53 protein-coding genes (2 of these 53 only partly in view) are annotated in these 57,069 nt (G+C 68.2%); 35 read left to right on the forward strand and 18 right to left on the reverse strand.

Translation table 11 applies throughout. The features are described 5' to 3' along the window. The 3 genes in view from DMB80_RS01385 to DMB80_RS01395 are tightly spaced (at most 46 nt apart) and all read left to right on the forward strand, a layout consistent with a single transcriptional unit that may run on beyond the window. Positions 1 to 756 carry the 3' end of an NADH:flavin oxidoreductase gene (locus DMB80_RS01385; RefSeq protein WP_111508222.1) on the forward strand. Its footprint begins 1,290 nt before the window's first position, so only the last 756 of its 2,046 coding nucleotides appear in the window; its start codon lies beyond the left edge, outside the window; it ends in the stop codon at positions 754 to 756. 31 nt (positions 757 to 787) lie between these two features. Next, positions 788 to 1,873, forward strand: coding sequence for an S-(hydroxymethyl)mycothiol dehydrogenase (locus DMB80_RS01390; protein WP_111508223.1), 1,086 nt, complete (start codon positions 788 to 790; stop codon positions 1,871 to 1,873). 46 nt (positions 1,874 to 1,919) lie between these two features. Next, positions 1,920 to 4,211, forward strand: a complete 2,292-nt coding sequence (locus tag DMB80_RS01395) for an FdhF/YdeP family oxidoreductase (RefSeq protein WP_111508335.1) — start codon at positions 1,920 to 1,922, stop codon at positions 4,209 to 4,211. Between the two features lie 3 nt (positions 4,212 to 4,214). Here DMB80_RS01395 and DMB80_RS01400 read toward each other — a convergent pair whose 3' ends face one another. From DMB80_RS01400 to glyA, 6 genes are all read right to left on the reverse strand, one after another. After that, positions 4,215 to 4,841 (reverse strand): GntR family transcriptional regulator, encoded by a 627-nt coding sequence (locus DMB80_RS01400; protein ID WP_111508224.1) that lies wholly within the window; start codon positions 4,839 to 4,841, stop codon positions 4,215 to 4,217. Between the two features lie 137 nt (positions 4,842 to 4,978). Next, on the reverse strand, positions 4,979 to 5,569 hold the full coding sequence (locus DMB80_RS01405; RefSeq protein ID WP_111508225.1) for a sarcosine oxidase subunit gamma: 591 nt from the start codon (positions 5,567 to 5,569) through the stop codon (positions 4,979 to 4,981). Then, on the reverse strand, positions 5,562 to 8,417 hold the full coding sequence (locus DMB80_RS01410) for a 2Fe-2S iron-sulfur cluster-binding protein (protein ID WP_111508226.1): 2,856 nt from the start codon (positions 8,415 to 8,417) through the stop codon (positions 5,562 to 5,564). Before DMB80_RS01410 ends, DMB80_RS01405 begins: the two co-directional genes overlap by 8 nt. Next, positions 8,418 to 8,693, reverse strand: coding sequence for a sarcosine oxidase subunit delta (locus DMB80_RS01415; protein ID WP_111508336.1), 276 nt, complete (start codon positions 8,691 to 8,693; stop codon positions 8,418 to 8,420). It abuts the gene before it with no gap. A gap of 13 nt (positions 8,694 to 8,706) precedes the next feature. Continuing rightward, the gene (locus tag DMB80_RS01420) at positions 8,707 to 9,957 is read right to left on the reverse strand and encodes a sarcosine oxidase subunit beta family protein (RefSeq protein ID WP_205538449.1); all 1,251 of its coding nucleotides are present in this window, start codon (positions 9,955 to 9,957) and stop codon (positions 8,707 to 8,709) included. Next, the gene (gene glyA / locus DMB80_RS01425; RefSeq protein WP_111508227.1) at positions 9,954 to 11,282 is read right to left on the reverse strand and encodes a serine hydroxymethyltransferase; all 1,329 of its coding nucleotides are present in this window, start codon (positions 11,280 to 11,282) and stop codon (positions 9,954 to 9,956) included. The genes DMB80_RS01420 and glyA overlap by 4 nt, the downstream gene beginning before the upstream one ends. Positions 11,283 to 11,388: 106 nt before the next feature. Between glyA and DMB80_RS01430 the strand changes: the two genes are divergently transcribed. Together DMB80_RS01430 and DMB80_RS01435 are read left to right on the forward strand one after the other, a co-directional pair. Continuing rightward, positions 11,389 to 12,069, forward strand: coding sequence for a GntR family transcriptional regulator (locus DMB80_RS01430; RefSeq protein WP_111508338.1), 681 nt, complete (start codon positions 11,389 to 11,391; stop codon positions 12,067 to 12,069). Between the two features lie 112 nt (positions 12,070 to 12,181). Then, the gene (locus DMB80_RS01435; RefSeq protein ID WP_111508339.1) at positions 12,182 to 12,811 is read left to right on the forward strand and encodes a GntR family transcriptional regulator; all 630 of its coding nucleotides are present in this window, start codon (positions 12,182 to 12,184) and stop codon (positions 12,809 to 12,811) included. A gap of 119 nt (positions 12,812 to 12,930) precedes the next feature. Here DMB80_RS01435 and purU read toward each other — a convergent pair whose 3' ends face one another. Both purU and DMB80_RS01445 read right to left on the reverse strand, forming a co-directional pair. After that, complete coding sequence (gene purU, locus DMB80_RS01440; RefSeq protein ID WP_111508228.1) at positions 12,931 to 13,782, reverse strand: formyltetrahydrofolate deformylase; 852 nt, start codon at positions 13,780 to 13,782, stop codon at positions 12,931 to 12,933. Next, positions 13,779 to 16,232 (reverse strand): GcvT family protein, encoded by a 2,454-nt coding sequence (locus DMB80_RS01445; protein ID WP_111508229.1) that lies wholly within the window; start codon positions 16,230 to 16,232, stop codon positions 13,779 to 13,781. Before DMB80_RS01445 ends, purU begins: the two co-directional genes overlap by 4 nt. A 205-nt stretch (positions 16,233 to 16,437) precedes the next feature. Here DMB80_RS01445 and DMB80_RS01450 point away from each other — a divergent pair, with 205 nt between their 5' ends. The 5 genes from DMB80_RS01450 (at position 16,438) to DMB80_RS01470 (ending at position 21,919) form a co-directional block, all read left to right on the forward strand. Further along, the gene (locus DMB80_RS01450) at positions 16,438 to 17,217 is read left to right on the forward strand and encodes an IclR family transcriptional regulator (protein WP_111508230.1); all 780 of its coding nucleotides are present in this window, start codon (positions 16,438 to 16,440) and stop codon (positions 17,215 to 17,217) included. Between the two features lie 246 nt (positions 17,218 to 17,463). Beyond that, a complete protein-coding gene (locus tag DMB80_RS01455; RefSeq protein ID WP_240430962.1) occupies positions 17,464 to 19,020 on the forward strand; it encodes a BCCT family transporter in 1,557 nt (518 codons plus the stop codon). Between the two features lie 205 nt (positions 19,021 to 19,225). Next, positions 19,226 to 19,585 carry a bifunctional 3-phenylpropionate/cinnamic acid dioxygenase ferredoxin subunit gene (locus DMB80_RS01460; RefSeq protein WP_048423867.1) on the forward strand — a complete coding sequence of 120 codons (360 nt, stop codon included), beginning with the start codon at positions 19,226 to 19,228 and terminating at the stop codon, positions 19,583 to 19,585. Next, entirely contained in the window at positions 19,582 to 20,754 is a 1,173-nt protein-coding gene (locus DMB80_RS01465) for an NAD(P)/FAD-dependent oxidoreductase (protein ID WP_111508231.1), read from the forward strand. The genes DMB80_RS01460 and DMB80_RS01465 overlap by 4 nt, the downstream gene beginning before the upstream one ends. Positions 20,755 to 20,785: 31 nt before the next feature. Continuing rightward, positions 20,786 to 21,919: an aromatic ring-hydroxylating oxygenase subunit alpha gene (locus DMB80_RS01470; RefSeq protein WP_111508232.1), complete on the forward strand. Its 1,134-nt coding sequence runs from the start codon at positions 20,786 to 20,788 to the stop codon at positions 21,917 to 21,919. A 1-nt stretch (position 21,920) separates the two neighbouring features. Here DMB80_RS01470 and relZ read toward each other — a convergent pair whose 3' ends face one another. Continuing rightward, on the reverse strand, positions 21,921 to 23,627 hold the full coding sequence (gene relZ, locus DMB80_RS01475; protein ID WP_111508233.1) for a bifunctional ribonuclease/(p)ppGpp synthase: 1,707 nt from the start codon (positions 23,625 to 23,627) through the stop codon (positions 21,921 to 21,923). Between the two features lie 32 nt (positions 23,628 to 23,659). Here relZ and purB point away from each other — a divergent pair, with 32 nt between their 5' ends. Genes purB through DMB80_RS01490 form a run of 3 tightly spaced genes read left to right on the forward strand, consistent with a single transcriptional unit; the run spans position 23,660 to position 26,879 of the window. Then, a complete protein-coding gene (gene purB, locus DMB80_RS01480) occupies positions 23,660 to 25,090 on the forward strand; it encodes an adenylosuccinate lyase (protein ID WP_111508234.1) in 1,431 nt (476 codons plus the stop codon). Further along, positions 25,087 to 26,313, forward strand: a complete 1,227-nt coding sequence (locus DMB80_RS01485) for a cytochrome P450 (protein ID WP_111508235.1) — start codon at positions 25,087 to 25,089, stop codon at positions 26,311 to 26,313. The genes purB and DMB80_RS01485 overlap by 4 nt, the downstream gene beginning before the upstream one ends. 11 nt (positions 26,314 to 26,324) lie before the next feature. Further along, entirely contained in the window at positions 26,325 to 26,879 is a 555-nt protein-coding gene (locus tag DMB80_RS01490) for a DUF1707 SHOCT-like domain-containing protein (RefSeq protein ID WP_073683213.1), read from the forward strand. Here DMB80_RS01490 and DMB80_RS01495 read toward each other — a convergent pair. Next, a complete protein-coding gene (locus DMB80_RS01495) occupies positions 26,876 to 27,508 on the reverse strand; it encodes a hypothetical protein (RefSeq protein ID WP_111508341.1) in 633 nt (210 codons plus the stop codon). The two genes, DMB80_RS01490 and DMB80_RS01495, sit on opposite strands and share 4 nt — an antisense overlap. A gap of 52 nt (positions 27,509 to 27,560) precedes the next feature. On the opposite strand from DMB80_RS01495, the gene DMB80_RS01500 reads away from it, so the two are divergent. The 5 genes from DMB80_RS01500 to DMB80_RS01520 all read left to right on the forward strand — a co-directional run bounded on the left by DMB80_RS01500 (position 27,561) and on the right by DMB80_RS01520 (position 33,497). Further along, on the forward strand, positions 27,561 to 28,454 hold the full coding sequence (locus DMB80_RS01500; protein WP_111508237.1) for a phosphoribosylaminoimidazolesuccinocarboxamide synthase: 894 nt from the start codon (positions 27,561 to 27,563) through the stop codon (positions 28,452 to 28,454). After that, positions 28,451 to 30,574 (forward strand): S9 family peptidase, encoded by a 2,124-nt coding sequence (locus DMB80_RS01505; protein ID WP_111508238.1) that lies wholly within the window; start codon positions 28,451 to 28,453, stop codon positions 30,572 to 30,574. The genes DMB80_RS01500 and DMB80_RS01505 overlap by 4 nt, the downstream gene beginning before the upstream one ends. Beyond that, positions 30,571 to 31,056 carry a glutathione peroxidase gene (locus DMB80_RS01510; protein WP_111508239.1) on the forward strand — a complete coding sequence of 162 codons (486 nt, stop codon included), beginning with the start codon at positions 30,571 to 30,573 and terminating at the stop codon, positions 31,054 to 31,056. The genes DMB80_RS01505 and DMB80_RS01510 overlap by 4 nt, the downstream gene beginning before the upstream one ends. A 69-nt stretch (positions 31,057 to 31,125) precedes the next feature. After that, entirely contained in the window at positions 31,126 to 31,830 is a 705-nt protein-coding gene (locus DMB80_RS01515; RefSeq protein ID WP_111508240.1) for a DUF2334 domain-containing protein, read from the forward strand. Between the two features lie 26 nt (positions 31,831 to 31,856). Next, positions 31,857 to 33,497 carry an FAD-binding dehydrogenase gene (locus DMB80_RS01520; protein WP_111508241.1) on the forward strand — a complete coding sequence of 547 codons (1,641 nt, stop codon included), beginning with the start codon at positions 31,857 to 31,859 and terminating at the stop codon, positions 33,495 to 33,497. Between the two features lie 72 nt (positions 33,498 to 33,569). Here DMB80_RS01520 and DMB80_RS01525 read toward each other — a convergent pair whose 3' ends face one another. Then, positions 33,570 to 34,241, reverse strand: a complete 672-nt coding sequence (locus DMB80_RS01525) for an MBL fold metallo-hydrolase (protein WP_162938367.1) — start codon at positions 34,239 to 34,241, stop codon at positions 33,570 to 33,572. 49 nt (positions 34,242 to 34,290) lie between these two features. Between DMB80_RS01525 and DMB80_RS01530 the strand changes: the two genes are divergently transcribed. Genes DMB80_RS01530 through DMB80_RS01560 form a run of 7 tightly spaced genes read left to right on the forward strand, consistent with a single transcriptional unit; the run spans position 34,291 to position 38,403 of the window. Then, on the forward strand, positions 34,291 to 34,947 hold the full coding sequence (locus tag DMB80_RS01530) for an ATPase (protein ID WP_111508243.1): 657 nt from the start codon (positions 34,291 to 34,293) through the stop codon (positions 34,945 to 34,947). 35 nt (positions 34,948 to 34,982) lie between these two features. Beyond that, a complete protein-coding gene (gene purS / locus DMB80_RS01535) occupies positions 34,983 to 35,225 on the forward strand; it encodes a phosphoribosylformylglycinamidine synthase subunit PurS (RefSeq protein ID WP_046362175.1) in 243 nt (80 codons plus the stop codon). Next, positions 35,222 to 35,893 carry a phosphoribosylformylglycinamidine synthase subunit PurQ gene (gene purQ / locus DMB80_RS01540; protein WP_111508244.1) on the forward strand — a complete coding sequence of 224 codons (672 nt, stop codon included), beginning with the start codon at positions 35,222 to 35,224 and terminating at the stop codon, positions 35,891 to 35,893. Before purS ends, purQ begins: the two co-directional genes overlap by 4 nt. A 5-nt stretch (positions 35,894 to 35,898) precedes the next feature. Further along, positions 35,899 to 36,783 carry an ATP-grasp fold amidoligase family protein gene (locus DMB80_RS01545; protein ID WP_240430951.1) on the forward strand — a complete coding sequence of 295 codons (885 nt, stop codon included), beginning with the start codon at positions 35,899 to 35,901 and terminating at the stop codon, positions 36,781 to 36,783. A 52-nt stretch (positions 36,784 to 36,835) separates the two neighbouring features. Beyond that, positions 36,836 to 37,120 (forward strand): type VII secretion target, encoded by a 285-nt coding sequence (locus DMB80_RS01550; RefSeq protein ID WP_111508245.1) that lies wholly within the window; start codon positions 36,836 to 36,838, stop codon positions 37,118 to 37,120. 3 nt (positions 37,121 to 37,123) lie between these two features. Then, positions 37,124 to 37,678: a hypothetical protein gene (locus DMB80_RS01555; RefSeq protein WP_205538452.1), complete on the forward strand. Its 555-nt coding sequence runs from the start codon at positions 37,124 to 37,126 to the stop codon at positions 37,676 to 37,678. Further along, positions 37,669 to 38,403 carry a hypothetical protein gene (locus DMB80_RS01560; RefSeq protein ID WP_111508246.1) on the forward strand — a complete coding sequence of 245 codons (735 nt, stop codon included), beginning with the start codon at positions 37,669 to 37,671 and terminating at the stop codon, positions 38,401 to 38,403. The genes DMB80_RS01555 and DMB80_RS01560 overlap by 10 nt, the downstream gene beginning before the upstream one ends. 56 nt (positions 38,404 to 38,459) lie before the next feature. Here the strand turns inward: DMB80_RS01560 and DMB80_RS01565 are convergent, their stop codons facing one another. The 3 genes from DMB80_RS01565 to DMB80_RS01575 form a co-directional block, all read right to left on the reverse strand. After that, complete coding sequence (locus DMB80_RS01565; RefSeq protein ID WP_205538455.1) at positions 38,460 to 40,160, reverse strand: YdhT family protein; 1,701 nt, start codon at positions 40,158 to 40,160, stop codon at positions 38,460 to 38,462. Between the two features lie 285 nt (positions 40,161 to 40,445). After that, positions 40,446 to 41,243 (reverse strand): family 1 encapsulin nanocompartment shell protein, encoded by a 798-nt coding sequence (locus DMB80_RS01570; protein ID WP_111508247.1) that lies wholly within the window; start codon positions 41,241 to 41,243, stop codon positions 40,446 to 40,448. Beyond that, positions 41,240 to 42,235 (reverse strand): Dyp-type peroxidase, encoded by a 996-nt coding sequence (locus DMB80_RS01575; protein WP_111508248.1) that lies wholly within the window; start codon positions 42,233 to 42,235, stop codon positions 41,240 to 41,242. Before DMB80_RS01575 ends, DMB80_RS01570 begins: the two co-directional genes overlap by 4 nt. A 52-nt stretch (positions 42,236 to 42,287) precedes the next feature. Between DMB80_RS01575 and DMB80_RS01580 the strand changes: the two genes are divergently transcribed. From DMB80_RS01580 to DMB80_RS01605, 6 genes are read left to right on the forward strand one after another with little or no spacing between them, the layout of a single operon-like run. Further along, complete coding sequence (locus tag DMB80_RS01580) at positions 42,288 to 43,541, forward strand: M18 family aminopeptidase (RefSeq protein WP_111508249.1); 1,254 nt, start codon at positions 42,288 to 42,290, stop codon at positions 43,539 to 43,541. A 15-nt stretch (positions 43,542 to 43,556) separates the two neighbouring features. Further along, complete coding sequence (locus tag DMB80_RS01585) at positions 43,557 to 43,901, forward strand: VOC family protein (RefSeq protein WP_046365583.1); 345 nt, start codon at positions 43,557 to 43,559, stop codon at positions 43,899 to 43,901. A gap of 19 nt (positions 43,902 to 43,920) precedes the next feature. Beyond that, positions 43,921 to 45,117, forward strand: coding sequence for a cation:proton antiporter (locus DMB80_RS01590; protein WP_111508250.1), 1,197 nt, complete (start codon positions 43,921 to 43,923; stop codon positions 45,115 to 45,117). A 10-nt stretch (positions 45,118 to 45,127) separates the two neighbouring features. Beyond that, positions 45,128 to 47,434, forward strand: coding sequence for a phosphoribosylformylglycinamidine synthase subunit PurL (gene purL / locus DMB80_RS01595; RefSeq protein WP_111508251.1), 2,307 nt, complete (start codon positions 45,128 to 45,130; stop codon positions 47,432 to 47,434). Beyond that, positions 47,431 to 49,149: an alpha/beta hydrolase gene (locus tag DMB80_RS01600; protein WP_111508252.1), complete on the forward strand. Its 1,719-nt coding sequence runs from the start codon at positions 47,431 to 47,433 to the stop codon at positions 49,147 to 49,149. Before purL ends, DMB80_RS01600 begins: the two co-directional genes overlap by 4 nt. Further along, on the forward strand, positions 49,146 to 49,769 hold the full coding sequence (locus DMB80_RS01605) for an Rv0804 family intramembrane glutamic endopeptidase (RefSeq protein WP_240430952.1): 624 nt from the start codon (positions 49,146 to 49,148) through the stop codon (positions 49,767 to 49,769). Before DMB80_RS01600 ends, DMB80_RS01605 begins: the two co-directional genes overlap by 4 nt. On the opposite strand, the gene DMB80_RS01610 is transcribed toward DMB80_RS01605, so the two are convergent. Continuing rightward, entirely contained in the window at positions 49,759 to 50,955 is a 1,197-nt protein-coding gene (locus DMB80_RS01610) for an MCE family protein (RefSeq protein WP_420812099.1), read from the reverse strand. The genes DMB80_RS01605 and DMB80_RS01610 overlap by 11 nt on opposite strands. Positions 50,956 to 50,971: 16 nt before the next feature. Here DMB80_RS01610 and DMB80_RS01615 point away from each other — a divergent pair, with 16 nt between their 5' ends. Then, positions 50,972 to 51,364: a sterol carrier family protein gene (locus tag DMB80_RS01615; protein ID WP_111508254.1), complete on the forward strand. Its 393-nt coding sequence runs from the start codon at positions 50,972 to 50,974 to the stop codon at positions 51,362 to 51,364. A 123-nt stretch (positions 51,365 to 51,487) separates the two neighbouring features. Then, entirely contained in the window at positions 51,488 to 53,029 is a 1,542-nt protein-coding gene (purF, locus tag DMB80_RS01620) for an amidophosphoribosyltransferase (RefSeq protein WP_046365576.1), read from the forward strand. A 16-nt stretch (positions 53,030 to 53,045) separates the two neighbouring features. Here the strand turns inward: purF and DMB80_RS01625 are convergent, their stop codons facing one another. Further along, positions 53,046 to 54,014 carry an NAD(P)H-binding protein gene (locus tag DMB80_RS01625; protein ID WP_240430953.1) on the reverse strand — a complete coding sequence of 323 codons (969 nt, stop codon included), beginning with the start codon at positions 54,012 to 54,014 and terminating at the stop codon, positions 53,046 to 53,048. Positions 54,015 to 54,191: 177 nt separating this feature from the next. Between DMB80_RS01625 and DMB80_RS01630 the strand changes: the two genes are divergently transcribed. Beyond that, the gene (locus tag DMB80_RS01630; RefSeq protein WP_111508255.1) at positions 54,192 to 54,809 is read left to right on the forward strand and encodes a DUF2461 domain-containing protein; all 618 of its coding nucleotides are present in this window, start codon (positions 54,192 to 54,194) and stop codon (positions 54,807 to 54,809) included. 40 nt (positions 54,810 to 54,849) lie between these two features. Next, positions 54,850 to 55,923, forward strand: coding sequence for a phosphoribosylformylglycinamidine cyclo-ligase (purM, locus tag DMB80_RS01635; RefSeq protein ID WP_046365575.1), 1,074 nt, complete (start codon positions 54,850 to 54,852; stop codon positions 55,921 to 55,923). Positions 55,924 to 55,948: 25 nt separating this feature from the next. Here purM and DMB80_RS01640 read toward each other — a convergent pair whose 3' ends face one another. Beyond that, positions 55,949 to 56,128, reverse strand: a complete 180-nt coding sequence (locus DMB80_RS01640) for a DUF3073 domain-containing protein (protein WP_046365574.1) — start codon at positions 56,126 to 56,128, stop codon at positions 55,949 to 55,951. A 130-nt stretch (positions 56,129 to 56,258) separates the two neighbouring features. Then, positions 56,259 to 57,069 carry the 3' portion of a CAF17-like 4Fe-4S cluster assembly/insertion protein YgfZ gene (gene ygfZ / locus DMB80_RS01645; RefSeq protein WP_111508256.1) on the reverse strand. 275 nt of this gene lie beyond the right edge of the window, so 811 of the gene's 1,086 nt are visible here — the last part of the coding sequence; the start codon falls outside the window, past its right edge — the gene reads right to left on this strand; its stop codon occupies positions 56,259 to 56,261.

The following is a 57,069-nucleotide window of genomic DNA, read 5'->3' on the forward strand; positions in this document are numbered from 1 at the left end:
TCCTCGGCGCCGCGGAGGCGCGATCTGATCAGCATCGTCGACTGGCGACTGGCCGAGTGCAAGCTGCTCGACGTCGACATCCGGACCAACGCCTACGCCGAGGCCGACGATGTGCTGGCCGAGCAGCCCGACATCGTGGTGGTGGCCACCGGCGGCCTGCCCAACACCGAATTCCTCACCGAGGGAGCTTCGTTGGTCACCGACGCCTGGGACGTCCTGTGTGGGGCGGTACGCCCCCGCGGCACGGTGCTGTTCTACGACGACAACGGCGGTCACCCTGGGATGGATGCGGCCGAGATGGTCGCGCGCAGCGGCGTCGAGCTCGAATTCGTCACGCCGGAACGGACATTGGCGCCCGACGTCGGCGGCGTGAACTACCCGGGCTACTTCAAGGCATTCGCCGAACACGACGTGCGGGTGACCCTCAACGAACGCGTCACCGGGGTGCGGCGCAAGGACGGCCGCCTCGAGGTCGACCTGTACAACGAGTACGCGCATGCCACCCGGCAGCACGTGGTGGACCAGGTCGTGGTTGAGCACGGCACCCTGCCACAGGACGAGCTGTACTTCGAGTTGGTCCCCGGCTCGTCCAACCTCGGCGAGGTCGACCAGCAGGCGCTGCTCGAGCTGCGTCCGCAGCAGGTCACCCGCAATCAGCAGGGCAGCTATCAGCTGTTCCGTATCGGCGATGCGGTGGCCAGCCGCAACATCCACGCCGCCGTGTACGACGCCTTCCGGCTCTGCATCGCGCTGTAACCCCCACCCGCACCATCGAAGGAGTTCGTCCATGCCGCAACAGGTCCGAGGCGTCATCGCGCGTTCCGCAGGGGCCGCGGTCGAGGTCACCGACATCACCATCCCGGAGCCGGGTCCGGGCGAGGTCATCGTCCGAGTACAGGCCTGCGGGGTCTGCCACACCGATCTGACGTACCGCGAGGGCGGCATCAACGACGAGTTCCCGTTCCTGCTCGGCCACGAGGCGGCCGGAGTCGTGGAGCAGATCGGCGACGGCGTGCGGTCGGTGGACGTCGGCGACTTCGTCGTGCTGAACTGGCGGGCTGTCTGCGGCCGGTGCCGCGCATGCAAGCGCGGCCGCCCGCAGTACTGCTTCGACACGTTCAATGCCACGCAGAAGATGACGCTCTCCGACGGCACCGAACTGACGCCGGCGCTGGGTATCGGTGCCTTCGCCGAGAAGACGCTCGTCCACGCCGGCCAGTGCACCAAGGTCGACCCGAACGCGGATCCTGCCGTCGTCGGTCTCCTCGGCTGCGGGGTGATGGCCGGACTGGGCGCGGCGGTCAACACCGGCAACGTGTCCCGTGGGGACTCCGTGGCTGTGATCGGTTGCGGCGGAGTGGGTGATGCGGCGATCATGGGTGCCCGGCTGGCCGGCGCCGGCACGATCATCGCGATCGACCGCGACGCCCGCAAACTCGAGTGGGCACGCGAGTTGGGCGCCACGCACACCGTCGATGCGTCCGCAGGGGACTCCGTGGCGGCCGTGCGGGACCTGACCGGCGGCTTCGGTGCCGACGTCGTCATCGACGCAGTCGGCCGTCCGGAAACCTGGCGCCAGGCGTTCTACGCCCGCGACCTCGCCGGCACCGTGGTGCTGGTCGGGGTTCCGACACCCGACATGACGTTGGAGATGCCCCTGGTCGACTTCTTCTCCCGCGGAGGGGCGTTGAAGTCGTCGTGGTACGGCGACTGCCTCCCCGAACGCGACTTCCCGACGCTGGTGGACCTCTACCAGCAGGGCCGGCTGCCGCTGGACCGGTTCGTCTCCGAGAGGATCAAGCTCGACGAGGTCGAAGACGCATTCGCAACCATGCACCGGGGCGAGGTGCTCCGCTCGGTGGTGGTGCTGTGACCGGCGGCCTGCCGACACTACGGTGAAGGATGTGGAGACGGGCGGCATGGAGCAGGACATCGACGAGAACGACATCGTCGTCAGCGGCGAGAAGACCTACGCGGCGGGAGTTCCCGCTGTCCTCGTGTCACTGCGCCGCGGCGTCGAACAGATGGGCGCCGTCCGGACCGTGCGCACGCTGGCGGCGCTGAACCAGCGCACCGGCTTCGACTGCCCAGGGTGTGCGTGGCCGGAGACGCCGGGACACCGCAAGCACGCCGAATTCTGCGAGAACGGCGCGAAGGCGGTCGCGGAGGAGGCGACCAAGCGGCGGGTCGGACCTGACTTCTTCTCCGCCCATTCGGTCGCAGAACTGTCCGAGCGCACCGACTACTGGCTCGGCCGGCAGGGCCGTCTCACGCATCCGATGGTGTTGCGGCCCGGCGCAACTCATTACGAGCCGATCGACTGGGACGCCGCGCTGCACCTGATCGCCGGCGAACTGCGTGCCCTCGCCTCACCCGACGAGGCGGCGTTCTACACCTCCGGTCGCACGTCCAACGAGGCGGCCTTCGTCTACCAGTTGATGATCCGCAGCTTCGGCACCAACAACATGCCGGACTGCTCGAACCTCTGCCACGAATCGTCGGGCACCGCGCTGCAGGAGAGCATCGGCATCGGCAAGGGGTCGGTGTCGGTGCCCGACCTCGAGAACGCCGATTTGATCCTGATTGCCGGCCAGAACCCCGGCACCAACCACCCTCGCATGCTGTCAGTGCTGGAGAAGGCAAAAGCCAACGGCGCGAGAGTGATCGCCATCAACCCGCTGCCCGAGGCGGGGCTGCTGCGGTTCAAGGACCCGCAAAAGGTACACGGCGTGATCGGCGACGGTGTCGTGATCGCCGATGACTTCCTGCAGATCCGACTCGGCGGCGACCAGGCGCTGTTCCAGGGGCTCGCCCGGCTCCTGTTGGAGGCCGAGGATCGCGCCCCGGGCACCGTCCTCGACACCGCCTTCATCGCCGAACACTGCGCCGGCTTCGATGCCTGGGCCGACCACGTCCGTAGGGTCGACCTCGACACCGTGCTCGCTGCGACCGGGCTGACCCGTGCTCAACTCGACGCGACGGCCGCGGCATTGATCGCCTCGAAGAAGACCATCATCTGCTGGGCCATGGGGTTGACCCAGCAGACCCACGGCGTGGCCACGATCTCCGACGCCACCAATCTGCTTTTGATGCAGGGCATGATGGGCCAGCCCGGCGCCGGGGTGTGCCCGGTGCGCGGGCACTCCAATGTGCAGGGTGACCGGACGATGGGGATCTGGGAGAAGGCGCCCGAGACGTTCCTGGCCGCGCTCGACACCGAATTCGGCATCTCCAGCCCGCGGCGGCACGGATACGACGCCGTCGAGGCGATCCGGGCGATGCGCGACGGACGCGTGTCGGTGTTCATGGCGATGGGCGGCAACTTCGTGGCCGCGACACCTGACACCGAGGTGACCGAGGCCGCGTTGCGCCGCTGCTCGTTGACGGTGCAGGTGTCGACGAAGCTGAACCGCTCACATCTGGTCGGCGGTCGCACCGCGGTGATCCTGCCGTCGCTGGGCCGAACGGACAAAGATCGCACCGGTGGACGCACACAGGTTGTCAGCGTTGAGGATTCGATGTCGGCGGTACACCTGTCCCGCGGCGGGCTGACCCCGGTGAGCGAGCAGCTCCGCAGCGAGGTGGCGATCGTCTGCGGGCTTGCCGTGGCGCTGTTCGGCAGCGATCACCGCGTGCCGTGGGCCGCGTTCGCCGCAGACTACGACCGGATTCGCGACGCCATCGCGCGCGTGGTGCCCGGATTCGCCGACTTCAACCGCCGGGTGCGGGAGCCCGACGGCTTCGTGCTGCCGCATCCGCCGCGCGACGAACGCCGATTCGCCACCGCGACCGGGAAAGCCAACTTCGTCGTCAACGAGTTGCACTGGCTCCCGGTGCCGCAGGGTCGGTTGATCCTGCAGACGATGCGCAGCCACGACCAGTACAACACCACGATCTACGGCCTCGACGATCGATACCGTGGCGTCAAAGGCGGCCGGCGCGTGGTGTTCTGCCATCCCGACGACATCACCGAGGCGGGCTTCTGCGCGGGGGATCGGGTGGACCTGGTATCCGAATGGCCGCTGCCCGGCGGCGGGGTCGAGGAGCGGCGCGCCGCCGACTTCCGGTTGGTGCCCTACCCGACGCCGCGGGGAAACGCGGCGGCCTACTATCCCGAGACCAACCCGCTGGTGCCGCTGGACCACGTGGCCAGAAGATCGAACACTCCTGTGTCCAAAGCGATCACGGTGAGGCTGCAGCGACGGTCGTGACCGTCAGAACATCGTCCGGATGCCGTCTTCGAATTCGCGGACGTGCGCCTCGGCGAGCTTACGGGCGCGGGTGGCGTTGCGGTCGAGGATCGCGGTCAGCACCTCGGTCTGACCGTGCACGTGATGGTCGAGGTCGGGCAGCCGCTCCTTGGCCAGGTTCCACATACGCAGCGACAGGTCGAGACTCTGCGTCAGGGTGTCTGACAGATACGGGTTGTGGGCCATCCGGTGGATCGCGCGATGAGTCGCCACGTCGAGCTCGAGCAGCTTTTCGTGATCGGTGCAGGCGTTGATGTCGTCGAGCAGGGACTGCAGTTCCTGGCGCTCCTCATAGCGCGCTTCCGTGGCGGCACGTTCGGCGGCGAGTCCTTCGAGGCGTTCGCGGATGTCGCAGATCGCCTCGAGATCCGCGAGATCCAGGTCGGCGGCGTAACTTCCGCTGCGCGGATAGATGACGACCAGTTTGCGGTAGGCCAGCCGCTTGAGCGCCTCGCGGACCGGTGTGCGCCCGACGCCGAGCTCGGCGGCCAGCTGCTCTTCCTCGATGGGCGCACCCGGGGAGATCTGCAGCGAGACGATCTTGTCGCGGATGGCGTCGTAGGCCTGGTCGGACAGGAGCGGGCTCGGCATGCGGACTCCTCGTACACCAGGCGCGTTGTCTGAGATTTCAGATTTCGCCGAGGATACCCCAGATGTCCGCGCCGAGATCGACGCGGTGGCGCGGCGCACTCGCACTTTCCCGCCCAAACGTCGGTGTGGGCGGGGAATCAGTGGTGGTGGAACTCCTCGGCTGCGTCGATCAGCCAGTCCGCGAGGTAGCGGGCGAACGACGACCGCACGATGATGCGGTAGTCCGTGCCGTCGTCGCTCATCGGCACCAGCACCACCCCGGCGCGCCCGAGGACCGTCTGCGCGGCGCTGCCGGGACCGAAGACGCGGGGGTGCAGATCGAGCGAGCAGCCCTTGGCGAGCAGTGCGCGCGCGTGCATGCCGTGCAGCCGCACTGACGTGCGCTGGGCCGAGACATCGACCGCCGCACCACCATGCGCGGCCACGGCGTCGCGCAGGGCGGCCTCCAAGTCCTCGCCGTCACGGGTGGCCGACACGGCCAGCCACTCCTGCGGGCCGAACCAGATCACCGACACGTCGGACCCGTTCACGACGGTCGACGGTGCGGTCGGCAGCGCGTCGACGCCGAGGACGGCTGCGGCAGCGGCACCCCCGGGACCGGCGGGGTCGACCCAGACCTCCGCCATCGTGAAGAACGGCTCATCGGACACCGACGTCGAAGCGGGCAACTCGGCCAGCCGCGACAGGTGGGCGTGTAAGGGACTGCGGCGCATCAGAGTGTCAGCCATCGCGGCGAGCTCCTTCTGGATCGACGAGCACAGAACCGGTGACTTCGACCGGCACCAGAGTGCCGTCGACCGGGACGTGCAGGGTGTGGCCGATGCGGTCGCGGCCACCCTTGATCAGTGCCAGGGCGAACGGGCGCCCGAGCTCGGCACTGCGATAGCTCGACGTGACGTGTCCGAGCATCGGCACCGGCGGCGCGGGCAGCACCCCGTCCTCGGCGAACTCGATGATCTGGGCACCCTCGGGCAGCACCGTGTCCGCATCGGTGGGCAGCAGCCCGACGAACTGCTTGCGCAGCGGGTTCAGGTTCTCGCGCCGGGTGAACGACCGCTTCCCGATGAAATCGGGCTTCTTCTTCGACACCGCCCACGCCATGCCGAGATCCTGCGGGGTGATCGTGCCGTCGGTGTCCTGCCCGATGATCGGGTAGCCCTTCTCGGCGCGCAGCACGTGCATCGTCTCGGTGCCATACGGTGTGATGCCGTGACGCTCGCCGGCCTCGATCAGCTTCTCCCACAACGCCGTTGCGTACCAGCCCATGACGTTGACCTCGTAGGCCAGCTCGCCGGAGAAGCTGACCCGCGCCACGCGCACGTGCACACCGTCGATCGTGGTGTCCCGCCACGCCATGAACGGGAACGCCTCGTTGCTGACGTCGAGATCGCCGAACACCGCGCCCACCACGTCGCGGGATCTCGGGCCGACGACGGGGAAGGTGTGCCACTGCTCGGTGACCGAGGTCAACCGCACGCGCAGATGTGGCCATTCGGTCTGCAGCCACTCCTCCATCCAGTCGAGGATGCGGGCCGCTCCGCCGGTGGTGGTGAACGCCATGTACCGGTCCTCGGCCAGGCGCATCACCGTGCCGTCGTCGATGACCATGCCGTCGACGCCGCACATCACGCCGTATCGGACCATGCCGACCTTGAGCGTGCTCATCATGTTCGTGTAGAGCAGGTCCAAGAATTCGCCGGCGTCGGGGCCCTGCACGTCGATCTTGCCCAGCGTCGAGCCGTCGAGAATTCCGACTCCTGTTCGCACTGCGGCACATTCACGCAGCACCGCGGTCTCCATGCTCTCCCCGGGGTGGGGGTAGTAGCGAGGTCGCTTCCACATGCCGACGTCTTCGAACACCGCCCCGCGCTCGACGTGCCAGTCGTGCACCGCGGTCACCCGCTCCGGGTCGTAGAGGCTGCCGCGGTCGCGGCCGGCCAGTGCGGCGAACGCGACGGGCGTGTAGGGCGGCCGGAACGTGGTGACGCCGAGCGTCTGCACCGGGGTGCCCAGCAGTGCCGACACGATGCCCGATGCCACCACGCCCGAGGTCTTGCCCTGATCGTGTGCGGTGCCGATGGTCGTGTAGCGCTTGATGTGCTCCATCGAGCGCATTCCGGCGCCGACGGCACGCACCAGATCGGCGACGGTGGCGTCGCGTTGGACGTCGACGAACTGTCGCGTCGCCGACGCCGGGTCGGGCACGCACCACAGCACGGCGCACGGTGCCTGTGGTCGACAGGTATCCGATTCTCCTGCAAGCGGATTCGGCTGCGCTTCCATTCCCAGTACGGAGAGGGCAGCGGCAGCGGCTTCTCGGCCGCTGCGTAGGCAGCCGGGGAGGTCGAACTCACCGTCGGCCGCGCCGGCCACGCTCATGCCGTCGAGGTGCTCACCGGGGACGAAGGCGCCGAGCGTGTCGTCGTAGCGCAGCGTGCCGCGGGCCTGGCTGAACAGGTGCACCGCCGGGTTCCATCCTCCGCTGACGAGCAGCACGTCACAGGCGAATACTTCCTGACTGGCATCTCCGGGGCGGCCGACGACGGCGTGGGTGACCCGGGACTCGCCGCGCGTGCCGGTGACCACCGCACCGGTGTGGACCGGGATACCGCGCGCCGCGCAGTCCTCGCGCAGCGGGGCGCCGATCTCGTCCCGCGCGTCGACGATCGCGGCGATTGCCGTGCCCGCGTCGTGCAGATCGAAGGCCGCCCGGTAGGCGCTGTCGTTGGTGGTGAACACGACTGCCTGTTCACCGACCCTGACTCCGAAGCGGTGCAGGAACGTTCGTGCGGACGCGGCGAGCATGATGCCTGGACGGTCGTTGTCGGTGAACACCACCGGCCGTTCGTGCGCTCCTGCGGCGACGAGGACATGGCGTGCACGAATCCGCCACACCCGCTGCCTGCTGACCCCGGCCGGCGCCTCGGCCCCGAGGTGATCTGTGCGCCGTTGCAGCGCCAGCACGAAGCCGTCGTCGTAGTGCCCGAACGCCGTGGTGCGCTGCAGGTGCAGGACATCGGGACAGCCGGCGAGCTCCGTGACGGCGTCGGCGACCCAGTCCAGCGCCGGCCCGCCGGCGATGGTGTCGGCAGAACCGAGCAGGGCACCGCCGGCCTCGCTCTGCTCGTCGATCAGCACGACCCGCGCCCCGGCCCGGGCCGCGGTCAGTGCCGCCGCGAGGCCCGCCGGCCCAGCGCCGACGACGAGGACGTCGGTGTGCACATGGGTGCTGTCGTAGAGGGCGCTGTCAGGAATCTCGGCGAGGCGGCCCTGGCCCGGAAGTCCGCGTGCGACAAGGCCGTCGAACAACTCCACGGTGGTCGCCAGCAGCATCGGCTCGGGAAACGGGTGCTCGACCTGGACGAGACCGCCGGTGTCCTCTGCCCACGCGGCGGTGAAGCCGCGGGGGCGGCCGAGCTTGATGCTGGTGGCCACCTGATGCACGCCGTGGGCCAGCAGCGCCGAGGCGAGGGTGTCACCACGGTGTCCGGTGAACTCCCGGTCGTTGAACGTGAACGTCAGGGTGGTGTCGCGGTCGACGCGGCCACCCGTGGATGTGCGAAATGGTGCACTCATTCAGATCGTCGGCCTCGGCTCGTCCAGTCGGTACGTCCGCTGGAATCGGTAGGTGGCGGTGTCACGAACGGCGTTGAACCAGCGCCGGCATCCGTGGCTGTGGGACCATCGCTCGGCGAACAGCCCCTTGGGGTTGTCGCGGAAGAACACGAAGTGTGCCCACTGTTCGTCGGACAGTGCCTGCGGGTCCTCGGGATAGGCGATGTGCGCTTGGCCCCCGTAGTGGAACTCGGTCTCCTCGCGGGGCCCGCACCACGGGCATTCGATGAGCTGCATGGTGTCGCCTTTCTCAGTGCGCGACGCCGGCGGCGCCGTGCTCGTCGACCAGCGCACCGGTGATGAACCGGTCGAGGCTGAACGGTGCGATGAATTCGTGCGGTTCGCCGGTGGCCAGCGTGTCGGCCAGACACCATCCGATCCCGGGGGTGGCCTTGAAACCGCCTGTGCCCCAACCGGCATTGAGGTACAGGTTCTCGTACGGCGTGTGGCCGACGATGGGGGAGGCGTCCGGGCAGACGTCGACGATGCCCGCCCAGGTGCGCAACAGGTGAGCGCGGGCGAACACCGGGAACAGTTCGACGGCGGCGGCCATCTGCCGTTCGATGACGTGGAAGGCGCCGCGCTGGCCGTACCCGTTGTAGGAGTCGATGCCGGCACCCATCACCAGTTCGCCCTTGTGCGCCTGCGAGACGTAGACGTGGACGGCGTTCGACATGACGATCGTCGGGTGCACTGGCTCCAGGAGCTCGGAGACCAGGGCCTGCAGGGGGTGACTCTGCAGCGGCGTACGGATGCCGAGCATGTCCGTCAGCGTCGATGTGTGGCCTGCTGCGCACAGCGCGACGCGACCCGCGCCGATGGTGCCCTGGGTAGTGCGCACCGCGGTCACGCGGTCGCCGTCGGTCTCGAAGCCGATGACCTCACAGTTCTGGATGATGTCGATGCCGGCCTGATCGGCGCGCCGGGCGAAACCCCAGGCGACATAGTCGTGTTTGGCGATCCCTGCCCGCGGCTGGTATGTGGCGCCGAGCACCGGGTACCGGATCTCGTGGGAGATGTTGACGATCGGGCAGAGCTTCTTGACCTCGTCGGGGTCCACCCACTGCGCGTCGATGCCGTTGAGCTTGTTGGCCTCGACGCGCCGCACGCTGTCGCGCACATCCTGCAGGCTGTGGGCGAGGTTCAGAACGCCGCGCTGGCTGAACAGGATCGGATAGTCGAGATCGTCTTCGAGGGTCTCCCACAATTTGAGGGCGTGCTCGTAGATGCGGGCGCTCTCGTCCCAGAGGTAGTTCGAGCGGATCAGCGTGGTGTTGCGCGCCATGTTGCCACCGGCCAGCCAGCCGCGTTCGAGCACGGCGACGTTGGTGATGCCGTGGTTCTTGGCCAGATAGTGTGCGGTCGCGAGCCCGTGGCCACCGCCGCCGACGATGACGACGTCGTAGTTCTTCTTCGGTTCAGGTGTCCGCCAGAGGAATTCGGGGTGATTGGGCAGGTGTGCCCCCGGCGGGGTGGGCAGTGCCGTCCCGTGTGTCGTCACAGTGCGGTCTCCGTCAATTCGGGGTACAGCGGGAAGCGGCGGGCGAGAACATCGACTCGGGCACGCAGGGCGTCGAGGTCGGCGTCGTCGGCATCGGGGCGCAGCGCCCCGGCGATGACGTCGGCAACCTCGGTGAACGCGTCGAGGTCGAATCCCCGGGTGGCCAGCGCCGCGGTGCCGATCCGCACCCCGGAGCTGATCATCGGTGGCCGGGGATCGAAGGGAACGGCGTTGCGATTCACGGTGATTCCGACCCGGTGCAGCCGGTCCTCGGCCTGCTTGCCGTCGAGTTCGGAGTTGCGCAGGTCGACCAGCACGAGGTGGACGTCCGTGCCGCCGGACACCACGTCGATGCCGGCGGCGCGTGAATCGTCCTGAAGCAGGCGATCGGCGAGGATTCGCGCGCCGGCCAGCGTGCGCTCCAGGCGCTCGCGGAACTCCGGTTGGGCGGCGAGCCGGAAGGACACGGCCTTGGCGGCGATGACGTGTTCGAGAGGTCCGCCCTGCTGACCTGGAAAGACCGCGGAGTTGATCTTCTTGGCCAACGTCTCGTCGTTGGTCAGGATGACGCCGCCGCGTGGACCGCCGAGCGTCTTGTGGGTGGTCGAGGTGACCACGTGGGCGTGCGGCACGGGGGACGGGTGCAGGCCGGCGGCCACCAGGCCGGCGAAGTGGGCCATGTCGACCATCAGGTAGGCGCCCACATCGTCGGCGATACGCCGGAATTCGGCGAAGTCGAGGTGTCGCGGATATGCCGACCAGCCGGCCAGGATCAGCTTGGGCCGCCGCTCGTGGGCCAGCGTCTCCACCTGGGCCATGTCGACGCGGTGGTCGTGCTCGCCGACCTGGTAGGCGGCGACGTCGTAGAGCTTGCCGGAGAAGTTCAACTTCATGCCGTGGGTCAGGTGCCCGCCGTGGGCGAGGGTCAGCCCGAGGATGGTGTCGCCGGGGGTCAGCAGCGCGGCCATCACCGCCGCATTGGCCTGGGCGCCGGAATGTGGCTGGACGTTCGCGTAGGTCGCGCCGAACAAGCTCGTCAGCCGATCGATGGCGAGCTGCTCGACGACGTCGACGTGCTCGCACCCGCCGTAGTACCGACGGCCGGGATAGCCTTCGGCGTATTTGTTGGTCAGCACCGACCCTTGCGCAGCCATCACGGCCAGCGGTGCGAAGTTCTCACTGGCGATCATCTCCAGCGTGTTCTGCTGGCGGGCAAGCTCTGCCGAAATCGCTTGATGCACTTCGTGATCGAGGGTGGCGAGCGCTTCGCCGAGAATCGGGTTGGCGGCCTGGGCCGTGTCTGGGGGTGACGTGTCGACGGTCATGGTCGCCCTTCTCGATCTGCTTGATACGTGACTAATATATCAACTGTCGGATAGATTAGGATCAGTTCGCGGCCACGTCAACAGGGCGGCGGGTGAGGGAGTGGTGATGACTGTGACTACCTTGTCGGAGTCGAGTTTCGTCGACGCCGAGGCGGGCACGGAGACCTCCGCCGATCGGGTGTACGAAGCGGTGCGGGAACGCCTCGTGATGCTCGACATCAGGCCCGGCGAACCCATCAACGACGACCAGCTCGGCACTGAGCTCGGAGTCGGTCGCACCCCGGTGCGCGAGGCGTTGAAGCGGCTCGAGCGGGACCGGTTGGTGACCGTGTATCCGCGCCGCGGGACGTTTGCGACTGCGGTGGACATGACCGATCTGGCTGACATCTCGGAGATCCGGCACCAGTTGGAGCCGTTGGCCGCCGCGCGCGCCGCGCGGGTGGCGACGACCGAGTCGCGCCGCCGCCTGGCGGGCCTCGCCGAGGGCATCGCGCAGATCGCCGACTCCGATGACCCGCGGGATGTGCTGCGCCATGATGTGCGCGTGCACCGCGAGATCTATCGCGCGTCGCAGAATCCGCACCTGGAAGCGATTCTGGTGAGTCTCGACGCCCATGCCACGCGGATCTGGTGTCTTTTCCTCGACCGGCTACCCGACGTCGTCACCCATGTCCGCGAACACGTCGCCCTGTTGGAGGCCATCGTCGCCGGCGACGGTGAGACCGCGTCTGCACTGACGCTGTCGCACGTGACCGGCTTCGAGCACGCCATCCGCGCGTTGCTGTGACGGCGGTGCGGTAACGGGGCGACACACTGATATATCATCGGCGCACCAGGGAAAGGGTGTGTCGGTGACGGTTGTCGGTGTGGAGTCGCTCGGCGAGGTCGATCTCAGTGCGATGTCGCTGGCCGATCAGGCTTACCTGATCATCCAGGACAAACTCATCATGTTGGACATCCGGCCCAACGAGGCGATCGTGGAGAGCGAGCTGGCCGCCGGCCTCGGGCTGGGCCGCACGCCCGTACGAGAAGCCCTCAAGCGCCTCGAAGCCGATCGGCTGGTCATCTCCTTCCCGCGCCGCGGAACGTTCGCCACCGGCGTGGATGTCGCTGATCTGCGCCACATTTCGCAGATCCGTGTGAATCTCGAACCGGTGGCCGCGCGCACCGCCGCCGAGAACGCGTCGGCCGCGATGCGCACACACCTGCTCGAGCTCGCCGACCAGACCGAGGCCTTGGAGATCGACACCATCGATCGCCACGAACTGATGCGGTGGGATCTGCGGGTGCACCGCGCGATCTATCAGGCCGCAGGCAACCCGCATCTGGAAGACGTCCTGATCCGGTACGACAACCTGGCCACCCGCATCTTCTGCCTGTTCCTCGATCGCCTCACCGTGGTGGCTCACCACGTCGGCGAACACACCGCCCTGCTGCGGACCATCGCCGAGGGTGACGGCGACGCGGCCGCCGCCATCGCACTGGCACACGTCACCGGGTTCGAAGAAGCGGTCCGCTCCGTCGTGTGAATGTGCGAGTCGTGTGAATGTGCGAGTCGTGTGAATGTGCGAGTCGTGTGAATGTGCGAGTCGTGTGAATGTGCGAGTCGTGTGAATGTGCGAGTCGTGTGATCGTGTGATCGCCTGACTCAGCGGAACACCACGGTGCGGTGACCGTGGAGCAGCACACGGTTCTCGCAGTGCCAGCGCACCGCTCGGGAGAGAGCCAGCGCCTCCGCGTCCTGCCCGACGGTCGCCAACCGAGCGGGGTTGTGCGAGTGGTCGATTCGGATGACCTCTTGCTCGATGATCGGGCCCTCGTCCAGATCCGGCGTCACGTAGTGGGCCGTCGCACCCACCATCTTCACGCCGCGGTCGTAGGCCTGGTGATAGGGCTTCGCGCCCTTGAAGCCGGGCAGGAACGAGTGATGGATGTTGATGGCCCGCCCACGCAACGCGGTGCATGCCTCGTCGGAGAGCACCTGCATGTAGCGCGCCAGCACCACGACCTGCGCGTCGAGCTCCTGGACGAGCTGCAGGAGCCGGGCCTCGGCCTCCGGCTTGGTGGTCGGTGTCACCGGGATGTGCACGAACGGCAGACCGGCAGCCTCGGCCATCGGGCGCAGCGCCTCGTGGTTGGACACCACTGCCACCAGCTCGCCGCCGAGAGTGCCTGCACGCCAACGGAAGATGAGATCGTTCAGGCAGTGCCCCAGCTTCGACACCATCACCAACACCCGGGGCGGCTGCGTCCCGTCGATCCGGAAGGTCATGTCGAAACCCGCCGCCACGGACGAGAACTGGTCGGTGAGAGTGGTCGTGTCGATGCTGTCGTCGGGGCAGCAGAATGTGGTGCGCAGGAAGAACGACTGGCTGACGTCGTCGTCGAACTGCTGGTGTTCGGCGATGTCGTAGCGGCGGGAGAACAGGAACGAGCTGACGGCGTGCACGATGCCGGGCCGCTGCGGGCAGCTCAGTGTCAGCGTGAATGTCTGTGTCATGACCGGATCTTCGCCATCTCGGGATCGACGAGCGGCTCGGCGACGACGGTGGCCGGGACCCGACGGTCGAAGTACGCGATCTCCACCCCGGTGCCGACCGCCACCGACGCCGGCAGCCAGGCGTAAGCGATCGGGCTGCCGACGGTGTGCCCGAATGCCGCACTGGTGATGTAGCCGGCCGGCTCGCCGTCGAGCAGCACCGGTTCGGAGCCGAGAACGACCGAGCGGCCGTCATCGACGGTCAGGCAGACCAGGCGGCGCTCGACAGTGTCGTCGGAGATCTCGGCGAGTGCTTCGTGTCCGATGTAGCCGTCCTTCTGCGGGCGCACGGCAAAACCGAGGCCGGCCTCGTACGGGTTGTGTTCAGTGGTCATGTCGGTGCCCCACGAGCGGTACCCCTTCTCCATCCGCAGGCTGTTGAACGCGGCCCGGCCCGCGGCGATCACGCCGTGGCGCTGCCCCTCCTCCCACAGCGCATCCCACAGTCGCAGGCCGTGTTCGGCGGTGGTGTAGAGCTCCCACCCGAGTTCTCCGACGTAGGACAGGCGCATCGCGGTCACGGGCACCCCGGCGATCCGCACCTGCTTGCACCGGAAGTACTTGAAGCCGGCGTTGGAGAAGTCGTCGCGGCTCAGGGCCGACACCAGGTCGCGGGCCCGGGGACCCCACACCCCGATGCAGCAGGTACCGCCGGTGATGTCACGGACGGCAACGCCGTCGCCGGCCTGACGGCGGACGTAGTCGAGGTCGAGGTTGCCGTTGACGCCGATCTGGAAGGTGTCGTCGGCGAGCCGGGCGACCGTGACGTCGCTGCGCACACCGCCTGCGGCGTCGAGCATGAGCGTGTAGGTGACCGAACCGATCGACTTGTCCATTGTACCTGTGGTGAGCCGCTCCAACAGCTCGACGGCGCCGGGTCCGGTGACCTCGAGGCGCTTCAACGGCGTCATGTCGTAGAGGGCGACAGCTGTCCGGGTGCGCCACGCCTCCGCGGCGGCGATCGGGGAATGGAACATGCCCGCCCAGGCATCACGTTGCGGCGGTTGCCATTCCGCGGGCAGGTCAGCGACGAGATCGGCATTGGCCTCGAACCAGTGCGGCCGCTCCCACCCGCCCGCCTCGAGGAACACCGCGCCGAGTTCCCGCTGTCGCGCATGGAACGGGCTCACCCGGAGGTCACGCGGAGATTCCTTGGGTTGCAACGGGTGCAGGATGTCGTAGACCTCGACGAAGTTCTGCTGGGAGGTCTCGCTGACGTACTCGGGGTCGAGCTGCACCTCTTCGAAGCGATGCACGTCGCAGCCGTTCAATGCGACCTCGGAACGGCCGTCGACGAGCACCTGTGCCACAGCGCGCGCAACACCGGCCGAATGCGTCACCCAGACCGCCTCGGCGATCCAGAAACCCGCGACGTCCGGTGATTCGCCGATGAGCGGGGCGCCGTCCGGGGTGAAGGAGAAGATGCCGTTGAAGCCCGAATCGATGGTCGCCGTCTGAAGGCATGGCAGCAGGAGCTTGCTCTGCTCCCAGGCCGGCGCGAAGTCCTCCTCGGTGAACTCCAACATGGAAGGCATTGCCTCCGCGGTGATCTCGCCACCTGGCAGCTCGCGAAGGTCAACGGGCATCGGCCGGTGGGCATACGATCCGATGCCGAGGCGGTCGACGTGCTCACGGAAGTACAGGTCCTGATCCTGGTGGCGCAGGATCGGGAAGCCGGCCTCGGATGCCTCCGTGTTGCGCCCGGCCAGCTCGGGGATCTGATGGGTCTTCACGTACTGGTGGGCCAGAGGGAGCAGTGGCACGTCCATGCCGACCAGTGCACCGAGCTCGGGACCCCAGAAACCGCCGCAGGACACCACGATATCGGCGGGCACGGTCCCCGTCGTCGTCGCGACGCCGGTGACCTTTCCGCCACTGTGCTCGATTCCGACGACCCGGGTGGAGCCGCGGAACTCGGCCCCCCGACTCTGTGCCCGGCGGGTGAGTGCGACGACGACGCGAGATGCCTTGGCCAGCCCGTCGCTCTCCACGTGGAGACCGCCGAGGATGCGGTGCGGATCGAGGAGCGGATGGAGCTTGGCGCACTCCTGCGGATCGATGACGCGCGCGGCGACACCCCACGCGGTGGCCCAGCCGTGGCGGCGATGCAACTCCGCGAGCCGTTCTTCGGTGGTCGCGACTTCCAGTCCGCCGACCTGGTTGAAGCACCACGCCCCGTCGACGTCGAGCGTCAGGAACTTCTCCACGGTGTAGGACGCAAATGTCGTCATGGTCTTCGAGGAGTTGGTCTGGAACACCAGGCCCGGCGCGTGCGACGAGGACCCGCCGGTCAGCGGAAGTGGGCCCTGGTCGAGAACCGTCACCCGATCCCAGCCGCGGGCGGTGAGCTCGTCGGCGAGGTTGGTGCCGACGATGCCGGCACCGATGATCACGACGCGAGGGGATCCCATGTGCGTGGCCGCTCCTTGGTAATTGATCAACAACTGATATACCAACCTAAGGCGCAGCCCGGCAGTGGTCAACCGCTACGGCACGCCGGTCGGTCTTGGGGGTGCCGAGCGCACGCATTTTGATGGATCTGCCGCGAAATTCGTCATGGAGCGTGCGTTCGGGGGGCACCGTCCCCGGCAAAGCAACCCCGGTAGTGTCGCTGCGATGGGCAACGGGAGCTCCGACTCGGGCGGAGGTGTGCAGTCCGTCGACCGCGCCGTGTCCGTGCTCGAGATCCTGGCCCGCCTCGGCGAGGTCGGCGTCACCGAGCTCGCGACCGAGATCGGCGTGCACAAGTCCACGGTCTCGCGTCTCCTGTCTGCGCTGGAGGATCACGAGCTGGTCGAACAGGCCCACGAGCGCGGGAAGTATCGCCTCGGCTTCGGCTTGCTCCGCCTGTCCAACGCGGTATCGGGTCAACTCGACGTCACGCAACAGGGCCGGGAGATCTGCGAGCGCCTCGCGGTCGAGCTGGGGGAGACCGTCAACATCGCCGTGCTGCGATCGCACTACGTCGTCAACGTCGATCAGGCCCGCGGCCCCCGATCGGTCGGCAGCCACAACTGGGTGGGCGAGCTGACCCCCTTGCACGCGACCTCCAGCGGCAAGATCCTGCTGGCCTTCATGTCTGCTGACGCCCGCCGCGACGTGCTTGCCGACGCGCGCCTGACCCGGTACACCGATCGCACGGTCACCTCGATGGACGAGCTCGAACGCCAGTTGGAGGCTGTCGCCGGCGATGGCTACGTCGTGTCCACCGAAGAGTTGGAACACGGCCTGACGGCAGTGGCCGCCCCGATCAGGGACCACGCCGGCATCGTCATCGCCGCTCTGAGCGTGTCGGGTCCGGTGTACCGGCTCGACGACGGACGCGCCCGCGAGGTGGTTCCGGCCGTCGTCGCCGCGGCCGCCGCCGTCTCCGAACGGATGGGCTACCGGGGCTGACGCGCACCCGTTTCCAGCACGTTTCCCGCGGTTAATTTTGTTCAACCAGGTGGTGTATCACTGTGTCGCGCTCTAATATATCACGAGTGTGGCTCTCGTCACACACGCTCAGAACTGGTCAGGAGTGTGAAAGTGACCGCACAACACGAACACCAGCTCGCCGCCGACGAGCTGAAAACCAAGCTGCACCACACGTTTCCCGGCCCCGGTGCACCAGTCCCGCCCGGACACAAGGATGACGTCCCGCTGTGTCAGAGGCCGCCGGTCACCGACAAGGTGGTCTTCGGCGTCACCGCGGTGATCGTCGTCGCGATCCTGGCCTGGGGTCTGATCGCGCCTTCTCGATTCGGCGCGACGATGTCGGCGATGCTCTCCTGGGTGGTCAGCAACATGGGCTGGGTGTTCATCGTCTCGGCCTCCTGCTTCGTCCTGTTCGCCGCCTGGTTGGCGCTGAGTCGGTACGGCAGGATCCCGCTCGGCCAAGACGGGGAGAAGCCCGAGTTCAACACGGTGAGCTGGGTGGCGATGATGTTCAGCGCCGGGATGGGGATCGGACTCATCTTCTGGGGGGTGACCGAACCACTGACCCACTTCGTCAATCCGCCGCCCGGGCTGGCCGATTCGAAGGCCGGCACCGCCCTCGCCACCGCGCTGTTCCACTGGGGCTTCCATCCGTGGTCGATGTACGCGGTGGTGGGTCTGTCCATCGCCTACGGCAGCTACCGCATGGGGCGGCGCCAGCTCATCAGCGCGTCGTTCATCCCGCTGTTCGGCCGCAAACGCATCGAGGGGCCGATCGGTAAGACCATCGACATCCTCGCGATCTTCGCGACCATGTTCGGCACAGCGGCCTCCCTGGGACTCGGCGCGCTCCAGATCGGTTCGGGCATCGAGGTTCTCGGCTGGGTCGGCAAGGCGGGCACGCTGCTGCTGGTGACCGTGGTGGCGCTGCTCACGCTCGCGTTCGTCGCCTCAGCGGTCTCGGGGGTGTCACGCGGCATCCAGTGGCTGTCCAACATCAACATGGTCCTCGCGCTCGTTCTCGCGGTGTTCGTGTTCGTGGTCGGCCCCACCGTGCTGATCCTCAACCTCCTGCCGACGGCACTCGGTGACTATGTGGCCAACCTCGCGGCGATGTCGGCCCGCTCCGCCGAAGCGGGCGGTGACACGGAGAAGTGGTTGTCCTCGTGGACGATCTTCTACTGGGCGTGGTGGATCAGCTGGACCCCGTTCGTCGGGATGTTCCTGGCGAGGATCAGCCGGGGGCGCACCATCCGGCAGTTCGTCGTCGGCGTGATCCTGATCCCGACCACCGTCAGCCTTCTGTGGTTCGTGATCTTCGGGGGAGCGGGGATCGGACTACAACGCGACGGCCAGGACATCTTCGGCAGTGGCGAGCCCGAGTCCACGTTGTTCGGGATGCTGAGCCACATGCCGCTGGCTGGCCTCTCCTCCCTCTTGGTGATGGCGCTGGTCGCGATCTTCTTCGTCTCGGGCGCGGACGCCGCGTCGATGGTGATGGGGACGTTGTCGCAGAGCGGATCGGTGTATCCGTCGCGATGGGTGGTGGCGTTCTGGGGTCTGAGCACAGGCGCGGTCGCCGTCCTGATGCTGTGGGCCGGCGGGAACGACGCGCTCAACGGCCTGCAGACGATGACGATCATCGTGGCCGCACCGTTCGTCCTCGTGATGATCGGTATGTGCGTGTCGTTGTTCCTCGACGTCACCCGCGACCCGATGATGACCGATCTGCAGAAAACGGCCGTGCCGAGCGAGGCGGCAGTTCCCGGCCCCACCCCCTAGCGCGAGGCCCGTTCCGACACAGGTCGCCGCACCGAGCAAACGGTGCGGCGACCAGTGCTTTTCGGTGCTTGCGAACAGTCAGGAAAGTCACAGCGAGCCATGCCGCTCCTCCGCTTGACAAGGTTTGTGACGGGCCACACACTGTTGCGTATTACGAATCGAGTTCCTTAATACGCGTCATCTGCACGAAACAGGAAGGCAACACATGCTCGACGTCTGCCCGCTTGCCGACCTACCGCCGGGCGAGTCGGTCCGCGTCGCCGCGGACCCGCCGATCGCCGTCTTCCACACCGAGGACGGCGAAGTGTTCGCCATCGATGACACGTGCTCTCACCAGGACGCGTCGCTGGCCGACGGCTGGCTCGAAGGGTGCGAGGTCGAGTGCCCGCTGCACGCCTCGCGCTTCAACCTGCGCACCGGCGCCGTCGACGCGCCCCCGGCCAAACTCCCGGTGCGCACGCACACCGTCGTCATCGACGACGGCATGATCCGCGTCGAGCTCAGCACCGAAAAGCCTAACCTCCCACCCGACATCCGCGCGCGACTCGCACAGGGGCAGTCATGAAGCACGTAGCGGTCATCGGCGCCTCGCTGGCTGGCCTGTCGGCCGTCAGAGCACTTCGCGCCCAAGGATTTTCAGGCCGCATCACCGTGATCGGCGACGAGAGTCGACGGCCCTACGACCGTCCGCCGCTGTCCAAGGACTTCCTCGCCGGTGTCGTGGCAGAGCAGGATCTGAGCCTCGAGGACTCTGAAGAGCTGGCAGCGGAGTGGCTGCTCGGATCGCCCGCCACCGCACTCGACACCACCACCAACACCGTCGAACTCGCCGACGGTCGCCGCGTGCACGCCGACGGTTTCGTGATCGCCACCGGGTCACGGGCGCGACGCTGGCCCGGCTGCGAGCAGATGGCCGGAGTCCACGTCATCCGCACCGTCGACGACGCCATCGCGCTGCGTGCCGAGCTGCGCCCCGGTGGACAGATGGTCGTGATCGGTGCCGGCTTCATCGGTGCCGAGGTCGCGTCGACCGCACGCAAGCTCGGCATGGACGTGACGGTCGTCGAGGCGGCGCCGACGCCGCTGCAGGTGCAACTCGGTGCGCGGCTGGGCGCGGTCGTCGCACAGGCGCACGCGACACACGGCACGACCCTGATCTGCGGGGTCGGTGTCGCCGGTCTGACGTGCGGTTCGGGCGACCGGGTCACCGGGGTCGACCTGGCCGACGGTCGCCACCTGCCTGCCGACGTCGTGGTCGTCGGTATCGGCGGAATCCCGAACATCGAGTGGCTGCAGGGCAGTGGTCTGGACCTCGGCAACGGCGTCATCTGCGGTGCCGGCGGCCAGACGAACATCGCGAACGTCGTGGCCGTGGGCGACTGCGCTGCGTGGCACGACGCGTCGACGGGTGTCGCGCGTCGGGTCGAGCACTGGGCGGGCGCGCTCGAACGTCCCGCGATCGCCGTCGCCACGCTCCTCTCGGGTGGGCTCGACTGCGGCACCGCTGCCAAGGCGCCATACTTCTGGTCCGATCAGTACGGCTCGCGTATCCAGTTCGCCGGCACCGCACTTCCCGACGACGAGGTCACCATCGAGGCCGGCGATTGCGAGAGCTGCAGCTTCCTCGCCACCTACCGCCGCGACGGCCGCCTGGTCGCCGTTCTCGGCGTCGACCAACCCAAGTTGTTCACGCGGTGGCGCCGCCAACTCGCCAGCGCGCCGGTAACCGTCTGACACCAGCCCCTTTCGCACTCACAGGAGCCTCATGACCACCTTCGAAGCGGCCCCTCAGCTGCCCGAGAGTCTCATCTCCACCCTGGCCGGGCACTACTACACCGACCCCGAGGTCTTCGCCCTCGAACAGCAGAAGATCTTCGAGGCGATGTGGTTCTGCGTGGTCCGGTCTTCGGACCTCGGCAAGCCCGGCGCCTTCAAGACGGTCCAGGTGGGCGGGGAGAGCGTGCTGGTGACCCGATCACGCACGGGCGCGGTGAACGCGTTCTTCAACATCTGCCGTCACCGCGGGGCGCAGTTGTGCACCGAGGACAGTGGTGAAGTGCGTCGTGCGTTCCAATGTCCCTATCACGCATGGACATACGACCTCGACGGCAAGCTGATCGCCGCGCCGAACCTCACCAAGATGCCCGACATCGACAGGGTCGAGTACGGGCTCCGCACGATCGCCGTGCGCGAATGGCTGGGTTACGTCTGGGTGTGCCTGGCAGACGAGCCGCCGTCCTTCGAGGACACCGTGATGCAGGAGGTCGTCGACCGCCTCGGCGACCTCGACTCGATCGACCGCTACGGGATCGCCGACCTCTCCGTGGGCCGCCGCATCGTCTACGACGTCAAGGCCAACTGGAAGCTGATCGTCGAGAACTTCATGGAGTGCTACCACTGCGCCACCATCCATCCCGAACTGACCGAGGTCCTCCCGGAGTTCGCCGACGGATACGCGGCCCAGTACTACGTCGGGCACGGTGCCGAATTCGGCGAGGACGTCCGAGGTTTCACCATCGACGGGTCGGAGGGGCTGGATCACATCCCCGGCGTCACCGCCGACCAGGATCGCCGCTACTACGCGATCACCGTGCGCCCACAGGTGTTCGTCAACCTGGTGCCCGACCATGTGATCGTGCATCGGATGTTCCCGCTGGCGGCCGACCGCACCGTCGTCGAGTGCGACTGGCTGTACCTGCCGGACGTCGTCGAATCAGGCCGCGACGTCAGCCACTCGGTGGAACTGTTCCACCGGGTCAACAGCCAGGACTTCGAGGCTGCCGAAAGATGCCAGCCCGCCATGAACTCCCGCGTGTACCGCAACGGTGGCGTGCTGGTTCCGAGTGAACACCACATCGGCGCCTTCCATGACTGGCTGCGCGGCATGCTCGCCGTGTGACTCAGGTGAGTCGCTCGGACCTGTTCTCCAACAACCGGATTCGATGGGCATTGCCGGGTAGGTCGATGTAGCGCCTGCCGAAGACGGCCAACAGCGCATCGTCGAGGCGACGCACCGCGCCCGGCGGAAAGCGGTAATCCATCGCGGCGTTCACCGCATCGGTGTCGACGCCGGCCAGCACCGCGTCGACCTCGTCGATCGAGTCGACGCCGAGATCGAGCAGCAGCCCGGCCATCCAGCCGTAGTGGTCGGTCCGCGACCAGCCGGCGTCGGGGAAGCGGTTGGCCAGGTACGTGGCCAGCACCGGAGTCGGAATGCCCGCCTCACCGGCGCTCTGCGGCCGTTCGACCGGGGTGGTCGACCGCAACCGCTCCCGGATCGCCGAGAACTCCCGGTCGGCCAGCTCCAGCAGACCCGCGGCCAGGGTGAACCGGCGATCCAGGTCGGGGGCGTCCTCCTCCGGAATCGAGCCCTTGTAGCGGACGTCGTGCTCGAACTCCGCCCACGCGTGTTGCAGGATCGTGCGCACCTGTACCGACGCCGGCTGCTGCTCACCCTCGACAGCCAGCAGCAGATGCCGGCTGGCGTACCCCCACCGGCCCTCACTGGCGGTCTCCACCCCCATGTCGCGATCGTCGAGGAGTTGCATCTCCTGCCCGAGCAGGCGGGCCACGGCGGCGACGTCGTCGCGCAGATAGGTGATCACCCGCAGACCGATCTGGTCGGTGATCTCCGAGAGCGGATCGGCGAAGAGTCTGCGCCCGTCGACATGCCGGTCGGCCTTGGCGGCGAACGATGCCACCGACTTGGTCCGCGCCGTCACGCTCAGGTAGTCGATACCCGCGTCATCGAGCAGCGCCGTCACCACCGCCACGTACCGCTCGGTGGAAGTCACCAACTGGGGACGCCGCCCGGTGTACGTCGCGATCGCGTCGTGCACCACGCCCGGTGTCGGCTCGGGCGGCGCCGGCAGCAGGTCCGACGGCAACGTCGGCGTCACGATGCACCCGGTCTCGGCGTCGCCGTAGAACGTCAGCAGGTCGGGCCGGCGCGCAGCCAACAGCGCCACGTAGGCGCAGACGACCGCGTCCACCGGATCTTCCACGCGCCGCAATTCGCTCTTGCGCTCGGCACTTTCCGCGGCTGCGCGCAGACGCAGCCAGTCCGGGGAGTCCGCCACCCGCAGCGGGGGCTCCGCGGTTGCGAGTCCCTCGACGAGGTCCATCAGCCGCAGCAGCTCAGCCTGCAGCTGCGCCACCGAACGGCCCGGCTTGGCCTTGTACTTCAGCGTGCGGCCGAGCCGGAACAACGCCACCGTGGCCGCGTGCGGATACACCTCGAGCGCGCGGCGCGGCGCCTCGGACCGGGGATCGATGTCCAGCCCGAGGGCCTCGGACAGCCGCCCGGCCCTGGTGCCGTCGGCGAACTCGGGCTTACCCATGTTCGACGGATGGGTACCGGCCTGGAACTTCGCGAAGTCGGCGTTGAGCGCTCTCTCGGCCGGCCGCTGCCCGGTCTCGTTGCGCACCACGATGGGCGCGTCGATACCGACCACGCAGTCGCCCTCCACATAGGGCGCCACCATCGAGCGGATGCTGGCGTCATCGGTGGCCGCCGCCGCCGTCACCAGCCGGCCGGCGTCGTCGACCACCGCGACGCCGGTGGGTTTGCGCTGCCCCCAGGCCAGGTCCAGACCGACGAAATACATGGCCCCTACTGTGCCCGATAGGCTGTTGGGCCGTGAGCAACCGCGCGTCCATTCCCGATGTCCTGGCCCACCGCTACGCCAGCGAGGAGATGGTCGCGATCTGGTCGCCGGAAGCCAAGATCGTCGCCGAGCGCAAGCTGTGGCTGGCGGTGCTGCGGGCGCAGGCAGAGCTGGGCGTGGAGATCCCCGCCGGGGTGATCGACGACTACGAGCGCGTCCTGGAGAACGTCGACCTCGACTCCATCGCGGCGCGGGAACGGGTGACGCGCCACGACGTCAAGGCCCGCATCGAAGAGTTCAACGCACTCGCCGGCCACGAGCACGTGCACAAGGGCATGACCAGCCGCGACCTCACCGAGAACGTCGAGCAGATGCAGATCCGGCGCTCGCTGGAACTGGTGCATGCCCGCGGCATCGCCGTCGCCGCCCGCCTCGCCGAGCGGGCCGCGCTCTACCGCGACCTCGTGATGGCCGGCCGCAGCCACAACGTCGCCGCACAGGCCACCACCCTGGGCAAGCGCTTCGCCTCCGCTGCCGAGGAGACCCTGGTCGCGCTGCGCCGCATCGAAGAACTCATCGCCCGCTACCCGCTGCGCGGCATCAAGGGGCCCATGGGCACCGCCCAGGACATGCTCGACCTGTTCGACGGCGACACCGCACGGCTCGCCGACCTGGAGACCCGCATCGCACAGTTCCTCGGTTTCACCGACATCCTGACCAGTGTCGGCCAGGTGTACCCGCGCTCCCTGGACCACGACGTGGTGTCGGCCCTCGTGCAACTCGGCGCGGGCCCGTCATCGTTCGCTCACACCGTCCGGCTGATGGCCGGCCACGAACTCGTCACCGAGGGATTCGCACCCGGCCAGGTCGGTTCGTCGGCGATGCCGCACAAGATGAACACCCGCAGCTGCGAGCGGGTCAACGGATTGCAGGTGATCCTGCGCGGATATTCCTCCATGGCAGCCGAATTGGCGGGCGCACAGTGGAACGAGGGGGACGTCTTCTGCTCCGTGGTGCGTCGCGTCGCACTGCCGGACGCGTTCTTCGCCATCGACGGGCAGACCGAGACGTTCCTGACCGTGCTCGACGAGTTCGGCGCGTACCCGGCGGTGATCCAGCGTGAGCTCGACCGCTACCTGCCGTTCCTCGCGACGACGCGCATCCTGATCGCCGCCGTGCGCGCCGGGGTGGGCCGCGAGACCGCCCACGAAGTGATCAAGGAGCACGCGGTCGCGGTGGCGCTGGCGATGCGCGAGCGCGGAGCCGAACCCGATCTGCTGGACCGGCTGGCCGCCGATCCGCGGTTGCCCCTGGACCGTGCGGCGCTCGACGGCGCGCTGGCCGACAAGGCGGCCTTCACCGGTGCAGCCGCGGACCAGGTGGACCGCGTGATCGCCGCCGTCGACGATCTCGTCGCCCGTTATCCCGGCGCCGCCGATTACACCTCGGGCGCGATCCTGTGACGGCACCCGCGGAGGCTTTAGCCGGGATCGACTTCACCGATCTCGACAACTTCGCCGCGGGTTTTCCCCACCACCTGTTCGCGCGCCACCGCGAGTGCGCGCCGGTCTACTGGCACGAACCGACCGAGAACACGCCCGACGGAGAAGGCTTCTGGTCGGTGGCCACGCACGCCGAAACCCTTGCCGTGCTTCGCGATCCGGACACGTACTCGTCGGTCACCGGCGGCGAGCGGCCCTTCGGCGGCACCCTGCTGCAGGATCTGCCGATCGCCGGTCAGCTGCTCAACATGATGGACGATCCGCGCCACGCCGCGGTGCGCCGTCTGGTGAGTTCCGGGCTGACACCCCGGATGATCCGACGCATCGAAGACGATCTGCGGGTGCGGGTACGCGGGTTGCTCGATGCCGTCCGACCGGGCCGGCCCGTGGACGTCGTCACCGAGATCGCTGCGGAGATCCCGATGCAGATGATCTGCATCCTGCTGGGAGTGCCGGAGTCCGAACGTCATTGGTTGTTCGAAGCCATCGAACCGAGTTTCGACTTCGGCGACGCCCGCCGGGCCACCATCTCGCGGCTGTCCGTCGAGGAAGCCGGTTCCCGGATGTTCGCCTACGGCCAGGAACTGATCGCCGAGAAGAAGACGGCGCCGAGCGACGACATGCTCTCGGTGGTGGTCAACTCCGCCGACCCAGAGCTGTCCGACCTCGAGAGCTACCTGTTCTTCAGCCTGCTGTTCAGTGCGGGCGCCGAGACCACCCGCAATGCGATCTCCGGCGGATTGCTGGCCCTGATCGAGAACCCCGAGGCCTTCGCCGCCGTGCGTGCCGATCTGGATCTGCTGCCGACCGCGATCGAGGAGATGGTCCGGTGGACCTCGCCGTCGCCGTCGAAGCGTCGCACCGCCACCCGTCCGACCAGCCTGGCCGGTCGCCAGATCGACGCCGGGCAGAAGGTGCTGGTGTGGGAGGGTTCGGCCAACCGCGATGCGGCGGTGTTCGCCGACCCCGACCGGTTCGACGTCACGCGAAAGCCCAACCCGCACCTGGGTTTCGGGCAGGGTGTGCACTACTGCCTGGGGGCCAACCTGGCCCGGCTGGAATTGCGGGCCATCTTCTCCGAGCTGCTGAGCCGATTCCCCGCGATGCGCCTGGCCGCGCCGGTGGAATGGACGAGAAGCAACCGGCACACCGGACTGCGGCACCTGATGGTAGTGATGGAGTAGTGACTCCGGACATGAGAGCGTCCGATGCCGATCGCGCTGCGGTGATGCAGATCCTCGAGCAGGCGGTGGGCCAGGGCATGTTGACACTCGACGAGTACAGCGAGCGTGCCGACGTCGCGCTGGCCGCGCGCACCCGCGGCGAACTGGACACCGTGATCGCCGATCTGCCTCACGTGCGCCGTCAAGTCGTTCCGGCAGCAGCACCAGAAGAGGTGCGCAGCTGGATGTCGAGCATCACCCGTAAAGGCCAGTGGACCGTGCCGCCTCATCTGCGGATCACCACCCGGATGTGTTCGACGACGCTCGATTTCACCGCCGCCGTGGTGCCGGGTCCGGTGGTGCGCATCGACGTCGACGACTACTGCAGCTCCACGGACATGATCCTGCCCGACGGCGCGACCGCCGACCTCAACGGCGTCCACCACCTCGGTTCGTCCATGTCGGTGAAGGTGCCGACCGCCCCGACACCGGCCGGGTTGCACGTCGTCGTGACCGGACGCGTGCGGTTCGGATCCCTCACCGTGCGCCACCCGTTCGGTGCGACGCTGCGACGGTTCCTTCGCTAATCCGGGCGCCGCAGGTTCGTCGCCCGGATCCCGGTCGCCCGCAACTCGAGAGCGGCCAATCCGCGGATCGCCGTCCGATCCTGGCTGCGCCACGCGCCCACCGGATCGGGGTTGATGGCGGCGAGCTTGGGCAGCGGCCGGTTGGCCAGCGCCCGCAGCGCCAGCAGCTCCTCCCCGGCAGCCGTGGACGCCAGCGTGATCGCGGTCCACTGCCGGCGGAAGAACCGGACCCGCAGGAACAGCCACGGCATCATCAGCGCCAGGATCGGGGGAGCGGCCACCGCCAGCGCCAACAACCAGGCCAGCCAGCTGGCCGTCACGCCCAGCGACTGACCCGCGCCCGCGATCTCGCGGGCGGCGTCGCCGGCGGCGCTGAGCGGTTTGGCCAGCGAGTCTCCGATGAGAGGCACGTTGTCGGCGCTGTTGCCTGCGGAGTCGAGATTGCCCGCCACCCCGTTGGCGCCGCTCTGCACCTGGTAGCCGAACTCCGCGATCACCGCGACCGCGGAGTGCACCGCCAGGCCGACGAACACCCAGACGGTGGTCCAGCCGACGATGAGCACGTCGCTGAGCAGCTGCCACAGCAGCCGCCCAGGCGTAGTGGCATAGGGAATCCACCGGGATTTCATGCGATCGATCACAGCACACAGAGCGCCTCCGATGGCCCGATAGGCTGACCGGATGCGTCCCGCTCTGTCCGACTACCAGCACCTGGCCAGCGGCAAGGTCCGAGAGCTCTACCGGATGGACGAGGCACACCTGCTCTTCGTCGCCACCGACCGGATCTCGGCATACGACTACATCCTCGACAGCGAGATCCCGGACAAGGGCCGCATCCTCACCGCGATGAGCGTGTTCTTCTTCGACCTCCTGCCGGTGCCCAACCACCTGGCCGGCCCGCCGGATGACCCCCGCATCCCCGAAGAGGTGCTCGGCCGCGCGTTGCTGGTGCGCCAACTCGACATGCTGCCCGTCGAGGCCGTCGCGCGCGGCTACCTGTCCGGCTCGGGGCTGATCGACTACCAGAACACCGGCAGCGTCTGCGGTATCGAGTTGCCGCCGGGCCTGGTGGAGGCCAGCCGCTTCGCCGAGCCGCTGTTCACCCCGGCGACCAAAGCGGACCTCGGCGATCACGACGTCAACATCAGCTACGACGACGTCGTCGACCTCATCGGCGACGAACGGGCCGAAGAACTACGCGACCTCACGTTGAAGACCTACCGTCACGGCGCCGAACATGCGCTCACCAAGGGCATCATCGTCGCCGACACCAAGTTCGAGTTCGGCGTCGACGCCGACGGTGTGCTGATGCTCGCCGACGAGGTGTTCACCCCCGACTCGTCGCGGTACTGGCGTGCCGACGACTACGCCGAAGGTGCGGTGCAGAACAGCTTCGACAAGCAGTTCGTCCGCAACTGGCTCACCGGCCCGGACTCGGGCTGGGACCGCCACGGGGATCAACCCCCGCCACCGTTGCCCGCCGACATCGTGGAGGCCACGCGGGCACGCTACATCGAAGCCTACGAACGTATTTCGGGTCGACGTTTCGCGGACTGGATCGGAGAACAGCAGTGAAGCCGCCGGTGGCACGACGTGTCGAACATCGACGCGAACATCACGGAGACGTGTTTGTCGACCCCTATGAATGGCTGCGGGAGAAGGACAGCACCGAGGTGATCGACCACCTCGAGGCCGAGAACACCTACACCGAGCACGTCACTGCCGACCTGGCTCCGTTGCGGCAGGCGATCTTCGACGAGATCAAGGCCCGTACCAAGGAGACCGATCTGTCGGTGCCGACCCGGCGCGGCGACTGGTGGTACTACGGGCGCAGCTTCGCCGGCAAGCAGTACGGCGTGCACTGCCGGTGCCCCGTCACCGATCCCGACGACTGGACGCCGCCGCAGCTGACCGAAGACACCGACATCCCCGGAGAGCAGATCCTGCTCGACGAGAACGTCGAAGCCGAAGGCCACGACTTCTTCTCCCTCGGTGCGGCCAGCGTCAGCGTCGACGGCAACGTGCTCGCCTACTCCGTCGACGTTCTCGGCGACGAGCGATACACCCTGCGGTTCAGGGATTTACGAACCGGCGAGCGGTACGACGACGAGATCGTCGGGATCGGCGCCGGGGCCACCTGGGCCGCCGACAACAAGACCGTCTACTACACCACCGTCGACGACGCCTGGCGACCCGACACCGTGTGGCGGCACCGCCTCGGCGCCGGCCTGCCGGCCCAGAAGGTCTACCACGAGCCCGACGAACGATTCTGGGTCGCCTGCGGGCGCACGCGCAGCAACAAGTACGTGTTGATCGCGGCCGGCAGCGCGATCACCTCGGAGATGCGCTACGCCGACGCTGCCGATGCCGACGCGGAGTTCACCGTCATCTGGCCGCGCCGCGACGGAGTCGAGTACTCCGTCGAACACGCCGTCGTCGCCGAGGAAGACCGCTTCCTCATCATGCACAACGACGGCGCGGAGAACTTCACCCTCGTGGAGGCGCCGGTGGCCGACCCGTCGGCGACCCGCACCCTGATCGAACACCGCTCCGACGTCCGACTGGATGCTGTCGACGCCTTCGCCGAGTTGCTCGTGGTGAGCTACCGCAGCGAGGCGCTACCACGAATTCAGCTGTGGCCCTTGCACGGGACCGGTTACGGCGAGGTCCGCGACGTCACCTTCGACTCGGAGCTGATGTCGGTCGGGCTGTCGGCCAACCCCAACTGGGCCGCGCCTCGGCTCCGTATCGGGGCGACGTCGTTCGTGACGCCGGTACGGATCTACGATCTCGACCTCGCCACCGGCGAGCGCGTGCTGCTGCGCGAGCAGCCGGTGCTCGGCGACTACCGACCGGAGGACTACGTCGAACGCCGGGACTGGGCGATCGCCGAAGACGGTGCGCGCGTACCGCTGTCGATCATCCACCGGGTCGGGGTCACCTCACCCGCGCCGGTGCTGCTCTACGGCTACGGCGCCTACGAATCATGTGAGGACCCGCGGTTCTCGATCGCACGGCTCTCACTGCTCGACCGCGGCATGGTCTATGCGGTCGCGCACGTTCGCGGTGGTGGCGAGCTGGGCCGGCCGTGGTACGAGCACGGCAAACTGCTGGAAAAGCGGAACACTTTCACCGACTTCATCGCTGCGGGAGCACATCTCGTCGACTCCGGTGTCACGACCGCCGAGACGATGGTGGCCTACGGCGGCAGCGCCGGCGGCCTGCTCATGGGAGCGGTCGCCAACATGGCGCCCGACCTGTTCGCCGGCATCCTGGCCGCCGTGCCGTTCGTCGACCCCCTCACCACGATCCTCGACCCGTCGCTCCCGCTGACGGTGACCGAGTGGGACGAGTGGGGAAACCCGCTCGAGGACGCCGATGTCTATCGCTACATGAAGTCCTACTCGCCGTACGAGAACGTCGAATCCAAGCGCTATCCCGCCATCTTGGCGATGACGTCCCTCAACGACACCCGCGTCTACTACGTCGAACCCGCGAAGTGGGTGGCCGCGCTGCGGCATGCGCAGCTCGAACCCGAGCGCGACGGAGCCCGCGTGCTGTTGAAGACCGAGATGAATGCGGGCCACGGCGGCATCAGCGGACGCTACGAGCGCTGGAAGGAGACGGCCTTCCAGTACGCATGGCTGCTCGATGTGGCGGGACTCGGCGGCGCCGACGTAACGTCGGCCCCATGACGCTCACCGACATTCCGCTGACCACCCTCGACGGCACCGACACCACGCTGGGGGAGTTGGCCGGCGGGGCCGCACTCGTGGTGAACGTCGCGTCCAAATGCGGTCTCACGCCGCAGTACAGCGCGCTCGAGCAGCTCGCGAAAGACTACGGCGACCGCGGCCTGACGGTGATCGGGGTGCCCTGCAACCAGTTCATGGGACAGGAGCCGGGCACCGCCGAGGAGATCCAGACGTTCTGCTCCACGACCTACGGCGTCACGTTTCCGCTGCTGGCCAAGACCGACGTCAACGGACCCGGCCGGCACCCGCTCTACGCGGAGCTGACCCAGGCCGCCGACGGCAGCGGCGAGGCCGGCGATGTGCAGTGGAACTTCGAGAAATTCCTGCTCGCACCGAACGGCGAGGTCGTCGCCCGATTCCGGCCCCGCACCGCGCCCGATGCGCCCGAGGTGATCGCGGCCATCGAGTCCGTGCTGGGGTAGCGGCCACAGTTCAGCCACACGAGTGGTGGTGTTGTCCATCCCGACACCTGGCGTTGCGACACTGCGGCAGTGGCAGGACAACTGATCGTCTCGATTTCCGGAGTCAGCGACCGCACTCTCGACGACGTCGCAGGGTTCCACGCGCAGCTCGCGCGGCGCGGCATCCCGGCGTCGTTCCTCGTGGCGCCACGGCTCAAAGGCGGGTACCGGCTCGACCGTGACCCTGACACCGTCGAGTGGCTGACCCAGCGGCGGGACGCCGGCGACGCGATCGTGCTCCACGGCTTCGACGAGGCCGCCACCAAGGCGCGGCGCGGCGAGTTCGCGACGCTGCCCGCCCACGAGGCGAACCTGCGGCTGATGGCCGCCGACCGCGTCCTCGAACACCTCGGGCTACGCACCCGGCTGTTCGCCGCACCCGGCTGGAACGTTTCCGACGGTGCGATGATCGCACTGCCGCGCAACGGATTCCGTGTCATGGCCGGGCTTGGCGGCATCACCGACCTGGTCCGCGGGGAGACCGTGCGGGGGCGCGTGCTGGGCATCGGCGAGGGCTTCCTGACCGAGCCATGGTGGTGCCGCACCGTCGTGCTCGCCGCCGAGCGCACCGCGCGCCGCGACGGCGTCGTACGGGTCGCTGTCGCCGCGCGGCACCTGCGCCGGCCCGGTCCCCGGCAGGCCATGCTCGACGCCGCTGACCTGGCACTGATGCACGGCTGCGCGCCGGCCGTCTACGCGTGGCGGACCCCGACTGCGCTGTCCGACGCCGCCTGAGCGGTCCCGCTCGCTACATTGGCCGCATGGCAGATGATGCAGACGTCATCGTGGTCGGCGCCGGGTTGGCAGGGCTCGTGGCCGCGTGCGAGCTGGTCGAGCGGGGTCGTCGGGTACTCATCGTCGACCAGGAGAACGCCGCCAACGTCGGCGGCCAGGCCTTCTGGTCCTTCGGCGGGCTGTTCTTCGTCGACAGTCCCGAGCAGCGGCGCCTCGGCATCCGGGACAGTCATGAGCTGGCCCTGCAGGACTGGCTGGGCACCGCCGGGTTCGATCGCCCCGAAGACCACTGGCCGCGGCAGTGGGCGCACGCCTACGTCGACTTCGCCGCCGGCGAGAAGCGTCAATGGCTGCGCGATCGCGGGCTGCAGATCTTCGCGATGGTCGGGTGGGCCGAGCGGGGCGGCTACGACGCCCGCGGCCACGGCAACTCCGTGCCCCGGTTCCACATCACCTGGGGCACCGGGCCCGGCCTGGTCGACATCTTCACGCGTCGCCTGACCGGGCCGCTGGTTCGGTTCGCGCACCGCCACCGGGTGGACGAACTGATCGTCGAAGGCGGCGCCGTCGTCGGGGTGCGCGGCGCGGTGCTGGAGCCGTCGTCCGCGGTACGTGGAGCCCCGTCGTCACGAAACAGCTTCGGCGAGTTCGAATTTCGCGCCCAGGCGGTCATCGTCGCCAGCGGCGGCATCGGCGGCAACCACGACCTGGTGCGGGCGAACTGGCCCACGCGGATGGGCCGGGTGCCCGAGCAACTCCTCAGCGGCGTGCCCGCGCACGTCGACGGCCGGATGCTCGGCATCTCCACAGCCGCGGGCGCCCACATGATCAACAGCGACCGGATGTGGCACTACACCGAGGGCATCACCAACTACGACTCGATCTGGCCGCGGCACGGCATCCGAATCCTGCCCGGCCCGTCGTCACTGTGGCTCGACGCCACCGGCCGGCGACTGCCGGTCCCGCTCTATCCGGGTTTCGACACGCTCGGCACGCTGGAGCACATCTGCCGGACCGGGCAGGACTACACCTGGTTCGTGCTGAACAAGCGCATCATCGACAAGGAATTCGGGCTGTCGGGGCAGGAGCAGAATCCGGACCTGACTGGACGGAGCGTGAAGCTGGTCCTCGAGCGCGGCCGCAAGGGTCCCGCCCCGGTGCACGCCTTCGTCGACAAGGGCGTCGACTTCGTCACCGCCGACTCGCTCCGTGAGCTGGTCGCGAAGATGAACGCGGTGCCCGATGTCGAGCCGCTGGACGTCGCGACCGTCGAGGCCGAGGTGACCGCCCGCGACCGGGAAGTCGCCAACCGGTTCACCAAGGACGGCCAGATCACCGCGATCCGCGGTGCACGCGCCTACCTGGCCGACAGGCTGAGCCGCGTCGTCGCGCCACACCGGCTGACCGACCCCAAGGCAGGCCCGCTGATCGCGGTCAAACTGCACATCTTGACGCGAAAGTCGTTGGGCGGGTTGCAGACCGATCTTGACTCCCGGGCGCTGGGTGCAGACGGTGCGGCGGTCGCAGGTCTGTACGCCGCTGGGGAGGCGGCCGGATTCGGCGGTGGAGGCGTGCACGGCTACCGCTCCCTGGAGGGCACGTTCCTGGGCGGCTGCGTGTTCTCCGGTCGCGCGGCGGGCCGGGCAGCAGCCCGCGACGTGGGCTAGTTCTCCTGCGCGACCAGACACGAACTCGAGTGTTTTCTCCGGCGTGTCACTCGAGTTCGCGACTGCTCGCGGTCAGAACTCGGTGCCGTTCTCCGGCTCGAGCACCTGGAAATCGGTGGCCGTCATCTCCGTGAGCCGGCCGTAGTAGACCGGCCGCGCGATCGGATCGATCACTGCCTGATGGATCGGCACCGCACGTGTCGGGTTCACCGCACGCAGGTAGTCGACGGCTTCGGAGATCTTCATCCACGGCGCGGCAGCCGGGGTCGCCAGCACATCCACAGGCTCGTCCGGAACGAACAACGCATCACCGGGGTGCATCAGCCGGGCGGCATGCTCGTCATCGCCGACCAGATACGAAATGTTGTCGATCACAGGGATTTCCGGATGGATGACCGCGTGCTGACCGCCCACTCCGCGCACCGTCAGATGCCCGATCGACAAGGTGTCGCCGACGTGCACCGCCCGCCAGGGCCCGCCGAGTTGCGCCGCGGTCTGCGGATCGGCATACAGCGCGGCCTGCGGATTGGCCTCGATCAGCGCCGGGAGCCGCTCGGGGTCGGCGTGGTCGGGATGCTGATGAGTGACCAGGATCGCCGACAGCCCCGTGATGCCCTCGAAACCATGGGAGAAATTGCCCGGATCGAACAGGATCGTGGTGTCGCCGCCGGATTTGGCGCCGGATTGGGCACTGTCGGAAAAGCTCGCCAACAGGCAGGAATGGCCGAAGTGTGTGAGCTGCATGCCTATAGTCTGGCGCGCACAGGGGAGCGGGGGTAGTGCGATGCGGTGGATGCTCACACTTGCGGTGGCGTTGTCGGGGGTGTTCTCGAGCATTTTCGTTGTGCCCGGCGGGGCGAATGCGGTGCCGGGAATCTGCCCGCCGACCTGCGATGCGATCCCCGACGCGGCGTGGATCGAGCCGAGCTCGCTGCCGCTGAACTCGATCTACCGCTGGCCGTCGCTGGCCGGCCTAGCGGTCACGGCCCCGGCGCCCCGATTCGAGTTCGAGTCGTGGTGCGTCACCCCCGACTCGTCCTCGGATCCCCGCCGCTACGCCGTCGCCGCGCGCGCCGCCGTACCCAACCCGGACGGCCAGTGGAACCTGCAGGTCCAGGTCATCCACTGGCGCGGCGACACAGTCACCGGCGGCCAGACCGCACTCGAGGTGCTGGAGAAGGCGCGCATCGCGCTGGCGTCGTGCAGCGACGGCGTGTCGCCATCGCTGACCACCAACGAGGTCGACCGCATCGGCGCCGTGATCAGCGATACCGGCAGCCGGGTGATGCGGGTCTACCTGCTGGCCGACCCCACCAACAGCACCGTCGTCGAGGTCGCGCTGTGGACCACGCTGCCCGCCCGGGTCGAGTGGCCCGCGGTGCCCGACGTGCAGGTCTTCGATGCGATGGCGGCGCCGCTGTGCACCGCCTACCTCGGCTCGTGCCGGTGAGGCGGGCCCGCCGTCGCCGCAGGTAGAGTGTCCGCGTGGCAAAAGTGGTGGTTCACGTCATGCCGAAGACCGAGATCCTCGACCCGCAGGGGCAGGCGATCGTCGGCGCGCTGGGTCGGCTCGGCTTCGATGGCATCTCAGATGTGCGGCAGGGCAAGCGGTTCGAGCTCGAGGTCGACGACGCGGTCGACGACGAGAAGCTCGCCGCGATCGCCGAATCGCTGCTCGCCAACACGGTGATCGAGGACTGGACGGTCACCCGGGAGGACGGTTCATGACCCGTGTGGGCGTGATCACATTCCCCGGCACGCTCGACGACATCGACGCCGCGCGGGCAGTGCGCCTGGCCGGCGGCGAAGCCGTCAACCTCTGGCACGCCGACGCCGACCTCAAAGGCGTCGACGCCGTCATCGTGCCCGGTGGCTTCTCCTACGGCGACTACCTGCGGTGCGGCGCGATCGCCCGCTTCGCGCCGGTGATGGGTGAGGTGGTGGCCGCCGCGGAGCGAGGGATGCCGGTGCTGGGCATCTGCAACGGTTTCCAGGTCCTGTGCGAAGCGGGGCTGCTGCCCGGCGCACTGACCCGCAACGTCGGGCTGCACTTCGTCTGCCGCGACGTATGGCTCGAGGTCGCATCGAACACATCGGCGTGGTCGACGCGCTACGAGCAGGGCGCAGATCTGCTGGTGCCGCTGAAGTCCGGCGAGGGCCGCTACGTCGCCAGCACCGAAGTGCTCGACGAACTCGAAGGCGAGGGCCGCGTGGTCTTCCGGTACCGGGAGAACATCAACGGCTCGATGCGCGACGTCGCCGGCATCAGCTCGGCCAACGGCCGCGTCGTCGGCCTGATGCCGCACCCCGAGCACGCGACCGAGGCGCTGACCGGCCCGTCTGACGACGGGCTCGGCATGTTCTATTCGGCGTTGGACGCGATCCTGGTCTCCTGAGCCCGGTGCCGGTTCGCTGGCGCGAACGCAGCCGATTGGTGCGCGCGATGCGCCTGTGGCGGACGCGCAACCCACGCACGTTCCGCGACAAGGTGCGGTACAAGATGCTGCGAGACCACCGTCAGCTCGTCGTGACGTTCGCCGACAAGGCTGCGGTTCGTGACTACGTCGCCGGTGTGGTGGGGGACCGCTACCTTCCGCGGGTGTACGCAATCCTCGACGATCCCGCGGCGCTGACCGAGGTCGGTCTGCCGGCTGCGTACGTGGTGAAGCCGACTCACGGCAGCGGGGCGGCGATCGTCGTCTCTTCTCGCGCGCCGCAGGCGGCTCGTCTACCGACTGAGCCCGGCAGCTGGGTGTATTCGCATGTCCGTCCGGAGGCGGCGCCGCTGTCCGATCTGATCCGTATCGCGACCGGCTGGTTGGCGCAGCTCTACGGCCAAGGGCCCAATCGGGAATGGGTGTACGGGCGCGTTCCGCGACGGGTCATCGTCGAGGAGATGCTCGTCGGTTGCGACGGCTCGGTGCCCGACGACTACAAGTTCTTCGTGTTCCACGGCAGGTGCTGGTTCGTCCAGGTCGACACGGGCCGGTTCGGTTCGCGCACACAGGATTTCTTCACGGCGGGTTGGGAACACCTGGCGCTGCGGGGCAGCGCGCCGTGCGCAGATCACGCGCCCGCGAAGCCGGTTCAGTTGACCGAGATGATCGACGTCGCGGAGAAGCTCGGTGCCGAAACGGATTTCGTCAGAGTCGATCTGTACGACGTCGACGGGCGAGTTGTCTTCGGGGAACTGACGAGTTTTCCTGCGGGAGGAGACAGCCCGTTCGACCCCGAGACGTTCAACCTCGAGTTCGGCCGCCCCTGGACGGTTCCGCGTCGGTACTAGCGCGCTCATCTTGGTGCTCGGGCACCCCTTGGACCTGCGTTAGCGTTGTTCTGTGCTGGTTGATCCTGACGTGTTGCGGGCCTTCGCGGGACAGGTGGAGGAAGCCTCGAGCGCCATCAAGACCGTCGATGTGGGGCACACGGCCGCCACAGCTGCTGACGGTCTCCCCGGGTCGACGACGCAGTGGGCCGTGCGATTGGTCGGTGGCCACCTGACGACGCTGGCGGACGCGATCGCCGCCAACGTGATGAAGATGGGTAGCGCTGTACGTGGAGCGGGCGACACGTTCCAGGTCGAGGACACCGCGCTTGCCGGCTCTTTCGACAAACTCTTCTGATCGATGCTGCCGTCCCGGTCCCGCCTTCAAGGTTGGCGCCCCTATGACGGAACGCAGTTCACGTCCATCAAGTTTCGGGACGGCACCGAGGTGACGATGACAAGAACCGCGGACGGCAAGACCTCTGGTGGTGTCACGACAGGCGATGGGCGACACGGTGTCCTGCCGGATGAGTTCTTCACGCATCCCGTCATCACCGTCACCGGAGGCGTGCTGACCGGGTTGGAAGAGCAGGCTGAGCGGGGCATCCCCATGCTGACCGAGGAGTCAGTCGAAAACCTCGGCAAGGCAGGGAAATATGGCGGCCCAGCGCTGGGAGTCGCCACCGCCCTGTATGACACCGTCACTGCCAAGACTTTTCAGGACGCGTGTGTGGCTGCTATCTCGGGGACGGCGGGAGTGGCGGGGGCCTACGCACTCGGAGGTCTGGGTGCGGCGGGCATCACCGCCTTGGGACAGCCCCAGTTCGCACCGATTGCTGCAGGTGCTGGCGACGTGCTCGGTGGTTGGGGTTTCGGATATCTGGGCGGCTTTATCGGCAACGTGGTATGCCGCTGATGAAGTCGTCCGTAGTCGTCTGGTCGGCCGTCGTGTTCGGCGCTTTCGCCGCGTTCACGGCAGCAGTTGCGTGCGTCCAGTTCGCGAGGCTGGAGGTGCCGAGCGGACTGGTGGCGCTAGGAGGATCGATCTTCTGCCTGGGGTTCGTCATTCCCGCTTTCAAGAACGTTCCCGGCCGGGTGAAGCCACGTGTGCACTCCGATGGTGACGGAACGACGTTCTTGCCCGATCGAGGCATCGAACTTCCCTTGCAGGTGGGGATGGCCGGTGCCCTCATGTCTTCGGTGTTGATACTGATACTTCTTCCCACGGGGCGCCTCGCGATTCCAGTCCCACCGAATATGCGTTATGCCCTGCCCTTCACGGCGTCTTTCCTCGTGGTGGGTATTGCGCCGATGCTGTGGCGAAACCTGCGCCGCGGCAGCATGAGTCGTCTACGGCTGACGGAGCGAGGGTTGGAATTCCTGGAGGGCTGGCGGCCGCAATCGGCTGACTGGTCATCGGTGGAGGACGTGACTTCTCAAGCTCCGCAGCCGAAGAAATCCCCGCCGAGTGCGATTGTGGTTATCCTGTCCGACGACACGGTGTTGTCGTTCACAGCCTCTGCCTACACCCCCGGCGGAGTTGCATTGCGGAATCTGGTCCAGTTCTACTGGCGCCATCCCGAGGCCCGCGGCGAACTGACCGACGGGCGAGCTGCCGAGCGACTCGTCGCGTTGCACTGACGGGCCCCTCGGCGGGCGCTCGCACGCGGGAGGTGCCCCCCGCTCGCCGAACCTGGTCAGTCGTCGGAGGCTGTGCCGTTCTTGCCGTCACTGCCAGACTTCGACCCGCCTTTGCCCCCGGTACCCGGCGTGCCGCCGGTACCGGTGTCGCCTCCGTCGCCGCCATCACCGCGCTCGCCGGCATTACCCCCGTTGCCCCCGGTGTCGCTGCCGTCGCCGCCGTCCCCACCGTTTCCGGTGCGGCTCCCGCCATTGCCGCCGACGCCCCCGGACCCTGATCCGCCGTCGCCTCGACCGCCTCTGCCGCCGTTGCCCTTTCGGCCCGCATCGCCGCCATCGCCACCGCCGCCGATGCCGAACTCCGATTCGCCGATGCCTGCTCCACCGAAGCCGCCGTTACCGGACTGCGTGCCACCGTTGCCGCCGTCACCGCCGATACCGGCGAAGGTTCCGCGACCTGTGCCGCCAATGCCCCCGTTGCCGACACGACCGCCGTCGCCGCCGTCGCCGCCGACAGCCACACCGTCATCGGGATCTGTGGCGGTCGCGTTGCCCCCGTTGCCGCCGCGACCGACGCCGAGCGCATCGCCGCCCCAGCCTGCAACTGCTGACGAGGTCGCGGTCGCGTCGCCGCCTCGGCCGCCCTGGCCCGACACTGAGCCACCGTTACCGCCGTCGCCGCCGTATGCGCCGTCGGCTGTCTCCGACCCACCTTCGCCGCCACGCCCGCCGTCGCCACGCGAGCCGGCGTCACCGCCGTCGCCCCCGGTGGCGTTGTTGCCTCGCGCATCGCCGCCGTCGCCGCCGTTACCGCCGAGGCGGCCGCCCCGGCCGCCGGTGCCGCCGGTGCCGTTGTCGACGTCGGCGTCGCCGCCCCTGCCGCCGTTACCGAACACGCCGGCATCGCCACCGTTGCCAGCGGTTGTGAACTCGGCGTTGGCCTTCCCGCCGTTGCCTCCGCGGCCGGCGATTGAGCCGCCCAGGCCGCCGTCACCTGCTGCTGTCGTCGCGGTGGCATCAGCACCCGCTCCGCCCGTCCCGAAAAGACCTGCAGATCCGCCACTTCCGCCATTGGCGCCGGCGCCGCCGTTGCCCCAGATGAGACCGCCGCGGCCGCCATTGCAGGCGTCGCCGGTACAGTCGAGCGCGGCGTCGACTCCATTGCCGAACAGGCGAATTCGTTGATCGGTGGTGACGAGCGCGCCGACAGAGTCGGCTCGGTCCCGGGCTGCCGCGGACGACGACCCGCAGCCGGTCCCCCAGCAGATTCGTCTGTCGCTGAAAGTCCAGAAAACTTCGCGCAGATTGAATCCTGTCACCGACACGGTATTCGAATTGCCCGTCAGGGTCATGTGGAAGCCCTGCGAGTCGATGCCCGCGGCATTGCCGTTGCCGGTCACCGTGAGATACGAGTAGTCGCCGGTGCTGTTGAGGCTGTTGTTCGCACCGTTGATGGTGACCGTCACCTGCTTGCCGGTCGCGCGGGCGGCGTTCCCGTCACCATCGATGATGACCTTGGTGCCGTCTCCGTTGGCCTCGGCGCGTGAAATGCCGTTCACGATCGTCGCCTCGGCTCCCTCGCCCACGGCGAGAGCCCAGGAGTCTGGGCCGGTCGACCTCGCGAGCGCTGAGCCCTCCTGATGCTTGAGCTCACCGTTGATCGAGATCGAGAGGTTTCCGGCCGTGGGTTTGGTCGGAGTGGCCGCGTTCGCCATCAGAGGCGACACCACCCCGATGCTCATCGCGGCTGCCGCCACCCCGACACGTCCCAAAGAACTACGCCGCACCATTCCCCCAAAGTTCGACTTAACGTTTGCTCGAATGCTCCAATGGGCAAGCGCGCACCGACCCCCGACCGAGTGTCGTGGTGCTGTTCCCCCAGTTCATTGCGCATTCAAGCAGCATCAAGAAAGCTATCAGCCATCGCACACGCGTGTCAGAGGTTTGGCGAACGGGTGTGCTCGATACCTCGCGCGAGCGTGCGCGAAATGCCAACTTCTCGCGGTGTGTCGCGTGCAAACACGCGCGCTCGCCGAACAGGGTTACGGAGTCAGGGCGACTGAGGCTTCCGCTGTGTAGCAGAGGAACGTCAGCGTCTCCTCCAGATACAGCTGCACGGTCTCGGCATCGTGAGCCAGGTAGCCGATCGCGACGTCGGTGCCCAGCTGCAGATCGAAATCGCCTCCGCGCGTGGACAACACAAAGGCGCCGTCGATGGCGGGGGCCCAGATGATGTCACCGTCGACCAGGCGATTGATGTGCTCCAGAATCGGATAGCCATGTGCTGTCGTCTCAGCGACGCGGGTGTAGACATCCGCCGAGAGCAGCACCGCATACGGTCCGTCGACCCCCGCCAGTCGTAGCGCGCTCAAGGCCTGCGCGATGACATCGGGGATGGCCCGCGGATCCTCGGGCAATGCCAGCGCGGGGTTCGAGCTGCACGTGCGAATGCCACTGATCGAAGCTACGCCATAACCCTCGAAGATGGCCCGATCCTCGGCGAACGCCAGTTTCCTGGCCGCCTCCTTGACCGGATCCCAGTCCGAGTCTTGCGAGCCGCGCTCGACATCGTCGATGTCGATTCGGTTGATGCTGAACGGAACTCGCAGCCGCACCAGCGGACGCGCCTCCCGTAGATGGGCGATCACCCCGTCGCCCGGTGCGACGACGTCGACCAGATGCCCTGTACTCACCGCCGCCGTGACCGCGCCCCCGGGCTCGCTGACGTCGACCACCCGACGACCCGCTATGTGGCGCTTGAACGTTCGCGTAGCCTCCTGTTCGATCTCGGTCCATGCGGCATCGGTGATCGGAGCAAGTTCCCGGTACAGGTTGTTCATTGCGGTTGTCCTTTCAGACTGCCGATGGCCAGAGAGCCGCTCGCGCTCTGCGGTGCCGAATCGGGAAGCGGGGGAGGATCATCGAGGAAGTCCTGGGTCGGGGTGAAGAACATCGAGCCCGTGATCGCCGTCGAGAATTCCAGGATGTGATCGGTGGTGCCGGGCGGCGAACCGATGAACATGTTGGTGAGCATGCGTTCGGTCACCGCGGCCGAGCGCGAGTACCCGATGAAATAGGTGCCGAACTCACCGCGCCCGATCTGCCCGAACGGCATGTTGTGCCGCACGATCTTGAGTTCGGTGCCGTCGTCGTCTTCGATCACGTTGAGTGCCACATGAGAGTTGGCCGGCTTGACCGCATCGTCGAGTTCGATGTCGTCGAGCTTGGTGCGCCCGATCACCCGTTCCTGATCCTCGGTGGACAGCGCATTCCAGGCGGCCATGTCGTGCAAGTACTTCTGCACGTGCACATAGCAACCGCCCGCGAAATCCGGGTCTTCGTCACCGATCCGGGTGGCGCTGTCGGCGAGCGGGCCGTCGGGGTTCTCGGTGCCGTCGACGAAGCCGAGGAGGTCGCGGTTGTCGAAGAAGCGGAAGCCGTGGGTCTCGTCGACGACCGTGATCGGACCCATCGCGCCGACGATCTTGATCGCCAGTTCGAAGCAGACGTCCATCGTCTCCGCGCGGATGTGGAACAGCAGATCACCCGGCGTGGCCGGGGCCCGGTGCCGACCTCCGTCGAGTGCGACGAACGGGTGCAGCTCGACCGGCCTGGGACCGGAGAACAGCCGATCCCACGCTGTAGAACCGATCGACGTCACCACAGACAGGTGCTTGCTCGGGTCGCGAAACCCGATCGCGCGCACCAACCCCGCGATGTCGCCCAGCGCGTCGTGGACCGCCTGCTCTTCACCCTCGTCAATGGTCGCAACGAGAAAGATCGCCGCCGGGGTCAGCGGCGCGAGCACCGGCTGCGGCAGTAACTCGGGCACCGTCTGACCCTAAATCATGATCAATTACGGCGATCGACGAAGATGAAGAACCATGACGGCTGATGCGCAGGGTCTGTGTGAGTTCATCGACGCGTCCCCGTCGCCGTTCCACGCCTGCCGCACCGCCGCGGAGCGGCTGCGCGACGCCGGGTTCACCGAGCTGTCCGAGGGCGACGCGTGGACGGGCGCCGGCGACTCCTTCGTCATCCGCGCCGGCTCCCTGATCGCCTGGCGATCGACCGGAGAGCCGCACCTACCGTTCCGGATCGTCGGAGCACACACCGACAGCCCGAACCTGCGGGTCAAACAGCACCCGGACCGGACCGTCGCGGGCTGGCAGGTGGTGGCGCTGCAGCCCTACGGCGGCGCGTGGCTGAACTCCTGGCTCGACCGCGACCTCGGCCTCAGCGGCCGGCTCTCCGTGCGCGCCGGCGCCACCGCCTCCGACGTCCTGATCCGCATCGACGACCCGATCCTGCGCGTCCCGCAGCTGGCCATCCATCTGTCGGAGGACCGCAAAGGCGTCGAGCTGAACCCGCAGCGGCACGTGAACGCCGTCTGGGGGATCGGTGGCCCCCGCTCGTTCCTCGACTACGTCGCCGAGCGCGCCGAGGTCGACGCGGACGCGGTGCTCGGCTTCGACCTGATGACCCACGACCTGGCCCCCTCGCGTCTCACCGGCGTCGACCGTGAACTCGTCAGCGCACCGCGCCTGGACAACCAGGCGACCTGCTACGGCGGGCTGGAGGCCTTCCTGGCGGCGCCCGCCTCGACGGTGACACCGGTTCTGGTGCTGTTCGACCACGAGGAAGTGGGCTCGCAATCCGACCACGGCGCGCAGTCCGATCTGCTGCTGACAGTGCTCGAGCGCATCACGCTGGCAGCCGGTGGCGGCCGTGAAGATTTCCTGCGCCGGTGCTCGACCTCGATGGTGGCCTCCGGCGACATGGCGCACGCCACGCACCCGAACTATCCCGAACGGCACGAACCCGGGCACCTGATCGAGGTCAACGCCGGACCCGTGCTCAAGGTGCAGCCGAACCTGCGCTACGCCACCGACGGGCGCACCGCCGCGGCGTTCGCGCTGGCGTGCGAGCAGGCCGGGGTTGCGCTGCAGCGCTACGAGCACCGGGCCGACCTGCCGTGCGGCTCGACGATCGGACCGATGACCGCCGCGCGCACCGGCATTCCGACCGTCGACGTCGGCGCCGCCCAGTTGGCGATGCACTCGGCGCGCGAGGTGATGGGCGCCGCGGATGTCGCTGCCTATTCGGCTGCGTTGGCGGCGTTCTTGTCACCGGCCTGACCTAGGGTCTGCCCCATGTCACTCGACGTCGCGATGATCACCTTCGACTGTTCGGATCCCGATGCACTGGCCGGTTGGTGGGCCGAGGCGGTCGGCGGCCGCGTCAATGCCGAGGCGCCAGGCGAATTCGTCATGGTCGCGCGGGAGAACGGCCCCGCGCTGGGCTTCCAGCGGGTGGACGATCCGACACCCGGCAAGAACAAGGTGCACCTCGACCTCCACACCGCCGACAAGGAGGCCGAAGTGACCCGCCTGGTCGAGCTGGGGGCGCGAGAGACGGGACGGCATCAGCTACCGGGTTTCGACTGGGTCGTGCTGTCCGACCCGGAGGGCAACGCGTTCTGCATCGTCGGCGGATAGCCGCTGGCAAGATCTCCGTGTGCTGATCTCGCTGATCGCCTTCTCGGCGGTGTTCGCCGCGTGGGCGCTCGGTGCGGGACGGCTCGAGCGGGCCCGGCTGTCGGCGCCGATCGTGCTGATCGTGGCGGGCGTGGCCGCCGGCTTCACCACCTCTGACGCGCTGGCCGTCGCGCTCAACGCCGACGTCGCCCAGCACGGGGCCGAGATCATCCTCGCGGTGCTGCTGTTCGTCGACGCCACCGACGTCCGCGGTGGGCTGTTCGGCAGGGAGCCCCGCGCAGCGCTGCGCGTGCTGCTTCTCGCGATGCCGCTCAGCCTGGGACTGTCGGTGCTCCTCGGCGCGTGGATGCTGCCGGAGCTGTCCTTCGCGGTACTGCTGGTCATCGCGTGCGCGGTGGTACCGACCGATTTCGCGCCCGCGGCGACGATCCTGCGCGACGCCCGGGTGCCCGAGCGGGTACGCAACGTCCTCAACGTCGAAGCCGGCTACAACGACGGCATCGTCGCCCCGGTGTTCATCTTCGCGCTGGCATTCGCAGGGGATGACGTGCGCACCGAGACGCCGCTGCGCGCGCTGGGCTCGGCCGTGCCCCAGGCCCTGACCGCGATCGTCGTCGGCGGTGCCGTCGGTGCGCTGCTGGCGCTCGCGATCAACGGCGCCACCCGCCGCGGCTGGATGACTGGTCAGAGCGTGCGGATGATCTTGGTCACTGCGCCCATGCTGGCCTACGGGCTGAGCCTCGCGTTCGACGGCAACGGATTCGTCTCGGCGTTCGTCTGTGGGATCACGTTCCACTACCTGCGGCACTCCCCGTCCTGGCACGAGGAACTGGAGTTCGTCGACGACATCGGCTTTCTGCTGTCAGCGATCATGTGGTTCGTCGTCGGCGCTGTCGCCGTCCTCGCCGTCGAGCGCGGAGTCTCCTGGCAGACGGTGGTTTTCTGCCTGCTGGCATTGACCCTCGTCCGCGTGGTCCCGGTCATGTTGGCGATGCTGCGATCACGTTTCTCCTGGCGGGAGCGCATGATGCTGGCCTGGCTGGGGCCGCGCGGAACGTCGACGATCGTGTTCGGTCTGCTGGCCTACAACGTGCTCGACGGCGCCGAGGAACACGACGTCCTGGCCGTCATGGTGGTCGTGGTGCTGGGCAGCGTCGTGATCCACGGGCTGATCGCGCCGTCCGCCGCGGCACGCTGGTCGCGCACCGAGAACTAGACTGTCCGGCGTGACGTCCGGGCTCACCCACGAAGTCGACACGGTCGACAACGCCGCTTCCACCCCCGATCAGCCGCAGCCGTTCCGCGAACTCGGTCTCAAGGACGACGAGTACGCGCGCATCCGCGAGATCCTCGGCCGGCGCCCCACCGACGCCGAACTGGCGATGTACTCGGTGATGTGGAGTGAGCACTGCTCCTACAAGTCCTCCAAGGTCCACCTCCGCTACTTCGGTGAGACGACCACCGCGAAGATGCGCGAAGCGATGCTCGCGGGCATCGGGGAGAACGCCGGCGTGGTCGACATCGGCGACGGCTGGGCGGCGACATTCAAGGTCGAGTCCCACAACCATCCCTCCTACATCGAGCCCTACCAGGGCGCGGCCACCGGCGTCGGCGGCATCGTCCGCGACATCATGGCGATGGGCGCCCGCCCGGTCGCGGTGATGGACCAACTGCGCTTCGGCGCGGCCGACGCCCCCGACACCCGGCGCGTGCTCGACGGCGTGGTACGCGGTGTCGGCGGCTACGGCAACTCGCTCGGACTGCCCAACATCGGCGGCGAGACGGTCTTCGACGCCAGCTACGCCGGCAACCCGTTGGTCAACGCGCTGTGCGTGGGTGTGCTGCGGACCGAGGACCTCAAGCTCGCGTTCGCCTCCGGTGCGGGCAACAAGATCATCCTGTTCGGTGCGCGTACCGGCCTCGACGGCATCGGTGGGGTCTCCGTGCTCGCGTCGGAGACCTTCGGCGGTGACGAAAGCGGCGCGGGCCGAAAGAAGCTGCCGAGCGTCCAGGTCGGTGACCCGTTCACCGAGAAGGTGCTCATCGAGTGCTGCCTCGAGCTGTACGCCGCGGACCTCGTGGTGGGTATCCAAGACCTCGGTGGTGCCGGATTGTCCTGCGCCACATCGGAATTGGCCTCGGCCGGCGACGGTGGCATGCGGGTCGAGCTGGATCAGGTGCCGCTGCGTGCGGCGAACATGACCCCGGCGGAGATCCTGTCCAGCGAGTCGCAGGAACGCATGTGCGCGGTCGTCACCCCCGAGAACGTCGACGCGTTCCTCGCGGTGTGCCGCAAGTGGGATGTGCTGGCCACCGTGATCGGCGAGGTCACCGACGGTGACCGCCTCGAAATCACGTGGCACGGCGAGACGGTCGTCGACGTGCCGCCACGCACCGTCGCTCACGAGGGACCCGTCTACGAGCGACCGGTGGAGCGCCCCGACACCCAGGACGCGCTCAACGCCGACACCTCGGCGACGCTGCCCCGACCCTCCACCGGTGACGAGCTGCGCGCGACCCTGTTGGCGATGATCGGCAGCCCGCACCTCTGCAGCCGCGCGTTCATCACCGAGCAGTACGACCGCTATGTGCGAGGCAACACCGTGCTGGCCGAGAACGCCGACGGCGGAGTGCTGCGCGTCGACGAGGAAACCGGCCGCGGGATCGCGATCTCCACCGATGCGTCCGGCCGCTACACCGCGCTGGACCCGTACACCGGTGCGCAGCTCGCGCTCGCCGAGGCCTACCGCAACGTCGCGGTCACCGGCGCCACCCCCGTCGCGGTGACCAACTGCCTGAACTTCGGCTCACCCGAAGACCCGGGCGTGATGTGGCAGTTCTCGCAGGCGGTCCGCGGTCTCGCCGACGGTGCTGCGGCACTGGGCATTCCGGTCACCGGCGGCAACGTCAGCTTCTACAACCAGACCGGCACCACGCCGATCCTGCCGACTCCCGTCGTCGGCATCCTGGGCGTCATCGACGACGTGAAGCGGCGCATCCCCACCGGATTCGGCACCGAACCCGGGGAGACGCTGATCCTGCTCGGCGACACCCACGACGAATTCGACGGCTCCATCTGGGCGCAGGTGACCGCCGATCACCTCGGCGGCGTGCCGCCCCGGGTGGACCTCGAGAGGGAACGTCTGCTGGCCGAGGTGCTGACCGCCGCTTCCCGCGACGGTCTCGTCTCCGCTGCGCACGATCTGTCGGAGGGCGGGCTGATCCAGGCGGCCGTCGAAGGCGCCCTGACCGGCGAAACCGGTTGCCGCCTCATCCTTCCCGACGGTTCGGACGCCTTCGTCTTCCTGTTCTCCGAGTCGGCGGGGCGCGTGCTCGTGGCGGTGCCCCGCACGGAGGAGAGCCGGTTCACCGCGATGTGCGAGGCCCGCGGATTGCCGGCGACCCGCGTCGGTGTGGTCGACCAGGGCCCCGAGGGCGGCGAGCCAGCAGTCGAGGTGCAGGGTCTGTTCACGGTCAGCCTGCAGGAGTTGCGACAGACTTCGGAAGGTGTGTTGCCCGGGTTGTTCGGGTGACCTCTTCGGAGTCCGCCACACACCCCTTCTACGTCTGGGCGTGGGGCCTGCTGAGGCTGGACTTCACCGGAATCGCGTTCGCCGCGCTGTTCTTCTGCCTGTCCCTGACACCGTCGCTGCTGCCGAGGGACTGGCTGTTCCAGGGACTGATCGGCGGGATCAACGCGGCCATCGGTTACGGCATCGGGGTGTTCGTCGCGCGCATGGCGCGCCGGTTCGTGCTCACCGGCCGATCCTGGTGGCCGCCGTCGCTGGCGGTGTCCTCGGCGCTGAAAACAGGCACCGTGGTGCTGTCACTGCTGGCCTGTGTGCTGATGGTGATACCGGCCGCCGGCTGGCAGCGTCAGGTGTCGGCGTTGATGGGCCTGCCCGGACCGAGCACCGCGAGTTATCTGCGGACCCTGGTGCTCGCCGCGGTCATCGGCGGTGTGTGCGTCGCGGTCACCCGTGCGCTCATCGACCTGATTCGCACCCTGGCGCGCTACCTGATCCGGCGATGGCGCATCTCTGACGAATTGGCGCTCTTCATCGGCACCGCGATCGTGGTCGTGCTGGTGCTCACGCTGGTCAACGGCGTGCTGCTGCGGGGTTTCCTGGCCGGCGCGAACCGCGTCTTCCAACCGCAGAACGCCACCACCATGGCGGGTATCAGTCAGTCGCGGGAGCCGGAAAGGTCCGGCAGTCCAGAATCTTTCGCGCCGTGGGACACGCTGGGCTATCAGGGCCGCAGCTTCGTCGCCACCGGGCCGAGTGCGGCCGAACTCACCGCCATCAACGGCAGGCCCGCCAAGGAACCGGTCCGGGTCTATGTCGGACTGGAAACCGCCGACAGCGACGAGGCGAGAATGGCGGTCCTGCTCAGTGAGCTCCAACGCAGCGGTGCCTTCGATAGGAAGGTACTGGTGATCGCCCCCACCACGGGCACCGGGTGGATCAATCCGATCGCGGCGCGCTCGCTGGAGATGATGTACAACGGCGACACCGCGATCGTCGGATCGCAGTACTCCTTTCTACCGAGCTGGATCTCGTTCATCGGCGATCAGCGCAAGTCGGTCGAGTTCGGTCGGATGATGATCGATGCCATCCACCGACGCTGGGCCACCCAGCCACCGCAGCGCCGTCCGCAATTGCTGCTCTACGGTGAGAGCCTGGGCTCGATGGCCGGGCAGGGCGCGTTCGACTGGTTGCCCGACATCTCCCGGATGGGGTTCTCGTCGGTGTTGTGGGTGGGCCCGCCCAACGCCAGCTCGCTCTGGCACGCGATCACCGTCCGTCGCGACCCCGGCACCCCCGAGGTGCGCCCCCGCTACGACAACGGCCGCACCGTGCGGTTCTCTTTGGGCAACGACGCGGCCCAGATCGCCCGCGACACAGCGCAACCGTGGGACGGCACCAGGGTGCTCTTCCTGCAGCATCCCTCCGACCCGATCGTCTGGTGGTCCCCGGACCTGCTGTTCAGCCGGCCCGACTGGCTCACCGAGCCGCCAGGGCGGGACCGGACGGCTTCGATGCGGTGGTACCCGATCATCACGTTCTGGCAGGTGGCCGCCGACATGACCAACGCCTCGTCGGTCCCCGGCGGCCACGGTCACAACTACGGTGACTTCATCCTCGACGGATGGGCGGCGGTGGCGCCACCGCCGGGGTGGACACCGGCCGACACGGAACGCATCAGAACTGCTCTGGAACGCACGGAGTCCGAGGACGGTCAGTGAAACGCCAACGGCTGCATGCTTTTTCGCTTGCCGGATTCCTGCTGGGCTGGAGCGTGCTTGCGCCTCGGGTGCCGCGGCGTTGGTACCCCGCGCCACACGTGCTCCTCGGCGCGGCCGCCGTCGCGACGACCGACGCCCCGCTCGGCCTCCGCCCGCCCGCGCTGACACAGGGCCTTCGGTGGGGTAGTGCCGCCGCCGCCACTGTCGTTGCGGCAGTGGCACTGTCGGCGACACTGACACCGGTGCGAGCGGGCATGGTGGCACGCACGCCTCCCGCCTCGCCCGCGACGTGGCTGCTGCTGCACATCCCGCTGGGCACCGTGTGGTCCGAGGAGGCCGGCTACCGCGCGTCGCTCGGGTCCGTCGCCGCACGCGCGTTCGGCGTCACCGGCGGACGCTTGTTCACCGCTGCCGTGTTCGGGCTCTCCCACATTCCCGACGCCCGTGCTGCGCGCGACTCGGTGACCGGCACGGTGCTCGTCACCGGTGCGGCCGGCTGGATCTTCTCGTGGTTGCGGGACAGATCCGGCAGCCTCGCGGCGCCGATGCTCGCCCACCTCGCCGTCAACGAGGCCGGAGCCGTTGCGGCCGTTGTGTTCTCACGTCCGATCAGGGATTGATCGTGTACTGGCCGACCTGACGGCCCCACACGTAGTCGACGAGAAGCGGCTGGCCCAGCTCGACATGGTTGTACGGGGCCAGATTGAAGCCCGTGTCCATCACCAGATAGGGATTCGGCCACAGCTCGCGCGTGATCTTCTGCCAGCACCCGGGCCGGCCCTCGGGACCGCCCCGCGCGTTGACCCGCGGCAGGTTGTCCGGATACACGAACGGGTTGCCCGCACCGGTGATCGTGCCCGCCGCGCGCAGCGAATAGCCGTTGTCGCCCCCCAACACCCGAGTGATTTCGGGGGCCACCTCGGCATAGTTGCGGATGGTGCAGAACATCATGCCGCGGTAGTCGTCGAGCAACCGTGAGGTGGGCAGCAGATCGGCCGCCCCCCGAATCAGATACGGGCCGCCACGATCCAGCACCGACGTCGCCGGATCGGCGAAGCCGACCGCCGCCATCAACGCGGCGTCGATGTCGCCCGAGCGGGCGGACAGCGTGCGCGCCGTGGTGACCGCGGAGGCGAGTCCGTCGAGGAGATCGGGCGCGGCGTCGGCGTAGATGTCTGCCAGGCTCGTCAGCGAACGCACGTCGGCCCGCCACTGCGGCATCAGGTCGTCGAACTCGGTGAGGATGCGGTTGCCGTTCTCCAGCGACGTACCGAACCGGTCGCCCAGCCCGTTCAACGCCTCCGCTGTCGCGCTCAGCGTCTGATTCAACTTCACCGGGTCGACCTGCTCGGCGATCTCGGTGACCGTCTCGAACAAGGTGTTGAACTCCGTCGTCACCGCGGCGGCCCGCAGCACACTTCCGTCGGTGAGCCGTTGCGGCGCAGGGGTTTGCGGTGACATCAGGGAGATGTACTTGTTGCCGAACACCGTCGTCGCCCGGATCTCGGCTCCGGCATTGGCGGGGATGACGCCCATCACGTCGGGATCGACGTCCAAAGTCAGGGTGGCGCCCCCGTCGGCATCGGGCGCGATCTGCGCCACCCGGCCGACCTCGACCCCGTTGTATGTGACCTTCGCGCCGCGTTCGACGACCAGCCCGGCCCGGTTCGAGAGCAGCGTCACCGTCGAGTACGTCGTGAAGTCCCCCCGGAACTGCAGGAAGAGGACCGCGCCGAAAACGGCGATCACCACGAGCATCAACGCGCCCAGCCGCCGGTAGGGCGGTGCGTCCGGGGCTGAAGACACTTTGAGAACCTAGATCATGGCCGTTCGCCGTGCTGTCGATCCGGAAAAGACCCGCGCCGCCGTGGCCGCGGTGGCCGATTGGCTGCGCGACGAACACGCAGAAGCCCCGCCGCGTCCCCAGGTGGCGGAGGCGGTGCGTTCGACGGCCAGGACGTTGGCGTCCATTGCGCCCGGGGCGTCCGTCGAGGTGAGGGTGCCGCCCTTTGTCGCGGTCCAGTGCGTGGCCGGACCCCGACACACCCGCGGCACCCCACCCAACATCGTCGAAACAGACCCGCGCACCTGGCTGTTGCTGGCCACCGGCCTGCGCACCATCGACGACGCGGCCGCCGCCGGCGCACTCCAGCTGTCCGGCTCGCGGGCCCGGGACATCGCGGCGGCCCTGCCGTTGGTGGCGCTGCCGCAGTGACCCGGGGAATCGGCGCGCCGCCGGCGTGGTTGTCGACTACGGCGCGGCGAGATTCCGCGTTTGACAGCGGTTCACCGTAGACTGGCCACCGTCACCCACCGCCCCTAGGGAGCAGCGACGATCGTGACCGCCGAGCAGCCCGAGCAGCATGAGAACGAGCCTCGAGAAGAGTGCGGAGTCTTCGGAGTCTGGGCACCTGGCGAGGAAGTGGCCAAACTCACGTATTACGGCCTCTATGCCTTGCAGCACAGAGGGCAGGAGGCCGCCGGCATCGCCGTGGCCGACGGCTCACAGGTGCTGGTCTTCAAGGATCTGGGGCTGGTCAGCCAGGTCTTCGACGAGCAGACGCTGGCAGCGATGCCCGGGCATGTCGCCGTCGGACACTGCCGGTACTCCACCACCGGCTCCACCACCTGGGAGAACGCTCAGCCGGTGTTCCGCAACACCGCCGCAGGCACCGGTGTGGCGCTGGGGCACAACGGCAACCTGGTCAACACCGCTGAGCTCGCCGCGCGGGCCCGCGACGAAGGCCTGATGAGCAATCGCGGTGCAGCCGCGGCGACCACCGACTCCGACATCCTCGGCGCCCTGCTGGCACACGGTGCGGCGGACTCCTCACTCGAGCAGGCGGCGCTGGAGCTGCTGCCGACGGTGCGCGGCGCGTTCTGCCTGACCTTCATGGACGAGAACACCCTCTACGCCGCGCGCGACCCCCACGGCGTGCGCCCGCTCTCGCTCGGTCGCCTCGATCGCGGCTGGGTGGTCGCCTCGGAAACCGCGGCCCTCGACATCGTCGGTGCGTCGTTCGTCCGGGACATCGAACCCGGTGAGCTGCTCGCCATCGACGCCGACGGCGTGCGCTCCACGCGGTTCGCGAACCCCACCCCCAAGGGCTGCGTCTTCGAGTACGTCTACCTGGCCCGGCCCGACAGCACGCTCGTCGGCCGCTCCGTGCACGCCACCCGCGTCGACATCGGCCGCCGGCTCGCCCGGGAGAGCCCCGTCGACGCCGACCTCGTGATCGGGGTGCCCGAATCGGGGACGCCGGCCGCCGTCGGCTACGCGCAGGAATCCGGCATCCCCTACGGCCAGGGCCTGATGAAGAACGCCTACGTGGGCCGGACGTTCATCCAGCCGTCCCAGACGATCCGTCAGCTCGGTATCCGGCTGAAGCTGAATCCGCTCAAGGACGTCATCCGAGGCAAGCGGCTCATCGTCGTCGACGACTCCATCGTGCGTGGCAACACCCAGCGCGCACTGATCCGGATGTTGAGGGAGGCCGGCGCCGTCGAGGTGCACGTACGCATCGCCTCGCCGCCGGTGAAATGGCCGTGCTTCTACGGCATCGACTTCGCCACGCCCGCCGAGCTGATCGCGAACGCGGCCATCTCCGACGGTGCCGGTGAGGAGATGCTGGACGCGGTCCGCCACGCGATCGGCGCAGACACACTGGCCTACATCTCCCAGCAGGGCATGATCTCGGCGACCGAACAGCCCGCCACCCGCCTGTGCTCGGCCTGCTTCGACGGCAACTACCCGATCGAGCTGCCCGGGGAGACCGCGCTGGGCAAGAACGTGATCGAGCACATGCTGGCCACCGCGGCGCGCACCGGTATCCCGCTGACCTCGGAGAACGACAACGCCTCGGCGCTCCGACGCCCGTAGGCTGTAACCGCGAAAGTTATTGCGGCGCAACCTTACTGAAGCGCAGCAGGTGCCTGCGTCCGGTGTGATCTTCCTTCAGTGCAGCCACGACGGAGTCGCGGTACGAGGACAACCCGGCCGCCGGCGGCGGGATCACCGCGTCGATGTCGTGCTCGTGGCAGATCGCGTCGCACTCCAACGACTCCACCAGAGGCCGCGCCAGCCCGGCCTTGATCGGCGTCACCAGACCCACCCAGTGGCTGGCGATCGTCGGCGTCAGGAACGGCAGCACCACCATGACGCGACGCCGTAGACCCGCGACGTCGGCGTAGGTCTGCATCGCGTCGCCGTACTCCATGACGTCGGGGCCGCCCACATCCCACGTGCGTGACTCCGGAACGTCGGCACTGGCCGCTTCCGCGAGGTAGTACAGCGCGTCGTCGATCGAGATCGGCTGGATCTTGTTGTGCACCCACTTCGGTGTCGTCATCACCGGCAACCTGTCGGTGAGGTGACGGACCATCTCGAACGACGCCGAACCCGACCCGATCACGATGCCCGCCTGCAACACCACCGTCTCGATCGACGACGCCAGCAGAATCTCCCCGACCTCCACCCGGGACCCGAGGTGGCGCGACAGATCGGCACCCGCGGGATGAAGACCGCTCAGGTAGACGATGCGCCGCACACCCGCCTTCTCTGCCGCGGCCACCACATTGCGCGCCGATTCGGCCTCCTCGGCGACGAAGTCCTTCGACGTACCCATCGAGTGCACCAGGTAGTAGACGACGTCCATGCCGTCGAACGCCTCCACCAGCGAGTCCGGTTTGGTCAGATCCCCCGCTGTCACCTCGACCTGGCTGCGCCACGGCGCACTGTCCAGCTTCGCCGGCTTACGTGCCATCGCCCGCACCGAATGCCCCCGCCTGAGCAGTTCGGGCACCAACTGCCCGCCGATGTACCCGGTCGCACCCGTCACCAGGCACTTGATCTGCTCAGTCGACACCTGCACTCCATTCGTCGCCGACACTCGAGAAGTCTTCGGTGCCGATGCCGACCTAGATTGCCCGCAAACGGGGGGCTTAAGCAGGCGCAGGCAATACGCAGCCCGGATCGGGGGCGTCGCCCAGGAGCGGGGCCGCGTCCCATGGGCACGCAGCATCGCACGCGCCACAATGGCGCCATGGCGTTTCGCGGGTGGCCGATCGAAGCCGTGGAGTTCTACGAAGGCCTCGAGGCCGACAACTCCAAGGTGTACTGGCAGGACCATCGGGAGACCTACGAGTGCCACGTGAAGGCGCCAATGGAGGCCCTGCTCGCCGAGCTCGCCGACGAGTTCGGACCGGCCACGATGTTCCGGCCCTACCGGGACGTGCGCTTCAGCGCGGACAAGAGCCCGTACAAGACCACCTGCGCCGCCCGCATCGGCGCCGGCTATGTGTCCTTCTCAGCCGAGGGGCTCTCCGCGGGTAGCGGTCTCTACATGCCCGATCCGGCAGCCCTGCAGCGGTTCCGCGCGGCCGTCGACGATCCCGATTCGGGCGTCGAGCTGGCACTCGTCGTCGCCGACCTGCGCCGCGACGGTTACGAGATCATGGCGCACGACGTGCTGAAGACCGCGCCACGGGGCTATCCGACGGACCATCCGCGCATCGAACTGCTGCGACACAAAGGCATCGCGATGATGAAGAGCTGGCCGGTCGGCGCCTGGCTGGGCACCCGCAAGGCCAAGGACCGCGTGGTCACGACCCTGCGCGCAGCGGTCCCGCTGGGGCAGTGGTTGGACCGCTACGTCGGCTAGCTGTACTGGCTGCGGGCGTTGGGCGGTAGCCTTATGGCCGATGACCGATCGCGCCGAACAACACGGCATTTCCTACGCGTCGGCAGGGGTCGACATCGAAGCAGGCGACCGCGCCGTCGAGCTGTTCAAACCCCTTGCCAAAAAGGCCACCCGGCCCGAGGTCCTGGGCGGCCTCGGTGGATTCGCCGGCCTGTTCGCCCTCCGCGGCGGCTACCGCGAACCGCTGCTGGCGTCCTCCACCGACGGCGTGGGCACCAAGCTCGCCGTCGCCCAGGCGATGGACAAACACGACACGGTCGGCATCGACCTGGTCGCGATGGTCGTCGACGACCTGGTGGTGTGCGGAGCCGAACCGCTGTTCCTGCAGGACTACATCGCCGTCGGACGGACCGTCCCCGAACGCGTCGCCGAGCTGGTGGCCGGCATCGCCGAAGGCTGCGTGGCGGCCGGGTGCGCCCTTCTCGGCGGCGAGACCGCCGAGCACCCGGGGCTGATGGCTCCCGACCACTACGACATCTCCGCGACCGGTATCGGCGTCGTCGAAGCCGACGACGTGCTCGGCCCCGACCGCGTCCGCCCCGGCGACGTGGTCATCGCGATGGCCTCGACCGGGCTGCACTCCAACGGCTACTCCCTGGCCCGCCACGTGCTGCTCGAAATCGACCACATGAACCTGGCCGGCCACGTCGAAGAATTCGGCCGCACCCTCGGCGAGGAGCTGCTGGAGCCGACCCGCATCTACGCCAAAGACTGCCTGGCGCTCGCCGCCGAAACGCAGGTGCGCACGTTCTGCCACGTCACCGGCGGTGGACTGGCCGGCAACCTGGAACGAGTCATCCCGCCCGGGCTCGTCGCCCACCTCGACCGCGGTACGTGGACCCCGGCGCCGGTGTTCGGCATGATCGCCCAGCGCGGCCGCATCGAACGCGCCGAGATGGAGAAGACGTTCAACATGGGCGTCGGCATGGTGGCCGTCGTCGCGCCGGAGGACACCGATCGCGCGCTGGCCGTCCTGACCGCTCGTCACCTGAGCTGCTGGACCCTCGGAACCATCGAGAAGGGCAGCAAGGACGCGTCACGAGCTGTGCTCGTGGGCCAACACCCCCGATTCTGACCGGGGGAGCCGGACTGACCGGCGGCTAAGGCCGCCAGTCGTCCTCGTCTACCCAGCGATCGTCCGGTGGCACGTCGCCGCCGATGCGGTCATCGTCTCCACCGGCCAGCTCGCGCTGGAGCCGCTCGAAATCAGTCTGCGGTGAGCTGTACTTGAGCTCACGAGCAACCTTGGTCTGCTTTGCCTTTGCCCGGCCGCGGCCCATGGGGGAACCCCCTCGCGCAATAACGGAGCGGCCTAATTGCTAGGCGGCTCCGATCTGAGTGTGTCTATTGTCCTGCCGACACTTTACCGTGCCGAACGCCGCGGCGCTGGCAGGCCCCGTTTTGCCCGGGTCACCGCGCGGCGCCCCGCAGCCTGTCGACCGCCAACCGGCCTGCTCCCGCCACATCGGCGGCCGGCAGGGAGTCAGGATCGATGGCCGCCGACACCGCCACGTCGCCGCCGGTCACCAGCTCGGTGTCCGCCGGCAGGCCACGTTTGAGCAGCGCCAGGGCGATCGGACCCTCGTCCACGTGCTCCACCACGGTGCCCACCCGGCCCACGGCGCGGCCCCCGGCCAGCACCGGGTCACCCGGGGACGGGCGATCGGTGGCGCCGTCGAGGTGCAGCAGCACGAGCATGCGCGGCGGTTTACCGAGGTTGTGTACCCGCGCCACGGTCTCCTGGCCTCGATAGCACCCCTTGTCCAAGTGCACCGCCGAGCCGATCCAGCCGACCTCGTGCGGAATGGTGCGCTCGTCGGTGTCGACGCCCAGGCGGGGCCGCAGCGCCGCCACCCGGTGCGCCTCGTAGGCCCACACCCCGGCACGCCGCACCCCGGCCGCCTCCAGCCGCTGCAGGTACGACGGCGCCTGGTCGCGAGGTACGACGAGGTCCACCTCGTCGGCAACGCCCGGCAGCGAGCGCAGAAAACCGCCGTCGGGTAGCGCGACGGCGGTACCGGGAACCGGCAGCGCCGGGACACCGAGCGCCTCCAGCGTCGCGGCCGCGGACACCGCAGGGCCGAGCAGGGACAGCACGGCCAGCTCCGTCGGCTCCACGACGACGTCCGCCCAGAACACCATCCTGCGCAGGAAGCTCAGCAGTGGCTCACCTCGCCACGGTTCGGTGTCGAGGATCGTGACGCCGTCGAGCTGCGTCTGC

This window comes from Mycobacterium kyogaense (assembly GCF_003254575.1).
Taxonomy (GTDB): Bacteria; Actinomycetota; Actinomycetes; order Mycobacteriales; family Mycobacteriaceae; genus Mycobacterium; species Mycobacterium kyogaense.

What these genes read in the sequence shown, in the direction of transcription:
- DMB80_RS01390 (WP_111508223.1), top strand. Translation starts at nt 788, where the DNA reads ATGCCGCAACAGGTCCGAGGCGTCATCGCGCGTTCCGCAGGGGCCGCG.
- DMB80_RS01395 (WP_111508335.1), top strand. Translation starts at nt 1,920, where the DNA reads ATGGAGCAGGACATCGACGAGAACGACATCGTCGTCAGCGGCGAGAAG.
- DMB80_RS01400 (WP_111508224.1), bottom strand. Translation starts at nt 4,841, where the DNA reads ATGCCGAGCCCGCTCCTGTCCGACCAGGCCTACGACGCCATCCGCGAC.
- DMB80_RS01405 (WP_111508225.1), bottom strand. Translation starts at nt 5,569, where the DNA reads ATGGCTGACACTCTGATGCGCCGCAGTCCCTTACACGCCCACCTGTCG.
- DMB80_RS01410 (WP_111508226.1), bottom strand. Translation starts at nt 8,417, where the DNA reads ATGAGTGCACCATTTCGCACATCCACGGGTGGCCGCGTCGACCGCGAC.
- DMB80_RS01415 (WP_111508336.1), bottom strand. Translation starts at nt 8,693, where the DNA reads ATGCAGCTCATCGAATGCCCGTGGTGCGGGCCCCGCGAGGAGACCGAG.
- glyA (WP_111508227.1), bottom strand. Translation starts at nt 11,282, where the DNA reads ATGACCGTCGACACGTCACCCCCAGACACGGCCCAGGCCGCCAACCCG.
- DMB80_RS01430 (WP_111508338.1), top strand. Translation starts at nt 11,389, where the DNA reads ATGACTGTGACTACCTTGTCGGAGTCGAGTTTCGTCGACGCCGAGGCG.
- DMB80_RS01435 (WP_111508339.1), top strand. Translation starts at nt 12,182, where the DNA reads ATGTCGCTGGCCGATCAGGCTTACCTGATCATCCAGGACAAACTCATC.
- purU (WP_111508228.1), bottom strand. Translation starts at nt 13,782, where the DNA reads ATGACACAGACATTCACGCTGACACTGAGCTGCCCGCAGCGGCCCGGC.
- DMB80_RS01445 (WP_111508229.1), bottom strand. Translation starts at nt 16,232, where the DNA reads ATGGGATCCCCTCGCGTCGTGATCATCGGTGCCGGCATCGTCGGCACC.
- DMB80_RS01450 (WP_111508230.1), top strand. Translation starts at nt 16,438, where the DNA reads ATGGGCAACGGGAGCTCCGACTCGGGCGGAGGTGTGCAGTCCGTCGAC.
- DMB80_RS01460 (WP_048423867.1), top strand. Translation starts at nt 19,226, where the DNA reads ATGCTCGACGTCTGCCCGCTTGCCGACCTACCGCCGGGCGAGTCGGTC.
- DMB80_RS01465 (WP_111508231.1), top strand. Translation starts at nt 19,582, where the DNA reads ATGAAGCACGTAGCGGTCATCGGCGCCTCGCTGGCTGGCCTGTCGGCC.
- DMB80_RS01470 (WP_111508232.1), top strand. Translation starts at nt 20,786, where the DNA reads ATGACCACCTTCGAAGCGGCCCCTCAGCTGCCCGAGAGTCTCATCTCC.
- relZ (WP_111508233.1), bottom strand. Translation starts at nt 23,627, where the DNA reads ATGTATTTCGTCGGTCTGGACCTGGCCTGGGGGCAGCGCAAACCCACC.
- DMB80_RS01490 (WP_073683213.1), top strand. Translation starts at nt 26,325, where the DNA reads ATGAGAGCGTCCGATGCCGATCGCGCTGCGGTGATGCAGATCCTCGAG.
- DMB80_RS01495 (WP_111508341.1), bottom strand. Translation starts at nt 27,508, where the DNA reads ATGAAATCCCGGTGGATTCCCTATGCCACTACGCCTGGGCGGCTGCTG.
- DMB80_RS01500 (WP_111508237.1), top strand. Translation starts at nt 27,561, where the DNA reads ATGCGTCCCGCTCTGTCCGACTACCAGCACCTGGCCAGCGGCAAGGTC.
- DMB80_RS01510 (WP_111508239.1), top strand. Translation starts at nt 30,571, where the DNA reads ATGACGCTCACCGACATTCCGCTGACCACCCTCGACGGCACCGACACC.
- DMB80_RS01520 (WP_111508241.1), top strand. Translation starts at nt 31,857, where the DNA reads ATGGCAGATGATGCAGACGTCATCGTGGTCGGCGCCGGGTTGGCAGGG.
- DMB80_RS01525 (WP_162938367.1), bottom strand. Translation starts at nt 34,241, where the DNA reads ATGCAGCTCACACACTTCGGCCATTCCTGCCTGTTGGCGAGCTTTTCC.
- DMB80_RS01530 (WP_111508243.1), top strand. Translation starts at nt 34,291, where the DNA reads ATGCTCACACTTGCGGTGGCGTTGTCGGGGGTGTTCTCGAGCATTTTC.
- purQ (WP_111508244.1), top strand. Translation starts at nt 35,222, where the DNA reads ATGACCCGTGTGGGCGTGATCACATTCCCCGGCACGCTCGACGACATC.
- DMB80_RS01555 (WP_205538452.1), top strand. Translation starts at nt 37,124, where the DNA reads ATGCTGCCGTCCCGGTCCCGCCTTCAAGGTTGGCGCCCCTATGACGGA.
- DMB80_RS01560 (WP_111508246.1), top strand. Translation starts at nt 37,669, where the DNA reads ATGCCGCTGATGAAGTCGTCCGTAGTCGTCTGGTCGGCCGTCGTGTTC.
- DMB80_RS01570 (WP_111508247.1), bottom strand. Translation starts at nt 41,243, where the DNA reads ATGAACAACCTGTACCGGGAACTTGCTCCGATCACCGATGCCGCATGG.
- DMB80_RS01580 (WP_111508249.1), top strand. Translation starts at nt 42,288, where the DNA reads ATGACGGCTGATGCGCAGGGTCTGTGTGAGTTCATCGACGCGTCCCCG.
- DMB80_RS01585 (WP_046365583.1), top strand. Translation starts at nt 43,557, where the DNA reads ATGTCACTCGACGTCGCGATGATCACCTTCGACTGTTCGGATCCCGAT.
- DMB80_RS01615 (WP_111508254.1), top strand. Translation starts at nt 50,972, where the DNA reads ATGGCCGTTCGCCGTGCTGTCGATCCGGAAAAGACCCGCGCCGCCGTG.
- DMB80_RS01630 (WP_111508255.1), top strand. Translation starts at nt 54,192, where the DNA reads ATGGCGTTTCGCGGGTGGCCGATCGAAGCCGTGGAGTTCTACGAAGGC.
- purM (WP_046365575.1), top strand. Translation starts at nt 54,850, where the DNA reads ATGACCGATCGCGCCGAACAACACGGCATTTCCTACGCGTCGGCAGGG.
- DMB80_RS01640 (WP_046365574.1), bottom strand. Translation starts at nt 56,128, where the DNA reads ATGGGCCGCGGCCGGGCAAAGGCAAAGCAGACCAAGGTTGCTCGTGAG.